The sequence below is a fragment of the Trinickia dinghuensis genome (genome assembly GCF_003367175.1).
In the GTDB taxonomy this organism is placed as follows: Bacteria; Pseudomonadota; Gammaproteobacteria; order Burkholderiales; family Burkholderiaceae; genus Trinickia; species Trinickia dinghuensis.
In genome coordinates, this window is the sequence record NZ_QRGA01000010.1 from 172,281 (window position 1) to 229,951 (window position 57,671).

General features: G+C 61.0%; 46 protein-coding genes and 1 tRNA gene (1 of these 47 only partly in view). 9 read left to right on the forward strand and 38 right to left on the reverse strand.

The window, feature by feature from the left end:
• The 8 genes from DWV00_RS18910 to DWV00_RS18945 all read right to left on the reverse strand — a co-directional run.
• Window positions 1–851 carry the 5' portion of a YncE family protein gene (locus DWV00_RS18910; RefSeq protein ID WP_245964938.1) on the reverse strand. Its footprint begins 226 nt before the window's first position, so only the first 851 of its 1,077 coding nucleotides appear in the window; it begins with the start codon at window positions 849–851; its stop codon lies off the left edge, out of view.
• 49 nt (window positions 852–900) lie between these two features.
• The gene (locus tag DWV00_RS18915; protein ID WP_115535122.1) at window positions 901–3,972 is read right to left on the reverse strand and encodes an efflux RND transporter permease subunit; all 3,072 of its coding nucleotides are present in this window, start codon (window positions 3,970–3,972) and stop codon (window positions 901–903) included.
• Window positions 3,969–5,027, reverse strand: coding sequence for an efflux RND transporter periplasmic adaptor subunit (locus DWV00_RS18920; RefSeq protein WP_115535123.1), 1,059 nt, complete (start codon window positions 5,025–5,027; stop codon window positions 3,969–3,971). Before DWV00_RS18920 ends, DWV00_RS18915 begins: the two co-directional genes overlap by 4 nt.
• Before the next feature lie 2 nt (window positions 5,028–5,029).
• On the reverse strand, window positions 5,030–6,397 hold the full coding sequence (locus DWV00_RS18925) for a TolC family protein (protein ID WP_115535124.1): 1,368 nt from the start codon (window positions 6,395–6,397) through the stop codon (window positions 5,030–5,032).
• Window positions 6,398–6,718: 321 nt separating this feature from the next.
• Window positions 6,719–8,041 carry an MFS transporter gene (locus DWV00_RS18930; protein WP_115535125.1) on the reverse strand — a complete coding sequence of 441 codons (1,323 nt, stop codon included), beginning with the start codon at window positions 8,039–8,041 and terminating at the stop codon, window positions 6,719–6,721.
• Between the two features lie 84 nt (window positions 8,042–8,125).
• Window positions 8,126–8,356: a DUF2783 domain-containing protein gene (locus DWV00_RS18935; RefSeq protein WP_115535284.1), complete on the reverse strand. Its 231-nt coding sequence runs from the start codon at window positions 8,354–8,356 to the stop codon at window positions 8,126–8,128.
• 87 nt (window positions 8,357–8,443) lie between these two features.
• A complete protein-coding gene (locus DWV00_RS18940) occupies window positions 8,444–10,177 on the reverse strand; it encodes an FAD-dependent oxidoreductase (protein ID WP_115535126.1) in 1,734 nt (577 codons plus the stop codon).
• A 22-nt stretch (window positions 10,178–10,199) separates the two neighbouring features.
• Window positions 10,200–11,159: an MBL fold metallo-hydrolase gene (locus DWV00_RS18945; RefSeq protein ID WP_115535127.1), complete on the reverse strand. Its 960-nt coding sequence runs from the start codon at window positions 11,157–11,159 to the stop codon at window positions 10,200–10,202.
• Between the two features lie 308 nt (window positions 11,160–11,467).
• Here DWV00_RS18945 and DWV00_RS18950 point away from each other — a divergent pair, with 308 nt between their 5' ends.
• The gene (locus tag DWV00_RS18950; RefSeq protein WP_115535128.1) at window positions 11,468–13,120 is read left to right on the forward strand and encodes an IclR family transcriptional regulator; all 1,653 of its coding nucleotides are present in this window, start codon (window positions 11,468–11,470) and stop codon (window positions 13,118–13,120) included.
• Between the two features lie 5 nt (window positions 13,121–13,125).
• Here DWV00_RS18950 and DWV00_RS18955 read toward each other — a convergent pair whose 3' ends face one another.
• The 8 genes from DWV00_RS18955 to DWV00_RS18985 form a co-directional block, all read right to left on the reverse strand.
• Window positions 13,126–14,445, reverse strand: coding sequence for a lipopolysaccharide biosynthesis protein (locus tag DWV00_RS18955; RefSeq protein WP_115535129.1), 1,320 nt, complete (start codon window positions 14,443–14,445; stop codon window positions 13,126–13,128).
• Window positions 14,446–14,537: 92 nt separating this feature from the next.
• Window positions 14,538–15,548, reverse strand: a complete 1,011-nt coding sequence (locus tag DWV00_RS18960) for a glycosyltransferase family 2 protein (RefSeq protein ID WP_115535130.1) — start codon at window positions 15,546–15,548, stop codon at window positions 14,538–14,540.
• 204 nt (window positions 15,549–15,752) lie between these two features.
• Complete coding sequence (locus DWV00_RS18965; protein WP_245964939.1) at window positions 15,753–16,775, reverse strand: ATP-grasp fold amidoligase family protein; 1,023 nt, start codon at window positions 16,773–16,775, stop codon at window positions 15,753–15,755.
• A 67-nt stretch (window positions 16,776–16,842) separates the two neighbouring features.
• Window positions 16,843–18,300 (reverse strand): hypothetical protein, encoded by a 1,458-nt coding sequence (locus DWV00_RS18970; RefSeq protein WP_115535132.1) that lies wholly within the window; start codon window positions 18,298–18,300, stop codon window positions 16,843–16,845.
• 31 nt (window positions 18,301–18,331) lie between these two features.
• Window positions 18,332–19,471: a glycosyltransferase family 4 protein gene (locus tag DWV00_RS18975; RefSeq protein ID WP_115535133.1), complete on the reverse strand. Its 1,140-nt coding sequence runs from the start codon at window positions 19,469–19,471 to the stop codon at window positions 18,332–18,334.
• A gap of 82 nt (window positions 19,472–19,553) precedes the next feature.
• Window positions 19,554–21,923 (reverse strand): polysaccharide biosynthesis tyrosine autokinase, encoded by a 2,370-nt coding sequence (locus DWV00_RS18980; RefSeq protein WP_181885514.1) that lies wholly within the window; start codon window positions 21,921–21,923, stop codon window positions 19,554–19,556.
• A 37-nt stretch (window positions 21,924–21,960) separates the two neighbouring features.
• Complete coding sequence (locus tag DWV00_RS34110; RefSeq protein WP_181885515.1) at window positions 21,961–22,137, reverse strand: hypothetical protein; 177 nt, start codon at window positions 22,135–22,137, stop codon at window positions 21,961–21,963.
• Window positions 22,138–22,242: 105 nt separating this feature from the next.
• Complete coding sequence (locus tag DWV00_RS18985; RefSeq protein ID WP_115535134.1) at window positions 22,243–23,778, reverse strand: mannose-1-phosphate guanylyltransferase/mannose-6-phosphate isomerase; 1,536 nt, start codon at window positions 23,776–23,778, stop codon at window positions 22,243–22,245.
• Between the two features lie 579 nt (window positions 23,779–24,357).
• On the opposite strand from DWV00_RS18985, the gene DWV00_RS18990 reads away from it, so the two are divergent.
• The 4 genes from DWV00_RS18990 (at window position 24,358) to DWV00_RS19005 (ending at window position 29,269) form a co-directional block, all read left to right on the forward strand.
• Window positions 24,358–25,275, forward strand: a complete 918-nt coding sequence (locus DWV00_RS18990; protein WP_181885516.1) for a helix-turn-helix domain-containing protein — start codon at window positions 24,358–24,360, stop codon at window positions 25,273–25,275.
• Window positions 25,276–25,361: 86 nt separating this feature from the next.
• Entirely contained in the window at window positions 25,362–26,738 is a 1,377-nt protein-coding gene (locus DWV00_RS18995; RefSeq protein WP_115535136.1) for an undecaprenyl-phosphate glucose phosphotransferase, read from the forward strand.
• Window positions 26,739–26,755: 17 nt separating this feature from the next.
• Window positions 26,756–27,931 (forward strand): polysaccharide biosynthesis/export family protein, encoded by a 1,176-nt coding sequence (locus DWV00_RS19000; protein ID WP_115535137.1) that lies wholly within the window; start codon window positions 26,756–26,758, stop codon window positions 27,929–27,931.
• 18 nt (window positions 27,932–27,949) lie between these two features.
• On the forward strand, window positions 27,950–29,269 hold the full coding sequence (locus tag DWV00_RS19005; RefSeq protein WP_115535138.1) for an O-antigen ligase family protein: 1,320 nt from the start codon (window positions 27,950–27,952) through the stop codon (window positions 29,267–29,269).
• Window positions 29,270–29,448: 179 nt separating this feature from the next.
• Here the strand turns inward: DWV00_RS19005 and DWV00_RS19010 are convergent, their stop codons facing one another.
• The 3 genes from DWV00_RS19010 to DWV00_RS19020 all read right to left on the reverse strand — a co-directional run bounded on the left by DWV00_RS19010 (window position 29,449) and on the right by DWV00_RS19020 (window position 33,127).
• Window positions 29,449–31,026 carry a hypothetical protein gene (locus DWV00_RS19010; protein ID WP_115535139.1) on the reverse strand — a complete coding sequence of 526 codons (1,578 nt, stop codon included), beginning with the start codon at window positions 31,024–31,026 and terminating at the stop codon, window positions 29,449–29,451.
• Between the two features lie 682 nt (window positions 31,027–31,708).
• Window positions 31,709–32,323 carry a LysE family translocator gene (locus tag DWV00_RS19015; protein WP_115535140.1) on the reverse strand — a complete coding sequence of 205 codons (615 nt, stop codon included), beginning with the start codon at window positions 32,321–32,323 and terminating at the stop codon, window positions 31,709–31,711.
• 81 nt (window positions 32,324–32,404) lie between these two features.
• On the reverse strand, window positions 32,405–33,127 hold the full coding sequence (locus DWV00_RS19020; RefSeq protein ID WP_115535141.1) for a type II toxin-antitoxin system Phd/YefM family antitoxin: 723 nt from the start codon (window positions 33,125–33,127) through the stop codon (window positions 32,405–32,407).
• A gap of 218 nt (window positions 33,128–33,345) precedes the next feature.
• On the opposite strand from DWV00_RS19020, the gene DWV00_RS34915 reads away from it, so the two are divergent.
• The 3 genes from DWV00_RS34915 (at window position 33,346) to DWV00_RS19035 (ending at window position 35,937) form a co-directional block, all read left to right on the forward strand.
• Entirely contained in the window at window positions 33,346–33,879 is a 534-nt protein-coding gene (locus DWV00_RS34915; protein WP_281272656.1) for an acyltransferase, read from the forward strand.
• Between the two features lie 86 nt (window positions 33,880–33,965).
• A complete protein-coding gene (locus tag DWV00_RS19030) occupies window positions 33,966–35,726 on the forward strand; it encodes a ShlB/FhaC/HecB family hemolysin secretion/activation protein (RefSeq protein ID WP_115535143.1) in 1,761 nt (586 codons plus the stop codon).
• Window positions 35,727–35,850: 124 nt separating this feature from the next.
• Window positions 35,851–35,937: transfer RNA gene (locus tag DWV00_RS19035), tRNA-Leu, on the forward strand.
• 424 nt (window positions 35,938–36,361) lie between these two features.
• Here DWV00_RS19035 and DWV00_RS19040 read toward each other — a convergent pair.
• The 18 genes from DWV00_RS19040 to DWV00_RS19125 all read right to left on the reverse strand — a co-directional run bounded on the left by DWV00_RS19040 (window position 36,362) and on the right by DWV00_RS19125 (window position 55,664).
• Entirely contained in the window at window positions 36,362–38,026 is a 1,665-nt protein-coding gene (locus DWV00_RS19040; RefSeq protein ID WP_115535144.1) for an autotransporter outer membrane beta-barrel domain-containing protein, read from the reverse strand.
• 212 nt (window positions 38,027–38,238) lie between these two features.
• Window positions 38,239–38,754, reverse strand: coding sequence for a GNAT family N-acetyltransferase (locus DWV00_RS19045; protein WP_181885517.1), 516 nt, complete (start codon window positions 38,752–38,754; stop codon window positions 38,239–38,241).
• Window positions 38,755–38,928: 174 nt separating this feature from the next.
• Window positions 38,929–41,052 carry an ATP-binding protein gene (locus DWV00_RS19050; protein WP_181885518.1) on the reverse strand — a complete coding sequence of 708 codons (2,124 nt, stop codon included), beginning with the start codon at window positions 41,050–41,052 and terminating at the stop codon, window positions 38,929–38,931.
• 52 nt (window positions 41,053–41,104) lie between these two features.
• Entirely contained in the window at window positions 41,105–41,812 is a 708-nt protein-coding gene (locus DWV00_RS19055) for a hypothetical protein (RefSeq protein ID WP_181885519.1), read from the reverse strand.
• Window positions 41,796–42,641: a phage tail protein gene (locus DWV00_RS19060; RefSeq protein ID WP_181885520.1), complete on the reverse strand. Its 846-nt coding sequence runs from the start codon at window positions 42,639–42,641 to the stop codon at window positions 41,796–41,798. The genes DWV00_RS19055 and DWV00_RS19060 overlap by 17 nt, the downstream gene beginning before the upstream one ends.
• A gap of 2 nt (window positions 42,642–42,643) precedes the next feature.
• Window positions 42,644–43,729 carry a hypothetical protein gene (locus DWV00_RS19065; protein ID WP_115535149.1) on the reverse strand — a complete coding sequence of 362 codons (1,086 nt, stop codon included), beginning with the start codon at window positions 43,727–43,729 and terminating at the stop codon, window positions 42,644–42,646.
• A gap of 2 nt (window positions 43,730–43,731) precedes the next feature.
• Window positions 43,732–46,860: a baseplate J/gp47 family protein gene (locus tag DWV00_RS19070; RefSeq protein ID WP_181885521.1), complete on the reverse strand. Its 3,129-nt coding sequence runs from the start codon at window positions 46,858–46,860 to the stop codon at window positions 43,732–43,734.
• A gap of 8 nt (window positions 46,861–46,868) precedes the next feature.
• Window positions 46,869–47,285, reverse strand: a complete 417-nt coding sequence (locus DWV00_RS19075; RefSeq protein ID WP_115535151.1) for a GPW/gp25 family protein — start codon at window positions 47,283–47,285, stop codon at window positions 46,869–46,871.
• A gap of 48 nt (window positions 47,286–47,333) precedes the next feature.
• Window positions 47,334–47,723, reverse strand: coding sequence for a DUF4280 domain-containing protein (locus DWV00_RS19080; RefSeq protein WP_115535152.1), 390 nt, complete (start codon window positions 47,721–47,723; stop codon window positions 47,334–47,336).
• Window positions 47,724–47,738: 15 nt separating this feature from the next.
• Complete coding sequence (locus tag DWV00_RS19085) at window positions 47,739–48,335, reverse strand: phage baseplate assembly protein V (protein ID WP_147297927.1); 597 nt, start codon at window positions 48,333–48,335, stop codon at window positions 47,739–47,741.
• A gap of 44 nt (window positions 48,336–48,379) precedes the next feature.
• Complete coding sequence (locus DWV00_RS19090; RefSeq protein WP_115535154.1) at window positions 48,380–49,435, reverse strand: phage late control D family protein; 1,056 nt, start codon at window positions 49,433–49,435, stop codon at window positions 48,380–48,382.
• A complete protein-coding gene (locus tag DWV00_RS19095) occupies window positions 49,428–50,057 on the reverse strand; it encodes a CIS tube protein (RefSeq protein WP_245964940.1) in 630 nt (209 codons plus the stop codon). Before DWV00_RS19095 ends, DWV00_RS19090 begins: the two co-directional genes overlap by 8 nt.
• Before the next feature lie 1,504 nt (window positions 50,058–51,561).
• Window positions 51,562–52,098: a phage tail protein gene (locus DWV00_RS19105; protein ID WP_115535156.1), complete on the reverse strand. Its 537-nt coding sequence runs from the start codon at window positions 52,096–52,098 to the stop codon at window positions 51,562–51,564.
• A gap of 85 nt (window positions 52,099–52,183) precedes the next feature.
• Window positions 52,184–52,444 carry a DUF6760 family protein gene (locus tag DWV00_RS34985; protein ID WP_342766997.1) on the reverse strand — a complete coding sequence of 87 codons (261 nt, stop codon included), beginning with the start codon at window positions 52,442–52,444 and terminating at the stop codon, window positions 52,184–52,186.
• Entirely contained in the window at window positions 52,354–52,743 is a 390-nt protein-coding gene (locus DWV00_RS19110; RefSeq protein WP_181885522.1) for a hypothetical protein, read from the reverse strand. Before DWV00_RS19110 ends, DWV00_RS34985 begins: the two co-directional genes overlap by 91 nt.
• 23 nt (window positions 52,744–52,766) lie before the next feature.
• The gene (locus DWV00_RS19115) at window positions 52,767–53,213 is read right to left on the reverse strand and encodes a phage tail protein (RefSeq protein WP_115535157.1); all 447 of its coding nucleotides are present in this window, start codon (window positions 53,211–53,213) and stop codon (window positions 52,767–52,769) included.
• A gap of 12 nt (window positions 53,214–53,225) precedes the next feature.
• On the reverse strand, window positions 53,226–55,013 hold the full coding sequence (locus DWV00_RS19120; RefSeq protein ID WP_115535158.1) for a phage tail sheath family protein: 1,788 nt from the start codon (window positions 55,011–55,013) through the stop codon (window positions 53,226–53,228).
• A gap of 24 nt (window positions 55,014–55,037) precedes the next feature.
• Window positions 55,038–55,664, reverse strand: coding sequence for a Pvc16 family protein (locus DWV00_RS19125; protein ID WP_181885523.1), 627 nt, complete (start codon window positions 55,662–55,664; stop codon window positions 55,038–55,040).
• A 320-nt stretch (window positions 55,665–55,984) separates the two neighbouring features.
• Here DWV00_RS19125 and DWV00_RS19130 point away from each other — a divergent pair, with 320 nt between their 5' ends.
• Complete coding sequence (locus DWV00_RS19130; RefSeq protein WP_115535160.1) at window positions 55,985–56,731, forward strand: LuxR family transcriptional regulator; 747 nt, start codon at window positions 55,985–55,987, stop codon at window positions 56,729–56,731.
• Window positions 56,732–56,790: 59 nt separating this feature from the next.
• Here the strand turns inward: DWV00_RS19130 and DWV00_RS33720 are convergent, their stop codons facing one another.
• On the reverse strand, window positions 56,791–57,624 hold the full coding sequence (locus DWV00_RS33720) for a hypothetical protein (protein ID WP_147297928.1): 834 nt from the start codon (window positions 57,622–57,624) through the stop codon (window positions 56,791–56,793).
• Between the last annotated feature and the right edge of the window lie 47 nt (window positions 57,625–57,671).

A 57,671-nucleotide genomic window follows, 5' to 3' on the forward strand; every position in this document is an offset into this window, starting at 1 on the left:
TCATCCGAGCCACCGACCCGATCGAACGCCTTGATCACCTTGCCGGTCCGGGCATCCAGCAGCAGCGAGCGCGCCGCGAAGCCGGCTTTCACCGCATCGTCGCTGCACCCGACGAGCATCTGCGGTGCCGGCCCCATCACCAGTCCCGCGGGCATGCACTCGGATACGGGATCCATCCCGATGAGTTTCCCTTGCTTCGGATCGATGATCCCGATGGCACCGTTTGCCGCTTTGCCGTCCAGCTCGGGAATCGCAACGAAGACGTTCCCGCTTTGCGGATCCCAAACCGACTGCTCGATCCCGCTCGTCGCGCGCTTGAATTCGATTTTCGATCGCACCGCATAGGGCGGATCCGAGGAAATCAACGTCACGAACGGCGGGTTATCCGCATTGTTGGCGGCCACGATCAGGTGGTCACGCGGGTCATAGGCCAACTCGTCCACCCGGTTCGTGCCGCCCGTCGATACCAACGCAACGACACGATGCGACTTGAGGTCGATGATTCGGACTTGGCTATTCCCGTCGCCGGCCCACACCTCGCGTTGATCGACGAGCACTACGCCGTTCGGTCCCGATTGGTCGCCGCGGGCTCCCGCGAATCCGCCCACGCGCGCTAAAAACCGGTGGTTGTGCGTATCGATCAAATCGACCGACGCATTCGATCGGTCGGACAACGCATAGACTCCGCCCTGCGCGAAACCGATGTCGAAACTCTTCAAGGGAGCGCCGGGCAAGGCGACGCGATCGACAAGGCGCGCGGGCTCGGCCGCGTGCGCATGAGCGAACAACGCAAGCGAAAGGGAAAAAGAAAGAGAAAGAGACAGCAGTGCACTTCTGGCGATGTTCGACATCGTTTCGTCCATTCCATTAGAGGTTAAGCGAAAACGCAGGATGCTGACGCTATGAGGACACAGGCTCGCCGCGGCGAACGGTCAATCCCATGATGACGGGCATCGCCAGCAAAACCAGCGGCAACTGCACGATCGCGCCCGCGATGATCGCAATGGCGAGCGGCTGCAGCATCTGATCGCCCGAGCCGCTGATCGCGGCCCCCAAAGGCACGAGCGCGAGAATCATGGCGAGCGTGCTCATCGTGATCGGACGCAGACGATTGAGCGCGGCTTCGCGCAGCGCTTGGTGCGCAGACATCGTCTCGCGCAGAAGCTGATACTCGGATACGAGGAAAATCGCCATTTCGGTCGCAATACCGATGATCATCACCATGCCCATCATGGCCGTGATGTTCAGTTCGACGCCGGTGGCCCAAAGCCCGATGAAAACCGCCCCCGTCGAAAAGAGCGATGTCCCGACGATGATCAGCGGCACGAGCACTTCGCGGTAGAGAAACAGCAGCAGGATGATTTCAGCCGTCACGGCCGCCGCGAACACTTTGATCATGCCTTTCACGGCCATCTGCTGTTGCTTGTAGGCGCCGCCGAACGTGTAGGTCACGCCGGCAGGGATCAAGCCCGGCTTGTCCAATGCCGTCCTCACCGCGGCGATCGTCGAGCCCAGATCGTGAGACCCGCTGATCTGCGCCGTGACCGCGACGATTTGCTGGAGGTTGTCGCGCGTCAACTGTGGCTGTCCGGAGACGAAGCTTGTCGTCGCCACCGTGCTCAACGGGAAGAGCTGGCCATTCGCGCCGCGGATAGGCAGCTCGCCGAGCGTGTCGCGATAGATCGACTTTTGCGGTGCACTGAGCCAGAGCCGCACGCCGACGTCCTGAACCTTTCCGAGGTAGCGCGTCGCCACCGAGCCGTTCAAATAGTGATAGACCTGTTCCTTGACGTCGGCCGGCGTCATCCCCTTGAGCGCCGCCGCGGCGGGATCGACGTGGATCTCGAGCGCGTCGCCGGCGGGCACCACACCGGGGTCGACCGAAGCGGGTTCGATGCCCGGCACCTTTTTGACCGCATCGGCGACCTTCGTCGCCACCGAACCTAGGACATCGGGATCTTTCGCGCTGAGCTGGACCACCACAGGTTGCCGACGGCCCACCATGTCCCCGATCATGTCGCTCATCAACTGGTGCGTATCGAAGTCGATGCCAGGAACCTGCTGCGTAACGCTGCTCGAAATGCCGTCCATCACCTTCCAAATGTTCGGCCGCTTTGACGGATCGACGAGGTGAACGAAGAAATCGCCCTGATAGGTTTCGGTCAAATCACCGCCGAGCCCCGCGCCGGTACGGCGCGAATAGGTATCGACGTAGGGATTGCCCTTGAGAATCGCCTCGACCTGCTGCAGTTCCCGATTCGTTTCGCCGAGCGACGTACCGGGCGCGGTCTGGTAGTCGAGCACGAAGCCGCCTTCATCCATGCGCGGCAAAAAGCCCGTGCCGACGTGGTGATACGCCAGGTAGCCGGCGCCGGCCAACACGACGAGACCCGGCACGATCAGCCACGGCGCTCGAAACAGGGCATCCAGCCAGCGCGCATGCGTACGCCGCATCCACGTTTCCTTGCCATGCCCCGGATCCGTCCACGATTTGAAGTCGATCAATGCTCGGGCCAGCAGCGGCGCGGTAAACGCGGTGAGAAGGAACGAAATGATCAGCGACGAGGCCATCGTCAGCGACAAGAACTTGAAGAACGCGCCGGTGATGCCGGACAAAAACGCCAGCGGGATGAAGATGATCGTGGTGGCGAGCGTCGAGCCGAACAAGGGCGAAAGGAATTCGCGGGCAGCATGCAACACGCCCACGTGCGCGTCCTCCTGATCGGGGTGACCCGCGCGGCGCGCGATGTGCTCGATCATGACGATCACGTCGTCGATCAGCAAACCGATCGCCGCTGCAATGCCGCCCAAGGTCATGATGTTCAACGTCATGCCGAGCAGCCACAAAATCAGCACGCTGCACAGCACCGACATCGGCACGACGATCATCGCCACCGCCGTCACGCGCCAATTGCGTAGGAACGCGAACAATACGCCGGCGGCAAACACGAGGCCGATCGCAATGGCCTCTTCGAGCGCGGCGATCGACGAGCGCACCAATTGCGTTTGGTCATACCACTTGTAAAGATGAATCGCGCTCGGCTGCGTCTTCATGAACGCATCGAGGCGCTGCGTCACGAGCTTGGCTAGGCTCAGCGAATCGGCGCGGTCTTGCTGGTAGACGTCGAACGTGACAGCCGAATGGCCGTTGTTGTCGACGAGCAGCCACTGCGGCGCCGAACCCATCTTGATCTTCGCGATCTGCGCCAACGGGACGACGCCGCCCTTTCCGGTATGCACGGTCGCCTGACGGACGGACTCGAGCGAGGTAAACGCGTTATTGTCGACCGCCAGATAAAGCAGGTCGTTGTCTTCGAGCCGCCCGACGGCCGCGACCGTGTTCGTTGCCGACAGCGCCTGGGCGACGTCGGACATCGTCAGGCCGTAGGCTTGAAGCGTCTGCGGCGCGATCGACACTTCGACTTCGGGCGTCGCGCCGCCGAGCACACCCACGCGCCGGATGCCCGAAATACCCGTCAGCATCGGCAAGATCTGATAGCGCGCGATCTGCCGCAAGTCGGAAAGCGATGTCTTGTCGGATTGCAACGCGTACGACACGAACGGCATGATGACGTTCGGGCTCATCTGAATCGCGCCGTAGGTGATCCCCTGCGGGAGATCGGCCATCTTCTGAGCGAACGCGGCATCAACGCTCAGCAGCGCCTGATTCATATCCGAGCCCCACGGAAAATCGACGAAGATTTCCGCCGAGCCGCGCGACGTCGTCGACGAGACGTCGACGGCGCCCGGCACCGCGCGCGCCGCCGCCTCCAGCGGTTCGGTCACGTCCACCAGCATTTGCTTGGCCGGCATGTCGCCCGCATCGGCTTCGATGCGGATGCGCGGAAAGCTCGTCAGCGGAAACAAGCCGACGGGCAAGCTGATCGCGGCGTAAATGCCGGCCAGCGTCAATACGAAAGCCACCGCCAAAACAGGGATGCGATGACGGTGCAGCCATCCGGCAAACGTCATTTCTCCCCCTTCCCGGACTGAGCGCCCTGCGCCGCAACGCGCATGAGCATCCCGTCGTCGAGTTGATAGTTGCCGGAGAGGACCAGGGGCTGCTTGGGATTCAACCCATCTCCGCGAATGACGTCCTCATCGGCATGCGAGCCGGCAACGCTCACCTCGACCTTGCGCGCTTTCAGGGCGTCGTCCTGCACGACGTACGTACCGCCGTGGTCGTTCACGAGGATCGCCGCATGAGGGACTACGTAGCCCTGCGTCTGCCCGACTGCGATCGTGGCATCGGCCGCTTCCCCCGGCATAAAGTGGCCGGGCGGCAACGCGATCTCGATCGGAACGAGGCCGGTCGACGGGTTGATCATCGATCCGCGCTGCACGACGGTACCCGGCCAGCGCTGGTCCTCGCCGACGGCGGCGACGCTGGCGGCATTGCCGCTGCCGACCAGCATCGCCTGGGCAGGCACGACGCCCACCTTGAGCACGGCCTTCTCCGGACTGGCGAGTTCCAGCAGCGACGTGCCGGCGGAAGCCAACGTCCCTTGCGTGGCGGATAGATGCAGCACGACCGCGCGGAAGGGCGCACGCAGCACCTGCGCACCCCCGGCACCTTGCGTCTTGAGTGCCGTCAAATTCGCCTGCGCGTCGGACTCGGCCTTTTGCGCATCGGCCAGCTGCTGCGCAGTGGACAGATGTTGGGCGAACATCGTCTGCGTCCGCGCGGCGAGTTGCTGGGCGACCGTGAACGCTGAGCGAGCCTGCGAATAAGCAGCCGCCGTTTCCGGGCTAGGCATCAATTGCAGCAGAGGCGCACCCGCCGCGACCTCCTCGCCCTCGCGCACATAGATGGCCTGTACCACCGACGACGTCGACGCAGCCACCGTTCGGCTCGCGCTGGCCGAAGCCTGAACGACGCCATATGCCTGGACGGTTTTCGGCAAGCTGCCTTGCCGTAAGGCAGTTTGAGTGACGAGAACGCTCGGTGCGCCGGCATCGGTCCCGGCGCAGGCGTAGCCCGACCAGGCGGCCAATACGGCCGCCGCAAGAATGAATCGATTCATCATTGTCACCTCTGGGGATCGAGCGGGGCGATGCGGGTTTGAGGCAGCCCCACACCGAGCTCCAATGCGAGTGCGATGCGTGCCTCGTCGAGTCCGCGCTCAAGATTGAATACTTCGAGACGTCGATCCGATGCGGTCGATTCGTAATCCACCAGCGTGCGCGCATCGAGATTGTTCTGCTCGTAGGCGCTTTTCGCGGCTTCAGCCTGCGACACGGCCGTCGCCGCTGCTTGTCGCGCCTGCGTCAAGTCCTCGGTCATGCCGCGGCTGCGTGCGGCTAAAGCGAGCGCATTGGAAACACTCTGGTCGAGCCTGCTCTGATATTGCTCGTGGAGCAGAAGCCGCGTTGCGCGCGTCTTGGCCACTTGGCCTTGGTTGCGATTAAATATCGGCAAATCGAACGTCGCGGTGGGGCCGGCAGACCTCACATCGGACGTGTCTGAACCATAGGTGCCGCCGAGGACGAATGCCGGGAATTGTCCGAGAATGGCGGCGCGAACGTCCTCGTCGGCGGAACGATAGCCGAGCTGAAGCGCCACCAGATCCGGGCGCCGGGCAGGAACGCTCGAGATCAGCCGGTCGAGATCGGCCGGGATTTCGCGCACCTGGGGCTTCGCAATGACGAATCTCACGTCGGGCTTCAGGCCGAGCAGCGCGTCGAGATCCTGCCAGTTCTTGAGCCGGTCGAGGCGCATCGACCCGAGCGCGTGTTCGGCCGATGCGGTCGACGTCAACAGCGGACCGGAGTCCGATAAGCTCATGCTGCCCGCGTTCACCGCGCTGCGAACCGCCGAAGCGGCGTGCTCCAGCGATTGAAGCTGCGTCTCGCTGCTCTCGATCGAGCGCTCGCCCCAATAGAGATCGACGGCCAGCAGACGCGCCTTTTGCGCGACTTGCCATTCATTCCAAAGCAGATTCGCATCGACCTCGGACACATGCGCCCGCGCCGCCGACACATGGCTCCGATAGGTCACGAGCGAAGCGACGTCTTGCGCCAACGATGCCGTGAACGCGCCCGTGGTACCGGGCCCGCCGAGCAATGCCGCATAGCCGAGGCTCACGGAAGGATTGGGCAGCGTCGCGCTTTGCGTGAGATCCGCCCGGGCGAGATCGGACTCGCCACGTTCGGTTCGCAGCTCGGGATCGTTGAGGATGGCGAGCAGCCCCACTTGATCGATGCTCAGAGGGTGATCGACGTCGATGACCACCGCGGCGGCGCCCGGTTCCGGCGCCGGCAGCGTGTGCGCGATCGCCCCGATGCGATCGGCCAATTGCGCATGTTCGGCGAGCGGCAACGGACGATAGGAGGCGCATCCGCCGATCGCGAGCGCGCCCGCCACCGCGCCAAGGAGGGTCAAAGATCTGCTTCTCATGTCATGCGGCCCCGACCATTCGAAAGTCTTACGCAAGGATGGCGAAGACGGATTGGCCGACAATACGTCCAAGCGTACCGTCCGGTCTTCTTCGGTGTTCGCGACAGGGCATGCGATACCCGTCGCGGAAAACCCAAGCAGTATGGACCGTGATCGCTTAAGGGACGCTTATGGCGCTACGGGGCCATGGCCGAAGAAGCCGATGTCCTGCGTTCGACTGTCGAAGCGTTCAAGCTCAAGGCGGCTTGACGGCGGGAAACGCCGCCTCGCGGCCGCGCAAGGCATCCGGATAGGGTTCGGCCATGCCCTGCGCGCACCGGATCAAGCGCGCTCTTTCATCGTCAGCAGTACCGCGCAACCGCTCGCGAGGAGCAAGCCCGTCAGCAGATAGAGCGCATCGTCCATGCTGCCCGTGTGAACCTTGATCTGACCGATCACCCACGGGCTGACGATGCCGCTCGTAATGCCGATGCTGCTGACGAGCGCGATCCCCGGAGCCGCGGCGGCTTTCGTCAGGCACCGCGACGGCATCGTCCAGAAGATCGGCAGCGCGGCGAAGATCAAGACGGTCGCGCACGACAGGATTGCGAGCATCGCGGCGAAGCTCGGCAAATGCAGCGTCAGCAAAACGAGCGCGACGCCGCCTGCAATCGTGCAAAACGCGAAATGCCGGCGACGCTCCCCTGTTCGATCCGAATGCCGTGCGATGGCGATGAGGCCGACGATACCCAAGGCATTCGGCACCGTCGTGTACAGGCTGATCGACAGGACGTCGGTGATGCCGAAATCGCGGATCATCAAGGGCATCCAAAAGTTCAGCGTCAGCGATGCGCACGTCAGCGAAAAGTAAATGAATGCGAGCAGGTACACCTGCGGCGTGCGAAGCGCTTGACGAAGCGCGCCTGCCGCATGCGGATGCCGGCCGGCGCCGCCCTCTTCTTCCGCCAGCACCTGCGCCACGCGCGCTTTTTCATGCGCGCTGAGCCACGAAGCCTGCGCGGGACCGTCGACGAGCCGCGTCAGCGCGAACACCCCCAGGACGAGCGCGGGCAGCCCTTCGATCGCGAACATCCACTGCCACCCGGCCAGCCCGAGCGTGCCCGCCATGTCGCGCATGAGCCAGCCCGAGAACAGGCCGCCCAGCACACCCGCCACGGCCACCCCGGCGAAGAAGACCGAGAGAATCGCCGCCCGGCGCGGCCCCGGGAACCAATAGGTCAGGTAAAGCACGATGCCTGGGAAGAAGCCCGCCTCGAACACGCCGAGCGCAAAACGCAGTAAATAAAAGTGAGCCGGCGTTCTCACGAACATCGTGCCGACCGAAGCGATCCCCCACAACAGCATGATCCGGGCGAACGTCCGTCTTGCCCCGAAGCGCGCGAGCAGCATGTTGCTCGGCACTTCGCAAAGGACATAGCCGACATAGAAAACGGCTGCACCGAGCCCGTACATTGCATCGTTGAAGCCAAGATCGTGCTTCATTTGCAGTTGCGCGAAGCCGATGTTGATGCGGTCAAGAAAAGAAACCACGTAGCAAAGAAATAAAAACGGCACGACGCGCAGAGAAATCTTGCGGTATAGCGCGTCGTCGGCCGGCAAAGCTCCGCCCGCCGGCTCGACGGCGGCGTCGATCGATTGAGTCATGTGTCTCGCTCCAGGAAGTGAGGAAATCGCCTCGGCGTCTGGCGCGCCGATGGGCGGAAACGACGAACGATGAGAGGGCCGGCCTCAAGCAGCCGCGGCCAACGCCTCTTTATCGGGTACGCCAAGCACGCCTTCGCGCACGATGCGCATCGCTTCGGCCAGCGTCGCTTGATCACCGACATGGTTAGCGAGCAGCAAGATGAGCTGCGCGTTCGCGCTTTGGCTTTGCGCATCGCTCATATCGCGATGCATGTCGATCAGCGCTTCATAGAAATCGTCCGGGCGCGTGAGATTGGACTGCAATTTGAGTAGCATGCTGATCTCGCATTCACACATAAATTAGGATTCCTAAATGAGTCGAACGAATCCGATCACTCGAATTACGTTCGCATCATCCTCGTTTTACACGGTCGCGTTCACACCCAATGCCCGCGCGAGCGCACTTTCCACATCTTCGGCTCGCACTTCCCGCCAACGCGCGCACACATGCTGGTCGGGGCGCATGAGGTACGTCGTGCCCGGCGTCGCATCGTAGCGTTCGGCCGCGCGGCGTTCGGTATCGCTCAATACCCGTGCGCCGATCGCCGATGCATCGTCAGCGAGCTTCGGGTGGCTCCGCAACGCTCCGTCGGGCGCCACCACGACTACGTCGATCGGCACGCCGATCGAACGCGCCCGATCGATCGCGGCGATCTCGTTCGCGCGGATTCCGTTCTCGGCCGCGAACAGCAGCACCGTGAATCGCCCGCGGATATGCGCGAGCAGCCAGTCCTGCGCACCGTCGGCCTGCACCGGCGCGTCGACACAAGCCGTGCCGGGTACAAGACCGCCGTCGAACCGATCCCGGTCCGGCGTGTTCAACGTCGACTCGCGCAGGACGGCCGGCACGGAAAGCCGCCCGCTGTTGACGAGCCGCCGCGCGAAATCGTGATGGCGCGCGAGGCTCAGCACGGCATCGCGGAACACATGGCTGACCGGGCTTTTCGGCGTGATGAAATCGGTCGAGCGCGTCGAATTGAGGATGTTCTCGTCGGCCGCGTATTCGCGTTCGCTCGCATAGCTATCGAGCAGGCCGTCGGGCGCGCGGCCGCCGAGCACCATCTCGAGCTTCCAGGCGAGGTTTTCCGCGTCCTGAAAGCCGCTGTTCGCGCCGCGCGCGCCGAACGGCGATACGCCATGCGCCGCATCGCCGGCGAACAGCACGTTGCCGTGGCGGAAGCTGTCCATGCGAAGACACGAGAACGTATAGACGCTGACCCACTCGATCTCGAACTTCACGTCGGGGCCCAGCAGCGCACGCACGCGCGGGATGACGCGCTCGGGCGCTTTCTCGAGCACGGGATCGGCATCCCAGCCCAGTTGAAAATCGATGCGCCAGACGTTGTCGGGTTGCCGGTGCAGCAGCACCGACTGATTCGGATGGAACGGCGGATCGAACCAGAACCAGCGCTCGGTCGGGAAATCGGCTTCCATCTTGATGTCCGCGATCAGGAAGCGATCCTTGAACGTGCGGCCGTGGCTTTCGAGCCCGAGCAGATGGCGCATCGGGCTGCGCGAGCCGTCAGCCGCCACCACGTAACGCGCATGTAGCGCATATTCACCGTCGGGCGTATCGATCGTCAGCGTAACGGGCGCTTCGCCTTCGCCCGCATCGTCGCGCCGTTCGATCCCGACCACCTTGTTTTTCCAGCGAATCGTCAAATTCGGCAGTTGCTTCGCGCGCTCGATCAAGAAGCCTTCGACGTAGTACTGCTGAAGATTGATGAACGCGGGCCGCCGGTGGCCGCTTTCGGGCAGCAAGTCGAACGAATAAACGAGTTCGTCCTTCAGAAACACCTTGCCGACATTCCATCGCACGCCCTTCTCGACCATCGCATCGCCGCATCCGAGCCGATCGAAGATGTCGAGCGAGCGCTTCGAAAAGCAGATCGCACGCGAGCCGGTCGAGAGGCTGTCGTCGTCGTCGACGAGCACGACGTCGATCGCGCGCTGCGCCAAATCGATCGCCGTCGCCAGCCCGACGGGGCCGGCACCGACGACGACTACCGGATGGATCCGCCTGGCCGCGCCCGCGCCGCTCGCCTGCTCCGCGGCCGCGCAATAGTCGAATCGCAAAGTCTGGTAATCGGTTGTCATTCCCTGTCTCCCCTCGCCCCGCTCAGTTCTGCAACGCGGCCCACATCTCGCGGTCGCGCTCGGCCGTCCAAATGCGCGGATGCACGATGCCGCTCGCTTCGTCGTAGGCCCGCGTCACGTCGAACGGCAGGCAGTGCTCGTAGATGAAGACTTGGCCGAACTTGGGATCCATCGCCTCGCGCGTCAACGCCATCGCGCCCTTCAGATCGAGCTTCTGCTTGACCGCTTCGCGGCCCCGGTCGAGCAGCGTCGTGACGAAATCGCGCGTATAGCCGATCCCCGCTTTCACCTGCGCCGCGCCGACGAGCGCGGGACCGCGTCCGGGCACGAGCTTGTCGGCCCCCAATGCCTCGAGCGCGTCGAGCGTCGACGGCCAGGCCTCGAGCTGCGCGTCGCCGCAATAGCAAGCGGCGTCGTACTCCACGAGGTCGCCCGAGAACAGCACCTTCTGCGACGGCAGCCAGACGATCGTGTCGCCTTTCGTATGTCCCGCGCCGAGATGCATGATCTTGACCTCGAGCTTGCCGAGATGCAGCGTGATCTCGCGCTCGAACACGAGCGTGGGCCAGGTCAGCCCCGGCACCGTCTCCACGCCCGCGAACAGGCGCGGGAAACGCTCGATCTCCGACTTCATGTCGGCTTCGCCGCGCTCGACGATCATCTCGTACGTGCCCCGGCTCGCAATGACGTTTTGGGCGCCTTCGGCCGCGTAAGCCGAAGCGCCGAGCACGCGGACCGCATGGTAGTGCGACAGGACGACGTGCTTGATCGGCTTGTCCGTGACCGTGCGGATCTTGGCGATCAAATCCTGCGCCATCGCCGGCGTAGCGGTCGTATCGACGATCAGCACGCTGTCGTCGCCGACGATGACGCCCGAATTCGGATCGCCTTCGGCCGTGTACGCGTAGGCGTTCTCCGAAAGCTGCGTGAAGGTGACCTTCTTTTGCTCGAGATCGGCCTGCGATGCGAATGCTTTTGCCATGGTTGTCTCGCTGATGGGGGGCGCCTAAGACGCCATACGTGAATACGCGAGAGCGGCACGATGCGCACGGTGGATACGCCGTGCTGCCGGGACTGCGTCTCGCTCCAAAGTTTTATCAACGCCGCGCACGGAGTACTGAATGCTCAGTACTGATCCGGCCGGCCTCGGTCATGTACCGAGTCGAGACCATAGTAGGCTTCGTCCAATCACTTTGTCAACAGCAAATACATTTGCTATAACCAAATAACATTTCACCGACGGCCCGTTTCGTCGGATAAGATCACCGCTTTGGATTTCTAGAGGCCCGCTTGCCCACGCGTCCCCATCCCCCCGCCGAAAGCCGAGCATCGCGCGGCGTGCAGAGCGTCGAAGTCACCGGCAAGCTGCTCGATGTCCTGGCACAGCGCGGCAGCGTCAGCCTGGCGGCGCTGGCGGCGGCCGCCGGCATCGCGCCGGCGCAAGTGCATACCTACCTCGTCAGCCTGGCGCGGCTGGGACTCGTCAAGCGCGACGCCGCGTTAGGCGATTACGAGCCCGGGCCGTTGTCGCTGCGTCTTGCGCTGCGCTCTCTCGAGCATCAACCGGCGTATCGCGCCGCAGTGGCCGAGGTCGCGTCGCTCGCCGAGCGTTCGGGGTGCTGCATCGCGATCTGCACGGCGGGCCCGCACGGCCCGGCGATCGTTCATTACGAGAACGCCGGCACGCCGCTGCACGTCAATCTGCATGTGGGATCGGTGATGTCGCTGACTGCCACGTCGACGGGACGCGTCTTCTCCGCGTTCTTGGGGAAGGAAGCACGGCGCGCGATGCAGCCTGGAAAGGAAGGGAAGCAAGAAGACGGCGAGACGTTCGAGCGCGGACTCGAACGCATCCGTTCGCGGGGTATCGAGCGCGGCATCGACGCGCCCACCCCGTCGATCAGCAGCATGAGCGTGCCGATCTTCGATACAGCCGGCGCATTGCAATTGACGCTGACGGCCATCGGCCCGTCGAGCACGATCGATGTCGAATGGAATGGACAGGTGGCCGAGGCCCTGCGCGCTTCGGCGCGCCGGATCGAAGATGCCCTGCGCAACCCGCCGCCGGACGAGCGGATCGATCGCACTGGGGTGTGGAATATCGAACCCGGTTCGGAAGACACCGGGCAGCGCGGCATTCGCACGCTCGACACCACGGGCGAACTGCTCGCCGCACTCGTACGCGCATCTCACCCGTTGATCTTACGCGACCTCGCAGCGGCTGCCGCCATGCCGGCGGCCAAGGCGTTTCCGCATTTGGTGAGTCTGCTCGGCATCGGGCTGCTCGCGCGCGACGAAGCCGGCGCGTTCAATACAGGCCCGCTCGGCTTGCAACTCGGATTGACGGCGCTGCAACGGCAAGCGCCCGAACGCGATGCCGAGCACGAGATCGCCCGTCTTGCCTCGGAGACGGGGCTCACGGTCGCCGCCGCCGTACTCGGCCCGCTCGGGCCCACTGTCATTCGGCTGGAGGAATCGGCGCAACCCGTTCACATCAGTTTGCGCGCCGGTACCGTCGTCTCTCTGCTCAATACCGCGATAGGACGCGTGTTCGCCGCCTATCTCGGCGACGAGCCGCTCGCGGACATGCTTGCCCTCGAACCGCTGCGTCTCGCGGGCTCGTCGACGAACGAAATCGGGATCGCCACGGGTAAAGGCAACGACGGCAAAGAAAAGAAACCGGAGAAATCGATCGGCAATCCTAACGAATCGATGTTCGCACGGATTCGCCGAGAGGGAATCGACCGCGCGCTAGGCGCGCCGATTCCGGGCATCGATGCGCTCGCGGCGCCCGTATTCGACCATACGAACACGGTGCGCCTCGTGCTCGCGCTGATCGGAACGACCGGCACCTTGGACAGCGCCGACACGGCCTTGCCGGCCGCGCAAGCGCTGCTGCGAGCGACACGTCAATTGTCGTGGCGGTTGGGGTGGGCGCCGTAGCGATGTCAAGCCGCGGCTCGATCCTCTCGCGCCGAGCCCGGCACCGGCTTGTGCTTCGGCTGTTCCTCTCCCGGCACGGGGCGTCCGAAAATCGCGCCGAACAAGCCCGTGCGCCACGCGAACAGTAGCAGCATCGTCGACAGCGTCCCCTCGCCGATGACACGCGCCGCCGCCATCCCGATCGCGCCGAAGTGCGGCGCGAGCAACAAGGCCGACGTCAGATTGGCCGCCGCCGACATCAACCCCGCGATCGCCATGAGGCGGTCCTTCTTGCGCGGCAGCAGGACGTAGAACCCGACGAACTGGTTGAACGCCGAGAACGGGAACATCCAAGCGAAAGTCTGCATGACGTGCGCGCTGGGCTTGAATGCGTGGCCCAAGATCAGCGGCAGGACATACGGCGAGAGCACGAGCGCACCGCCCAGCGCGAGAAAGCCGTAACCCATCAGCAACGTCGCACCACGCCGGGTGGTCACGCGCGCGCCGTGAAGATCGTTGTTCGCGATCTGCCTCGAGATGGTTGGAATGAACACCTGCGAAGCCGGCCCCATCAGACTCAGGCCAATCGAAGCGAAGCGCTCCGCCGCGCCGTAATAGCCGACTTGCGTCGGCGTCGACAGCAGGGTCAGCAGATACGTCGACGCCGACGTGAGCACGACCGACCCCGTCGAGTACAGAAACAGCATCGTCGAATCGCGCATGAGGCCCGGGATGCCGCGAAACCGCAGTCGCGGCCATCCGAGGTCCTTCACCGTCATCTGGTACGCGATCGCCGTCTGCACGACCCCCGCCACGAGCAGGCTCACGAGCACCAGCGTCGAATCCGACGGTGCATGCACGAGCGCGAGCACGAGCACGAGGCTGATCAGGAAGCCGATCACCTCGATAATGATCGGCGTGCGAAAGTGCTGCCGTCCTTGAAAGAGCCAGCTGACGTTGCATCCGTTGAGCACCCCGAGCAGCGTGGCGCAAATGCCGATCAGCGGCCGCTGCGACAGTACGGGCGAGCAAAACGTTGCGACCAAGCCGACGGCGGTGAACAACACCCCCATCGACATGCGCGCACTGACATGCAGCGAGAAGATCGCGTTGTGTTCGTGCTTCTCATGCACTCTCGATGCGTCGCGCATCCCGACGAACGTGAAGCCGAAGCTTACGAGCATCCAGATGACGTTCATCAACGACATGGCCGCGAGCACGCGGCCGTACTCGGTCACGCCGAGCACACGCCCATAGAACGGGATGACCACCAGGAGGTACAAGTACCTCATGATGTAGCCGACGTACACGAAAACGAGTACGCGGGTGTTCTCTTTCTTGTCCATAGCAATATTTCATAGGCCGCCGCCCTTCAAGCGACGAGTACGCCAGGCTTGCCTGCTCACCGCATGGGGCCCAGGCCGGGCACCACGCGAATTCAGTGCGCAGCGCTGCTTCGGCGTGCTAGCGGATTGGAAATGAAGCGCACCACGTAGTTGGAAAGCGGTGCGTACGGAACGAGGCACAGGCACGACAAGCCGATCGTGCCGACTTTTTTCGCCACACCCCAGAAGGGGTTCGCCACGATCGAGTGCAGGTAGTTGCGCGAGTCGAACGCGAACCAGCGCCAGCGATCGATCAGCGGGGCGCCATAAACCTCGCTGCAGAAAATGGCCTTCTCGTGCGAGAAGTCGTGGAACGACTGTGGCAAGTCGATATTGAGCCGATTGCGTGCCACGTAGCGCAGTGCGCCCCAACGCGCCGCGTAAGCTTTGGGCGCCTTGTTGTTCTTCTCCGAATTGGCGAACGAAACATCCGTCGGCGCGGATTTATGGACTCGATAGGCGCCTAACGACAGCGCAATCGAGGCAACTTGACCGACGAGCGCAACGCCGTAGATCGTAAAGAAGTCGGCACCGTAGCGGCCTTCCGTGGTTTCGGGGATCGGGAAGAACCGGCGCAGCGCGCTCGATTTGTAAGCATTACCCGACGCCGGCGGCGACGGATAGAGCCAGCCTCGGCGCAGCAGCGTGCCGCAATCGCTCGGCGCATCCGAATGGGGCACCGTCACGCCGGTACCGGTACCGTCTTGGGAAATGACATCGAGCCGAAACTGCACCTTGGCATAATCGCCGGAATTGAAGCGCTGCATGACTTCGGTCACGGCGTTCGGATACAGCAAATCGTCGGCGTCGAGCAGGATCACGTACTCGGTATCGATCTCGTCCAGCGCGCGGTTGTACGCCGAGACTTGCCCGCCGTTCGCTTTCATCACGGAGCGCACGCGCGTGCCGTAGCTCATGATGATTTCACGCGACTTGTCGGTCGAGCCATCGTCGACGACGAGAACTTGCGTATCGGGATAGTCCTGCGCCAGCGCGGAATCGATGGCGTCGGCAAGAAACCGCTCGTAGTTATAGTTGCAGATCGCGATCGTGACGGACTTCATCGGCACGCTACTCCTCTTGGCAATCAATTCACTGATGGATTCATTCGTCGGCAGTCTCCGCGTCGCCATGCGCCCTATCCTCGCCAATGGAATAGCTCGCCAGCCTTTTGTGTTGCATCGCAGAATAGTCAACAAAAAATAGTGCCAGTGGAACCGGGCTGAAAACCCCGATGTCTTGACCGATTAGGTCGGCGGGGCCTCCGCTTACGAAACGCCTGCGCGCCGCATGCGCTCGAAGCCTTCGCTCGATTCCTTCAGCATCTTTCCCCAGCGGTAGTCGTGGCTATCGGGCGTGAAGCGCAACAGTCCCGCGCCGGGCGTAAAGGTCAGCTCGCCGAAATACACCTCGCGGCCCGTCGAATAAAGATCGACGCGCACGTAATCGAAGTCCTCGGCGAGACGCAGTGCAATGCGTTCTATCTCTTTCCAATTCTCGGGACGCACCACGGGCGCATCGCTCGGCCGATATTCGCCGAACGAGACGTCCAGCCGATGCCAGTGCTCGTCGTACAGATCGCCGCGCACATCGCCGAAGCGGTCCGCGACCACCATCGTGTGGATGCACGACCCTTCCGGGCGGCCGCCGAAGATGTGCAGCTTCAGATCGGACGGGATCTTGCCCGAGCCGTCCGTCAGCAGATGCTCGAAGTAAAGCTTCGGTTCGATGAAGGTGTAATGCCGCTCGCGCGACAAGCGGTAGAAATTGATGGCCAGCCAGCGGTTTGCCAGCGCGCTCAACGCCTCGAACGACGTCGCCGATTTGTCGCGCACGATTTTGACGAACGCACATCCGTGATTCGCCTTCATGACGAACGACGCCGGCAGCGCATCGAACACGTCACGCGTGAACGCATCGGGCACGGCGACGAGCGGAATCAAATGCTCATCGCCGATTTTTTCGCGCACATATGCGCGCACGGCGAGCTTGTCGGTCAGCTGCACCCAGCGCATGTCCGGGTGCAAGCACCGCCGCAAGATCGATTCGTTGAACGCCGCCGGCTCGCGCATGTTCGGCCATCGCCCGATCAGCCGGCGATGCTGAAGCTTCATGAACGCGGAATCGGGCAAAAGCCGCTTGGCGCCGTGCCAAGCCGCCTTCACCGCACCGTGCAGCCCCATGGAGTCGGACCTCGACGATGCGCCGTGTGCAGCAACCGACGCTCCTTCCGCGCTGGCCCCATGGCCGGCCGCGGCTTGCGGATGCTGTCGTGTTTCGACCTCGTTCACCTCGATCCTCCTTGATGGTTCCTGAGCCGCCTGTGTCCCTTTCCCTATACGCTACGCTTGCCCGTCGTCACGCCCGCGGCGATACCACGAGATAGGCGAGATGCATGGGCGCCGCCCCCCCGCCTCCATTCACTGCGTCGGGCACGCGAAAGTCGATCGACAAGCCGCCGCCGCTCGCGCGCGCCGACACGGCGCTCGCATCCGCGGCCTCGCCCGACAATGCATCGACCATGACGACGCCCAGGTTGCTCGGCGCGCCCGACCACCCGCTCAAGGTCAGCGTTTTCGGGCCGGGGCTGGCCCGCACCTGAACGACGAGATCGGGCCCGGAACGCAACGCAAGGCCTGACGCGTTCGCGTGCTGCCCGAACGCGAGGCGGCCGTCGAAGCGAGCGAGAGCGCCGCCCACCGTCTTGTTGAGGACGACGAGCGACTTGCCCGACACGTTGTACGTGCGCGGATTGCCGCGATGCGTGAGGCGGTACGACTCGAACCCGTCCCAGTGGTAGACCATCGACACGTACTTGTTCGGGTCGTCCCAGTTGTGGTCGAGCGCCCAATCCGCGAACTTGAAGAAATACATCGGCAAGTAATGCGGATCCATCATGTAGCGGTCGCCGATCTCCGTCTGCCAGACACCGCGCGCCGGGCCGTTCGCGACGTACCGTTCGTACAGCGGCGTCAACGCGTCGACACCGAGGTAATGCGTGTCGAGATAGTCGACCCAGTCGATCATGCGGGCGTTCACCGCGGGGCTCCGGTACTCGAGCCACTTCATGTAGGTTTCGAGTCCGCCCTGATCGGGCCAGCCGCCGTAGACGACATAGCCGCCGTACTTGCGCACGATGCGCGCGGCCGGCACGTGCACGAGCTCGACGTAGTCCTGCATCGCCCGGTCGTAAGGACTGATCGGTGCGTGCTGGGCGCGCTGCGCGGCGAAGTTCTTGCCGCCGTGCCAGAACGTCGCTTGCGTGGCGCCGCCCGACAACCGCCCCGCCGCCTCGTTCCAGATCTGAAAATAACGGACGTTGTAGGGCGGCGCGACATAGGTCCGAACGACCGTCTCGACATAACGGGTCCATACGCTGTCGTCTTTCGGCGCCGAGCGGCTGTCCCCATCCACGGTCGCGTTCCACCTCGGCGTATAGCCGAGTAGCAGCAGCGAATGGATGCCGTTGCGGTTGTTCAGCAGAATCGCCGGCGGCAGATCATGATCGAACGCAGCCCCGGTCTTGTCGACTTCGACCGGATCGTCGGGCGAATGCCGCTGCCCGGGCCCGACCGAATCGCGGCCCCAGGTGAGGCCCATCGCCTTCCACATGGCGACGTTCTCCGGCGTCATGGGCCAGCCGTTGGCGCCGATCAGCTGATTGATGCGGCGCTCGCCGCCGCCCGGCGCGCTTGCCTTACGCAAGGCGTTCGCCGCAGATGCGGCCGACGCGCTGACGCTCGACGCCGCGCCGGCGGCAGCCATCGCCGCCAACAGCGCGCGGCGGCGCTGCGAGAATTCGAACTGATCCGTCATGCGGGGGTCCTTTCCTTTTCTTGCTTACGCGCTATGCGGCCGACTGCACGGCGATCGCGGGTTCGACTTCATAGGTCTCGCCTCTCAAGATCTTCATCAACTCGCTCGCCGCCCGATCCCAACCGTGCGCATGCGCATGCCGCAAGCCCATTTCCCTGTAGCTCGCACGCAGCGTATCGTCGGTCAGCATCGTCTCGATCTTGCGCGCGATGTCCTCGACCGAATCGGCGTCGCAGTACATGGCCGCGTCGCCGCAGGCTTCCGCCAACGCCGCATGCCTCGACACGATCGCGGGGCATCCGCAATACATCGCTTCGAGCGGCGGCAGTCCGAACCCCTCGTACAGCGAAGGAAACGCAAGGCAAGCGGCATGTTCGTAAAGCGCCTTCAGTTCGCCGTCCGACACGTAGCCGGCACGCACGAGCTGCACGTTCGGGCGCTGCGTTCCCGAGGCGCCTTCCCCTTCCGTGTCCGCCCCACCCGACTGCGCGAACACGCGGGAGTTGGCGCCGCCCACAACGACGAATTTCACGTCGCGCAGATGACCGAGACGCTCCACGGCGGCCAGCACGCGCGCGAGATTCTTGCGCGGATCCAGACTGCCGACGATCACGCAATACTTGACGCCGGCCAGCCCCAACCGCTCGACGATCGCCGGCTCCGACACGATCCGGCCGAAGTGATCGGCCCCCGGACGCACGACGCGCACGCGCGATTCGTCGACGCCGAGCAGCACGCAAATGCGCGCTTTCGAAAACGCGGACACCGTCAGCAAGATCGGCGCGTTGCGCATCAGCATCGCGAACTTGACCCGGTACCAGGTGCGAAACGTCCAAGAAAACGTATGAGGCGTGTCGTAGACCGCCATGTCGTGAACCATGACGACATGGCGCCGCTTGAAGACGGGACCACTATTGCACAGGCTGAGCAACAGCTCGCCGCGCGTGGCGAGCGGCAATGCAATCTGTTCCCACAGGTCACCCTTGAGCCAGGGCACCTGCCGCAGGCGATCAATCGGCGAGGCCGACGCGACCCCGTTCTTGGGTACGGCGACTTCGATCTCGTCCACCGCTCGCTGGGTGGACCGGACGGCACGCATCAGTTCGTAAGCCACCCGCTGCACGCCCGTGAGGCGCTGGGCGGTGAACTTTCCGTTGACCACGAGATGCATAGTTCTCCTAACTAGATGATCCGGTGCGGCCGCGCGAAAAGTGCTCATGCGCGGCCGCAACCGTCATACGGTCATACCGTCGTCAGGCCGTAGCGTCGAAAACCGGCTCCGTGTCGTCGCCCGACCCGTAGTAGCCGTAATAGCGGTGGCTGCGGCTGGGCGGAATGGCATTGAACACCGCGCCCGCGACGCGCGCTTCCGAGCGCTCGAGCTTTCTGACCGTCTCGGCGATTTCCTCCTCGCTTTGCATGCCCGAACGCAGCACGAGCACCGTGGCGCCGGCATCGCCCGCGATGATCGCGGCGTCCGTCACCACGAGGAATGGCGGTGTATCGACGATGACGAGATCGTATTCGTGCGAGAACTGCTGCAGGATGTCGCGGAAGCCTTGGCGCATCAGCAGCGCGGCCGGGTTCGTGATCCGGCTGCCGCAGGACATCAGCGTCAGGCCTTCCACGCTCGTGCGGCGCAACGCCTCGTGCGGCCGCATCGCGCCCTTGAGCACTTCCGAGAGGCCGCCGCGGTTAGGCTGGCCGAAGAAGTACGCAAGATGGCCGTTGCGCATATCGGCATCGATCAGCAACACACGCGCTCCGACCTCGGCGTGCAGCACGGCCATGTTCGCCGCGACGAAGCTCTTGCCGGCCGAGGGCGTCGGCCCCGCCATCATGACGATGTTGTTCGGCGCATGGGCCAAGTCGAGCGACAGTGCCGTACGAACGCTGCGCATCGCTTCGATCGTCGGATCGTCGGGGTAGCGGTCGGCCAGCACCTTCGACACACCCGCGCCGGTAGCCGCGACACGGCCGTCCGTCGGCTCCTGGCGTTGTGCGAGGCGAGCCGGCGTATTCGACGCCGAACCCTGCCCCTGAGACTTGCCGGGCGCGCTGCGCGATGCCAGCGAACGCCGTTGCAGCGCGCCGATTTCGTGGTCCAAGCGCACTTGCTGCTGGCTGTAGAACACCTCGCCCATCAACGGCACGCCGAGGCGCGTTTCGACGAACAGCGGATCGGTCACGCCCGTCATCACGTGACGGCGCACGAACACCGACGTCATGCCGAGCAGCAGACCGAGCACCACGCCGCCCGGCAGAATGATCAGCGGCTCGGGCTTGACCGGCCTGAACGGCACTTCGGCTTCGTCGACGATGTGGGCGCCGCCCGTCGTGCTCGCACGGCGCACGGACAACTCTTCCGCCTTTTGCGTCATGCCGAGGTAGACCTGCTCGGCCACCTTCGCGTTGCGCGCCAGATCGGCGTTCTTGCGCTCGGACGCCGGCATGGCGTTGAAGCGCGAATTGAACTGATTCTTCTGCGCTTGCAGCTGGCTCAGCTGTTCGTCGATGTTGCGCACCCAGCGGCTGTCGGGCGTGTACTTGTCGAGCAACTGCGTACGCTGGATCTGCAGATCGGCGATGCGGCGGTCGAAGTCGATGCCGCCTTGCAAGTAGGCCTGCGCTTCGGTCGTCGGCTGCATCGATTGCGCCGACGTCTGATAGCTCGACTGGGCGCGCTCGGCCTCTTCCAACGTGGCATGCAGACGCGGCAGCTCCTTGTTGATGAACGCGAGCGTCGCCGTATCGTTGCGCTGCTTCGCCGCCACGGCCGTGGCCATGTACTGCGCCGAAATCGCGTTCGCCACTTCGGCCGCCATGCCCGGATGCGAATCCGTATAGGCGATCTGCACGAGGCCCGTGTCCTTGACCTTGTCGGTAACCTTCAGGTCGTTGCTGAAGCGCTTGATCGCGTCGAGCATCGCCCAGTGCTTCACGCCGAATTGCGTGCCGGGCCGCGCCACCAGTTGAGAGACGAGGATCGAGACGCCGTTGGTCGACTGCTCGAGCTGGCCCACCTTGCCGGTCAGAATCGTGCCGCTCGGGCCGCGCAGCTCGTAGGTTCCGCCGTCCTTCGCGATCAGCGTCAGATCGCGCTCCTCGAGCGAATGCGGCACGCTCATCTGGCTGATGTGGGCTTGCTCGCCGCCCCATGCGTAGGAGCCCATACCGAACCACGCGCGCGAGGGCTGCCCCGGCGTGGCCAGCTTGTTGGCGATGTAGCCGAGCACCGGCATCGTCTTCGGCGTGATCGTCACGTCGAACCGGTACTTGTCGATGATCGGCTCGAGCACGGACCGGCTTTGCATGACGGCCATCTCGGCCGCGGGCGACGGAGCAGGCGGCGCATATTGCTGCCCCTGCTGCCCATTGAGCGAGGACAGGCCGAGCGCATTCGGTTCGGTCTGATCCACACGCACGAGCACATCGGCTTCGTACACGGGCGTGGCGATGAATACGTAGGCGAGCGCCAGCGCGGTCACCGCCAAGGTGATGCCGAACACCTCGAAGAGGTGGTCGCGCAGCAGCCTCGTCACGTCGCGTGCCGACATTTGGCTGCGTTCGCCGCTTGTCTGCACGTAAAGGGAGTTGAGAGCCAAATCATTCACTGGCGTCATCCTCGAAAATGTAGCGTTGTTTGGAGCGCGTCCGTCTCTATTGCGCCTTTTGTTGCGTGCCGCCTTGCTGGTTCGGGTTTCTCACCGAATCCTCCAGCAATTCGAGCAGGAGCTTCAGATCGGTCACGAGGACGGCGCAGGACTTCAACCCCAACACCTCCGCCGTACCAACCGAATTTCGGACATGCTCCAACGCAGCGTCGTAAACGTTCATGGATCGAGTTCAAAAACGGTTGCCACGTATGTTCCGCCGGCAAACGCGCCGCGGCCGCTCGCATGACTCGCATGAAACCTGTAAAACCGCGAGCGGCCGCGCATGTCAATTCGCGCGTCCGTACACATCCTCGAACCGGACGATGTCGTCCTCGCCCAGGTAGGCGCCCGATTGAACCTCGATCAGTTCGAGGGGCATCTTCCCAGGGTTCTCGAGCCGGTGTTTCACACCGAGCGGAATGTACGTCGATTGATTTTCTCCGAGCAGGAACTGCTCTTCGCCGCGGGTGACGAGGGCCGTACCGCGAACGACGATCCAATGCTCGGCGCGATGGTGGTGCATCTGCAGCGAAAGCTGCGCACCGGCTTCGACGATGATGTGCTTGACCTGGAAGCGATCGCCCTTGTCGATCGAGTCGTAGCATCCCCAAGGACGCTGCACTTTCCGGTGGGTGTCGACTTCCGGTCCTTCCTGATCCGCGATGCGTCCGACGATGCGCTTGACGTCCTGCACGCGCGAACGCTCGACGACGAGCACGGCATCCGCCGTTTCGACGACGACGAGATCGGACACCCCCACACACGTCACGAGCCGGCTTTCGGCGCGCACGTAGCTGGAATTGGAGTCTTCCATCAACACGCGGCCCGATGCGACGTTGCCGCTCGCATCCTTCTCGAGCGCGTCCCACACGGAATCCCAAGAGCCCAGATCGGACCACTCCGCATCGAGCGGCACGACGACGCCTTCGACGTCGCCGCCGCGTGCGAGATTCTCCATCACGGCGTAGTCGATCGAATCCGACGGGACGTCCGCGAACAATTGCTCGTGCGGCTTGTAGCCCGTTGCGCTATCCTGTCCGGCTTCGTAGGCAGCCGAGCAAGCCGAGTAGGTCTCGGGTTGCATCTTCTGCAAGGTCTCGAGCCAGACGCTTGCGCGCAGCACGAAAATCCCGCTGTTCCAGAAGTACTTGCCCGAAGCCAGGTAAGAACGTGCCGCTTCGATCGGAGGTTTCTCCACGAAGCGCGCAATCTTGCGTGCCGAACCGTCGATGTCGTCGCCGGGCTCGATATAGCCGTAGCCTGTTTCGGCGCGCGTCGGGCGAATCCCGAGTGTAACGATCGCACCGCGCTCGGCATGGCGCGTGGCCGCGGCCACGGCGCGCTGGAACGCCGCCACGTCGCCGATCATGTGATCGGCCGGCATCACGACGAGCACGGCGTCGCCGCCGTCCTCGAGCGCGTGCAGCGCGGCGAGCGAAAGCGCGGGCGCCGTATTGCGTCCGCTCGGCTCGATGATGAAGTTGCCGTCGATGCCGAGCTGCTCCAGCTGCTGAGCGCTAATGGCGCGGTGTTCGGCGCCGCATACGATGATCGGCGAGCTATCGATCGACAACTCGACGTCCGCAAGTTTCTGCAGCCGCCGAACCGTCATCTGCAGCAGCGATCCCGCCCCGAGGACGTCGACCAATTGTTTGGGGAAATGCTTGCGCGAGAGCGGCCATAGCCGCGTCCCCGAGCCGCCTGCCAGCACGACTGCCCGCGTGCGTAGTGCCGATTGCGCGGCCACCGTGTGCGGTGCGCGCAATTGTGTCGCGGCACCGTTCGCGCGCGGTCTCTCCCTTGTTTGAACAGGAGTACTCATCTGCTTGTTCTCCTAGTGGGTCCGAATGCATGAACACTTCGGCATATGGCGCATAAACGATGCCCCTACCGACCGCTTCGGTTCATGTTGCTGTGAAGCATAGCGAGACATCCGGAGGCCAAATCCCGAAGGTCGCAAAAGGCCGAACTGTTGGCCGAATTAGTTGAAGCACGAAGAACATTACAAATGCCTCAGCGCTTAACATCGGTAAATGGCAGATCGGTGCAATTACGCGGGCCGCCAATCTTTCCGATTAATAGCCGATAGTTCTTACCGAATACGGCTCCACAAGGCCTTCAGACCTGTCCCCAGCGGTATCAAGGGGGCGCACGAAAAAAATCTGAGGTTGTAAAAATTTATAACAAAAATTTAAAAAATACTTCAGCGAATAACTTTCGAGCACACGATCTCTCGCGCCAAATACACGTTCATTTCGGCCAGCTTTTTCTACAAAAATCTGCATGGCATCATGATGATTACGATGATGCACCGCAACACCTTATGTGTGCTCACCATGCGGAGGAAAGATTCGTGGATCACGCCACTCTACTTACTTCACCGCACGTCATGAGGCGAGAAATGACGTCCCTCGCCGACGCGCGCCATATCGGGATCCTCATTTTCGACGGTCACTGCCTGTTCACCACGGGCGTGATCAGCGAGGTCTTCCAGCTGGCCAACGGATTGATGCGCTTCTCGAGCGGTCAGCCCCCGTATCGGGTATCGCTGCTGTCCAAACTCGGGGGGCCTGTCACCAGTTCCTCGTCCATCGCCGTGATGACGCAGCGGCTCGACGCCTATTCGGTCAGCGATTTCCACGCGTTATACGTCGCCAGCAACGACGTACGTGTGACATCGGGATTCGATGTGCAGCTCGCGCGCTGGCTCTCCGGGGCCAATGCGCCCTCGCACGCCAGCGCTTCGCGTCCCGCGTCGGCTTCCGCATTCGAAGTGGAGATCGGCGCGCACGCGCGCCCCAGCGTGCCCGTCTTCTGGATCGGTTCCGGCTCGATGCCCGCGTGGGCCCTCAATCAGAAGGCCGCGCAAATGGCGCTGACGCAAATTGCGTCCGATCACGGCGAGGATATGTCGCTTCGGATCGCAAGCAGCTTGCCGCCGTCGGTGGGCGAAGTCGTCAAATCGCGCAGCGAGACGCCGAGCCTGAACACCACGGTCGACAAGATTCACGAATCCACGCGTTGGATGCGCGAGAACTTCGGCGGCGACATTTCCGTGTCGGATGCGGCGGCCGTCGCCGCAATGAGCGTGCGTAACTATTTGCGCCGGTTCAAGAGCGAATTCAGCGTCACGCCGCTGGAATACCTGATGCAGCTCAGATTCGAAGCGATCTGCGCGATGCTCGTGGGCACCAAACTGCCCGTCGACAAGATCGCGCGACGCTGCGGGATGGGCAACGGCGACCGCCTCGGGCGGCTGTTCCGCAAACGGTACGGCGTGTCGCCCACCGTCTATCGCAAACATGCGCTGAGCCAATAGCCGGCCCCCTTCGCGGGCCTCCGCCGATCGCCTGCCCTGCAGACCGGGCGAGTGGCCGACGATCAACGGTGTTTGGGAGTAAAGAAATGCGAGGACTACAAGACCTTTGGGCGCGCGTATTCGACGTCGGCATGATCGTGCTGGGCGCCCTGATCGCATCGCAATTGCGATTCGAAGACGTGGGCCGTTTGTACTGGGCATTCGTCGCCTTCTCCGCGGCTTTGGCGCTGCTCGTGTTCCCGATCTTCGGCGTTTACGAATCGTGGCGCGGGCGCTCGAAACGCTCGCTGATCCGGCAGGTGGCCTGCGCCTGGGCGCTCGTGCAGATCGGCGCGATGGCGCTGATGTTCTCCTTGCACATGGTCAATCTCGTGTCGCGCCTGTGGTTCGGCTACTGGACCATCTTGTCGGGCATCGTCATGATCGGCGGCCGCCTCTGGATGCACGCGGTGCTCGCGCGCATGCGCACGGCCGGCATGAACCTGCACCAAGTCGCCATTGCCGGCTGCGGCAGCCATTGCGACGACATCATCCGCAAGATCGAAACGGCGCCGACGACGGGCTTCCGCGCCACGGCGATCTACAACATCAAGCCCGGCGCCGCGCCGCTCGCGCACCCGGAAATTCCCGTATTCGAAGCGCACGACGCGTTCGCCTCCTTCGTGCGCGAACAAGATCTGGACGAGGTTTGGCTCGCACTGCCGCTGACGGAAGAAGCCGCGATTCTCAAACTCGTCAACGAATTCCGCAACGACCTCGTCAACGTCCGATTCATGCCCGACGTCCGCACGCTTTCGTTGTTCGAGGGAAGCGTCACGAATTTGCTGGGACTGCCGACGATCAATCTGCTGGCCTCGCCGGTGCCTCCGAGCGCCCTGATCAAGAAAGATCTGTTCGACCGCTTGTTCGCGGCCGCCGCGCTGTTCGCGCTGGCGCCCGTCATGATCGCGATCGCGGTTGCCGTCAAGATCAGTTCCAGCGGCCCCGTCTTCTTCAAGCAGCGCCGCAAGGGCGTGGACGGCCGCGTGTTCACGATCTACAAGTTCCGTTCGATGCGCGTGCACCAGCAGAAGGCCGGCGTGGTCGAACAAGCCAAGCGAGGCGACCCGCGAGTAACTCGCGTGGGTGCCTTTCTTCGCCGCACCAGCCTAGATGAACTTCCGCAGTTCATCAACGTGCTGCGCGGCGAGATGTCGGTCGTCGGGCCCCGTCCGCATGCAATCGAGCACGACAACCTCTATCAGCCGATCGTTCAGGGCTACATCCATCGCTACCGCATCAAACCGGGCATCACGGGCTGGGCGCAAGTCAACGGCTTTCGCGGTGAAACGGAGCGGGTAGAAAAGATGGAGCAGCGTGTCGCCCACGATCTCTATTACCTGCGCAACTGGTCGTTCCGGCTCGACATGCGGATCATCCTCGCGACGATCTTCAAGGGCCTGCGCCACACGAACGCTTATTGACGTATGGAGTGCCAACAATGAAAACGACATTACAACAGCTTGCCCAGACTCAGGGTTCGACGCGCGCGAGCGCTGCCAAGGCCTGCAAGACGGCACTTGCCGTCCTGCCGATGCTGCTGGGCGCATGCTCGGTCGTTCCGGGCCAGCATATGGAGACACCACCGTCGATCCCCGTTTCGTCGGCGCCCGACGGTACCGTGCAACAAGCCGAACAGATTCCGATCCAGGCGATCGATCTGAACCTGATCCGGCAGCTGAACGCCGGCGCCGATCAGATGCAGATGGCCGACCAGCTCAACCTGTTCGCCAAGCCGACGCCTTATAAGCTCGGCCCGGGAGATGTCCTGCAGATCACCGTCTGGGACCATCCCGAACTCGCGGCCGCGCTCGGCCAGCAAACTCAAGATTCGAAGCCGGCGGACCCGACCCAAGGCTTCGTGATCGACGGCAGCGGCAACCTCAGTTTCCCCTACCTGTCGCATCCGATCCACGCCGCCGGGCAAACGATCGAACAGGTTCAGCGTGAAGTGCATGCCGATCTGAGCAAGGAATTCCGTCAGCCGCAAGTGACGGTGCGCATCGCGTCGTACCGCTCCGCGCAGGTCTATGTCGACGGTGAAGTACGCGCGCCCGGCGGGGAGGCGATCAACGACATTCCGATGACCTTGACCGAAGCGATCAATCGCGCCGGCGGGTTCACCGCGAATGCCGACCGCTCGCATCTGACGCTCACGCGCGAGGGCAAGTCGTACCCGATCGATCTCACGCTGTTGACCAAGAACGGCAAGAACCCGCAAGACATCATGCTCAAGCCGGGCGACATGCTGCGCGTGACGGGCCGCGACGAAAACACGGCCTACGTCATGGGCGAAGTGAACAAGCCGATCGCCGCGACCCCGACCACCGACGGCACGCTCACGCTCAGCGATGCGCTGAGCCAGGCGGGCTTCATCAACCAGGGCACGGCGAACGCGCGGCAGCTCTATGTGATCCGCGAACAAGGCGGCAAGCCGGAGGTGTATCACCTCGATTCGGCCTCGCCCGTCTCGATGCTGCTCGCGAATCAGTTCGATCTGCATCCGAAGGACGTCGTCTATGTCGACAACGGCCCGCTCGTCCGCTTCAACCGCGTGCTGAGCTTGCTGTTGCCTGCGATCAATGCCGGCTTGACCGCGGCGATCGTGACCAAGTAAGCCGGAGGGCGAGCGAACGTGGCCTACGTCTCCCTGATCGCGCTGTTCTTCAGCGTCACGAACTTCGTTCCCGTCAGCGCGATCGGCTTCGTGCCGATCGCGCTGTGCGGGTGGCGGTTCTTCGGACGCCGCTATCCCGCGTTCATGACGCCGCTGGTGATGTTCACCGCGTTCGCCATCCTTTCGACGCTTTATTACAATCCCGAATCGTTCCTGGAATTCGATTTTTATCGTCACGACGGGAATTTTTTCGTCTCGTACCTACCGATCCTTGCGGGCTGCGTCTATATGCATCGCTGGGATCTGAACAAGATCCTGCGGCGCTTTTACTACTTCGCCGTGCTCATCAACGTGCCGTTCTATCTGTGGTACGTCGCGCAGAACGGCGTGCTGACGATCTTCCGTCATCCGGCGGATACGTTCGGCAGCTACTTCATCGCGCGTAACGCGGCGGGCGGGTTCTTGGCGATTTTGCTGTGCCTCGGCATCTCCTGCTTTTCGATGAAGCGCAGCCGCACGCTGCTCGCGCTGATGGCCGCCAATGCCATGATGCTGTTCTCGACGTACAGCCGCGGGTCCATGTTCGGCATTCTCGTGCTGCTGCCGTATGTCGTGTTCGGACGCAAGCGCTGGATGCTCGCCACGATGGTGGCCGGGCTGATCGCGGCGTCGCTTGCGATCGCGTGGTATCACACGCATAGCGGCACCGATTACATGGGCTATCAGTTCAGCATCTCGAACTCCGACGAAAAGGTGGCCAACCTCGACATCCGGTACGAGTGGCTATGGCCGCGCGCCCTCGCCTACTTCCGCCAAAGCCCGATCATCGGCATGGGCTTCGGATCGTTCGACGATCAGATCGCGCTCGTCGTCCATTATTTCGGGCTGTTCGGACGCGCCATCGGCGTCACCGCGGAGCACTCCGATTCGCATGCCCACAACTCGTATCTGAACATCCTCGCCGAACTCGGCGTCGTAGGCTTGACAATGATGCTGGCGTTCTATTGGCGCCTCGTCGGGTGGTGCCAGCAGGGCACCCGCGCCGCGATGCGCGAGCAGGGCCGCAACTTCGTCGCGTTCCGCTTCGTCGAACTCGGGTCCGTCTGCCTGCTGGCAATGTCGGCCACCGAGCACCGCTTGACGACGCCGTCCAATATGCTGCCGATCGCGCTCGTCCTTTCGCTGCTGCTCGCGTCGCGCGCACGCGCCACGTTCCCGGCCTTCATGCAGCGGCCCAAGCCGGTGGGACCGCCGAGCGTGGCGACCCGTCTGCGCCGCGGCCCGCGCGTCGCTGCGGGGCCGGGTGCCGCGCCGGCGGCGCCCAGTACCGGACGCTGAGCCTAAGCCGCGCCCGAAACGCCTTTCCTCTCTTGCAGCCTCGTAGTCCTCGGCCCTCCAACGGAAAAAGCCCGAAGCATCAAGCGCGCTGCGCCTGAGCTTCGGGCTTTTGTCTTATCGTGACTGGACGTCTAGGGAGTCGATCCGCAGGTCCGCCTACCCTTCGATCAATTTTCCGATCAGTTGTCCGGGTTGGCCTGCACGAACGATTGGAACGCACCGTACGTCGGCTGAATCGGCGTGAGGTTATCGAGCACGATGCCGTAGGTGTCGTCGCCGCTCGTCAGTTCGTAGTACATCACAGACTGAATGCCCTGCGTCTTGCGTGCCGCGTAGAACTCGCCCAGCTGCTGCGTCACGTAGGCGCCACGGGCCGTTTCGCTCTGCTCGGGGGCCAGATTCCATTCGGTGATCATGAACGGAACGCCGTAGCGCGCCTTGCAGTACGACGGGAGGTTGAATCCGGGGCCCGCGCCGTCCGTACCGAGGTTGAAGACGTCGCCGTACGGCGAGTAGTTGTGCCACGTCGTGATGTCCCAGTGCACGGTCGGATGGCCGCCCGAACCGTCCGGCTGGAAGCCGTCCCAGAGCATGTCCGACGCGGCGATGTCGGCCACGCAGAAGTTCACGCCACACTTGGCGTTCGGCTGCACCGACTTGATGCCGGCGATCATGCCGCGGATCGCGCCGCGCATGATCGGCCAGTTCGCGTTGTTGAAGTCGGCGTTGTTCGTGCCGGCCGTGGCCGAATTCAGAATGATGGCCGGATCGCGCGAGAGCTCGTTGCCGCACTCGTACATCGTGACGCCGTACGGTGCCAGCGCCGTGGCGATCGCCGCGGCGCCCGAATAGGCTGCGCTGTAAGCCGCCGATTCGCTCGTGTACAGCGTGCCGGTGGAATCGCGCAGGCCGTAATCCACGAGCGTGAACAGCGTCATGTTTGCCGCTTGGAACGCCTTGGCCAATCCAACCAGCGAATTCACCTGCGTCGACGAGTTCACGCAGCCCACGCGATACGTCGTGCAGCCGAGCGCGTGCAGCGCGGCCACGACTTGCGTCGGGGTGAACGGGTAGTCGTAGTGGCCGTTGATGCCGTAGAACGAGCCGGCCGTCGCGGCCATATTGACGCGCGGGTCATTGCACGGCTTCCACGTGGCCATCCACGTCAGCACGTAGAACTGTCCGCCGGTACCTTGCTGATAGATCATGCCGCCGTACCAGAGCAGCATGGAAACGTTGTACGAGTACGGGTCTTTCACGCCGTTCTTGTAGATGTAGCCGTTAGACAGCGTCCACTGGTTGTTCGCCTTGTCGATGATGTACGACGCGGGGGGAATCGCCGTGCCGTCCGCCGACGTGCCGCCGAGGCGCGGATCCAGACTGGCGACCCACGTCGTACCGGTGTACTTGTAGAACGCCTTGCTCGTGTTTTCCTGGTAGACCGAACCGCCGACCCACAACAGCATGACGACGTTGTACGAGTTCGGATCTTTCACGCCGTTCTTGTAAATGAGGCCGTTCGAGAGTGTCCAAACGTTTGCGCCGTTGTCCACGATAGAGGTCGCGGAGGGCACGGTCGTGCCATCCGGCGAAGCCGTTGCACCCGTAGCCGCGCTGGCGTTCGCAATCGCGTTCGTCCCGGTGGCCGCATTCGAGGCACTGCCCGCACCCGATGCGCCACCGCCGCCGCCGCAGGCGACCAGAACGTAGCTGCTTGCCGCCGCCGTCAGGCAGCCGAGGAATTGACGTCGTTTCATGTTACGGGTCTCTTTACGGTCGAGATCGACTCGAGCCATGCGTGTGGTGTACGGGGCAGCGGCTGAGCGAAGCAAAACCAGGCTTTCCCTACGAATGCAAAACAATCAAAAACAAAAACCGAGAAATCCAAACCATCCAAACCATCCAAACCATTCAGAATAGTTAGGATTCCTAACTATTCTCACAACCTTCGAACCGCAGCCTGGTGCATCGCTTTCGGGAAGACCTGCTGCGCCTCGCCCCTTCCTCAACACATCGCCGTGTCTGGAGGGATCAGGGCTGTGATTTGTTGATGCGAAGTATGGGCGAACGCACAGACTGGCGAAATCAGCGTAGGAGGAACATCACGTAGGTCATCTGCAAAATGTGTAGGAGTCATCCGACAAGAGGGCCGTAAAAAGCGCCGAACGGTCAATCTTGCCGAAGTGTGTATTTTCGTATCAATTTGTTACTTCTTGACGACGCCTTATTACCGATACCACATAGGGGAATGCCCTAGTTTTCGAAGATTGTTTGTAGGAATTTCGGAAAATCTTTCGTCTCTTAGGCGATTTGATATTCGGCGTTATTAAAAAGACATTGACCCTATATGTGTCAGATATCGCCTGACGAATGACGATTTCGGTCGCTTTTACGGAAACGGAGTGGTTTGGCGGGGATTGGGGTGGGAATTGGGCCGTGTCAGTCGGACAGGATCGCAACGAGGCCGAGCACGATGAACAGTGCCCCGGCCAGCAGTTGACCGATACGCAGCACCTGCCCGCCGGGCCTGAGGCGGGTACGCAGTGGGTGGGCGAGCGCAATGCAGAATACGTCGGCCGCGGAAAATAGCAGGTTCGCGCCGGCACCGAGCAGGAAAAGCTGCCAACCGAGTCCGATCGACGAGTTCGGGTCGGTGAACTGCAGCAGAAACGAAAAATAGAACAGCGCGGATTTCGGGTTGGACGCTTCGATGAGAGCGCTTGATATCAGGACATTGTTCGGCACCTCGGCTAGTGCGTCCTGAGCGGTGTACCGCTCATAGATTCGCTGGACGCCGAGCCAGATCAGGTACGCGCCGCCGATCACCTTGAGGATGGAATAAAGCACAGGCGAAGTCTTCAGGATTGTCACCGCCCCTACGGCAACGATACAGATCTGGACGAATGCGCCGGCGTGGATACCAAGGGCAGACAAGAAACCGGCTCGCCGGCCGTGCTGAAGGGTCAACGATACGGTTTGCAGCAGCGCTGGTCCCGGGATGAAGCCAAAGCCGAGACAAGTCAACATGAACAGCGTGATTTGCTCGGGTGACATCAAAGGTCATCTCCGATCACGATGCCCAATTGACCGCATGCACTGCGCACGTGGTCGCGCGCGGCGACGTTCGAGCCAGGCTCAGGCGACAGCAATTCGATGTCGGCGCTGATGATTACATCGCGCCCCGCCGTTAAAAAGTCGATGTAGGTCTCGACGTTTTCCTTGAGCAAGGTATGCCTGCCGAATCGCCTCCCAGGCCTCGTCCGCAGGCAACTCGTTCTTCCACAGACTACCGTACCGGATCGAGCAGAACGAACAGGCATCGTCGCCGCTGAACTTGATGCAGCCGCGCCCGATCTCTACCGGTACTCCCTTGCGCACGCGGCGCCCCGTCAACTCGAGAATCCGGTGGCCCAGGCGCTTCGTGAAGTTCTCGGTGTAAATGGAAGTATGTGGCAAGGTTCTGTCGATCAATCCGACACGATGCTCCAGAATTTCGCGGCTCAACGCAGAGAAGCGATCGTTTCGGATCACGATCGAAATCTGAGCGTCGATAGATTTGATCGCCTTTGCTATACGGATTGCAGCTTCGTAATTTGCCGTGATTGCGCTGAGACAAACCGTGAGCGTTCGGGGAGCATGCTCGCGAATGGCAGCAAGAATCCGATCGAACGGGTGCACGACTCCGTCGATGTAGCGTCCCTCTAAGCCGGCCCGTGAGTCGATGTAAGACGCGAGCGACAGGATGACGGCGTTCGGCGCGTCTCGGCGAGTGATGAGGATTGCGTCGGCATGAGCGACTACTTCGTCTATCACCGCCTTCAGATCCGCGCAAGCGGCTGAAAAGCAAATGGTACGCATCGGATGGTCCCTCGACGTTCGTTCGGAGCTACTAATACAAGTAGCCGCCCCCTTTTGTACGGTGTCATCACAAATTCAGACCGATTCACCCCAACCCCCTTTCCAACGCCCGGATTTACGACAAAATTCCCGCTCATTGCGCCACTTTAGGGACCGAACGCCACTTCGACGGTACCCTTGCCTCTCATGGCGCGATGCGCCGGCACTCAGGCAGGACGATGAAGCTATTGACGGCATTCAAACGACACTTGTTCATGAGCCTCGGCAACGCGATGCCGACCTACGGCCCCTTCAATCGCATGCGGCCGACCCTGTACCGCAGGGCCGGCATGGTCATTGGTAAAGACGTGACGATCATCGGGCCGTTGAGCGTCGAGTTGAGCTTGAACGAAGAGACGATTCGCGGTATTTCGATCGGCGATCGCGCGTACCTGAACGCCGATACGCGGCTCGCTTGCCGCAACAGCAGGATCTCGATCGGCGCGGACGTTCAGATCGGCCCGCGCGTGTCGTTCGAGACGGCGACGCACGGCGTCGTATTCGCCCCGAACGTCGGCCGCGGGCTCGACCATCATGAAATTTGCGTGGAAGACAAGGTTTGGATCGGCGCGGGCGCCACGATCTTGCCTGGCGTGACGATTCACGAAGCCGCCGTCGTGGCGGCAGGGGCCGTCGTCACGAAGAACGTGCCCGCCTATACGCTCGTGGGCGGTGTGCCCGCGCGCAAGATCAAAGACATCGAACGAACGTAGTCATTCAGTCACGCGGCCGCTGGGCCACCTGGCCATTCGCTGGCGAAATACGGGGACAACAAAAAAATGAAGCAGCAACCGAGGGCATGAAGCGCACTTTGCGCGGCAAATTGAAGTGGACCGGCGCAGCATTGGCCGTGATCAGCGCCACCGCCGCGGCGCAGTCGTATCGGGACGTGGCCCCTACCCCACCGCCGGCGCCGAGCCGGCCGACCTCCCCGCCCCCGCCACCCGAACCGTCGAGCGGCTCGCAGCAAGTTGCCGTGGCGGATTTGCGCGGGATCGTCTTCGTGAAGGACGATGGGAAAGTGGTCGTGCGTTCGCAGGGCTTGCCGAAGGGGAAGCAAGTTGCAGCCGTCAATCTACCGCCGCTCGACGACGCGTTTCTCGCCGGCTTCGATAAAGACATCGGCCATCGTTTGACGTTCGCCCGGCTAGCTGAAATACGCCGCTCCGTGATCGAGCGATTTCGTACCGAGGGCGAACCGCTCGTCGATGTCTACGTGCCGGAGCAGGACGTGAGCGACGGCGTCGTTCACATCGCCGTCACCGAGTTTCATTTGGGCAAGGTGACCGCGCGCGGCAACCGCTACTTCTCCGAGGCGCAGCTCGTGCGCGAGATGCCACTGAAGAGCGGCGGCGCGATTAGAGAATCGGACGTGTCGACAGGACTCGCGTTGCTGAACGCGAATCCGTATCGGAGCGTCGATGTCGTGTATTCGCCTGGGCAGAGCACGAACTCGACGGATGTGGTCCTGCAGACGCAGGATCGGCTGCCGCTCCGTGTCAACGCCGGGTATGACAACGCCGGCGTGCAATCGTTGGGACGGGATCGCTTTTTCGCGGGCATCGACTACGGCAATCTGTTCGGCCTCGATCAAGAGATCTCCTATCAGTACACGGCCAGCAACGATCTGTTCAGCGGCAACCCGCCGAACGAGGGGCGCCCGGATCGGCCGCGGTTTCAGGCGCATTCGTTCAGCTATTCGGCGCCGCTGCCGTGGTTCGATCGTGTCGAGTTCTTTGGTCTCTACGCGCAGAGCACGCCGCGGACGGGGGACAGCATCTTTAATCAAACCGGGATTTCTTCGCAGTTCAGCTTCCGCTATGACCGGCATCTTCCGTTCGTCGACGGCTGGAAACAGCAGGTGCAGTTCGGCTATGACTTCAAGCGATCGAACAACGACTTGGAGTTCGGCGGCGAGCAGGTCTTCACCGCGAATACGCACGTGCATCAGTTTCTCGTGACTTACGACGCGAGCAAGAGCGACGCACTCGGGCAAACGCATGCGAACGTCGCGCTTTTCGGAAGCCCGGGGCATTTCGACGGCGATAACACCGACAGTGAGTTTCAACTGACTCGCAGTGGTGCTACGGCGCGCTATACGTATTTGCAGTTGCTTGCGGAACGCAGTTTGACGATCGGCGCCGGATTCATGCTGTCGACGCGCGGGCAATTCCAATGGACGCCCAATACGTTGCTGCCGAGCGAGGAAATGGGGCTGGGCGGAGACGATACATTGCGTGGGTATGAGCCGTACAGCGTGCAAGGCGACCGTGGCTGGAACCTGCAGACGGAAGTGCGCACGCCCGCGTTCGCGTTCTTCGGCGATAACGGGCCCGCGTTTCAGCCGTTTGCGTTCGTCGATGCGGGGCACGTTTGGAACAAGATCGATCAGCCCGCCGAGGTGCAGGCTGGGATGCTGTCGAGTGTCGGTGTGGGGGTGAGGTTTCAGTGGTCGCGGTTCGTCAATGCGCGATTGACTTATGGGCAACCGCTAAGAGCCGTGGTGCCGGGTGGGTCGAAGGCGCCCATGGCGCAGGTGCTCGTGGTGATCGGGAGTTGATGGGTTTCCAACGCGCGATTTCGCCCGGGTTTCGCTCTAGCTGCTCGCCTCCGCGAAATTTATGTCGACAGCCGTTGACAGCCGCGCCGGACTGGCTACAATAGCGCCTTCGCTTCAGAAGCGAGCCCAGGTGGCGGAATTGGTAGACGCACTAGGTTCAGGTCCTAGCGGTGGCAACATCGTGGAGGTTCGAGTCCTCTCCTGGGCACCAAATTGAAAAGCCAGCGAATTCGTTCGCTGGCTTTTTTCATTTTTCCGCTCAGGAAATGCCCCCTTTAATGCTCGCCAACTATACGAACGTCATCGTCGCGGCCTATCCGCAGCCGAGCCACCACGATCAAGCGAGTAATTATTTACGATTGCCGACAATCATACGAGCCACTCCTGGGGCCACGATATCCCGCATGATTTCCGAATCGCGATTCATTTCCAGACGTCATTCGAAAACGACGAGCGGACGCTCGCCGCATTTGTCGATCACACAAGACGAATGAGTGATAAATCTTCAACGGTAGCATCGGGCATTAAAATTTACATATTATCGAATAAATTAACACCATCACTCGATATCGCTCACCGCTACCGATCATGCCAACAAAATTCGACGGCACCAGAATTTAATCTCACGATAAAGCTCATTCAAAATCAACGCAATATACATATATAAAAAATGCTCCATCAACGTTAGCCCCAACATGATGGCTAGCGATATGTACATAATTCCCTTTTGCCACAGGAACCGAAAGCATCGCAACACTCGGCGCCCCGCTAGCTGGACTATATGATGCTTGCGAGGCAGATGCATTTAAATCCGCCAATATAGCCTCAACAGCGTTCTTTATCTTAACATTAATGAAAACCACAAACCATTGATTCGCACCAACATCTATAGAATGAAGATTATCGGTAGTAATCATCAAAACACAATTATTCTTAGCACAATACGGGTCCGAATCAATATATGCTCCTTTACTCCCAATTGCAGCTTTGTCGATTTGGCTGCAATTCCAGGATCCGCCCGAGGAAATCGTCCCGCCGATCACCTTCAAATCACCGTATACCGTGGCGATTGCCGGCGTCGTGCCGGTACCAACGGTGAGGTCCGAGATCACCGCTGTGGCACCGTTAACCGTCAGTGCAGTGCTCGACACTAGAGTGCCGCCACCTACAACAAGTGTGTCCGAGGTGGCGCCACTGGTAATACTCGCCCCTGCACTGGCCGCTAGGGCTCCGGTAATAGTTGTACTGCCATTTAGCGAACTAAAGCCATTGATCGTCAACACAGTTCCCGACGTTAAAGCCCCATCTCCGACGACAAGAGTGTCCGTCGTGCCTCCACTGGTGACGTTCAGTCCTCCATCGGCGAACAGCAATCCATCGATTGTGGCCTGCTTGGTAACCGTTAGCGCATCATTTATCGTGACTAGACCATCGAGCGCACTGTCGCCATGGACCGTCAATGCAGATCCCGACGTTAAAGCCCCGCCCCCCACGACGAGGGTGTTCGTCGTGGCCCCGTCGGTCACGTTCAGTCCCCCGCTGGCGTACAGCAATCCATCGACCGTAGCTTTCTCTGCAACGGTAAGATCTTTCACCGCCAATTGATCGACGTTCATGGAGCCGTCGGCCAACACATCGCCTTCAAGGGAGATATAAGGTGCGGTAATCTCGAGCACCGGAGAATTACCGACCGAATACCCGCGCGCCGCGATCGAGATCAACGTCGGGTCCGACGGGGATAATAACGGCAGAACGGCGGGGATCTCCAGTGGAAATTCTATCGAACCAAGAATTGCCCCCGCATGCTGACGCATTCCTTGACGGCCCCACCCACGGTCGATGGTGATTTTTCCATTTCTAACAGACATCGATGCTAATAAAACCTCCCCCTCCATGAGCGGCAGAGCAGTCCACTCCACAATCGGCCGTTCAACGACTCGCTTCGAGATCTCTCCGATTGAATTATGCAATTCATTTGAGTCATTATATTTTATTATGATTGCGTATTTCTTCTCACTCTCGATATCCGAGATACCGACTGACGCTCCTTCCGCGAGCACTATCAGTTGCCCATCGCTATCGATCGCCCGCCCCGGAGAGACAAATGCCTTAGCCTGAGGCAGCAAAACATCAGAATCAACCGTAACGGTCAGCCCTTCAACGATCCCAGGCGCAAATACGCCGCTATTCAACAGTTCCCGCGCACGTCTATGGTAGTTTTGCTCGGCTTGAAAATCGTCCGTGCACAAGTACTCGCCGCCAAAATACCGGACTCTCGTAGGGGTATATCCGCTTTCCATTCTTGTCTCCGAGGTCGTCGATCCGTTTATCTCGTAGCCGTTAGCGTATCTCGGTGCTAGCTGCGTGTGCTCGCTAATTCATCGCTCCCCGCGATATCGGCTGGGTCGCAACTGTCTTCCCCCTAGTTTTTGGGAAATACGAGGCCTTTTGAACAAGTTTGATTGGGGCGATACCCCGTGTATGGATCGTCTACGGTCTCACGACCACGGGATCAAAGATCGTCACGCACGAGGCGATATCGCTCGTATCGAACACCATCGCTCTCGTCATACCCGATCCATCGCATTCCGAGCTTTTGCGCCACCCGCAGCGAAGCGTGGTTTTCCGAAGCAATATCGGCGATGACACGGGGCAGTCGCACTGTATCGAAAGCGTGGGCCATCAGAGCGCGCGCTGCTTCGCTCGCTATGCCCTTCCCCCAAGCCGATCGAACGAGCCGCCACCCGATTTCGACGTCCGGCCCGACGCCGTGATCGGGTATCAACAGCACCCAGCCGATGAAATGCTCGGGCGCGCTGCGCTCGCGTATCGTCCAGTAGCCCAAGCCCGCGGGATATGGCCGCGTAATGCGGTGCTCGACGAATTGCCGATGAGCAATCGGGTCGCGCCAAGGTCCGGCAACATAGCGGGTGACCTCGGGATCACGGTCCATTTCCAAGCACGGCTCGAGATCGTCGAGCGTGCGCTCACGGATCAGCAAACGGGGGGTGTCCAACGGAGGGAGCATGAGTGGCGCTGCCGCAATAGCTCTTGACCTGCCCATTATGCCCCGGCGGCAGCCGAAATCCGGCCCACGCGGGCTGAGCCATCGAGGCAATGGAATCCGCCCGCTTTAGGCTCGCCGGCCGCGACTGCCACGTTGCCGATTGGGTTTCAAGCGACGACACGGCGCTTAGGGCGATCACCCGAATTCACCTTCGGTAACGAGCTTGCCGAGCTTTCCATACTCGAGCTCGATCGAACGCGCGATGTGATGCATCGATACCGCCCCGCCCTCGGCGGCCGCCCGAAATGCCGCACTCAATGCAACGGTCTGAATACTGCCCCCCGCCAACACCGCCTTTTCCGCAAGCCGGTCGAAGTCGATATCGTTCGCAAGCGGCGTCGGCGGCGGGAAGGCGTTGAGCCACAGCGCTTTGCGCTCGGCCGGCGCGGGAAACGGAAACTCAACGAAGAACCGAGTCCGCCGGTACATCGCCAAGTCGATATTGCCGCGCAGGTTCGTGGCCAGAATGACGGGGCCGGGATAGGTCTCCAGCCTTTGCAGCATGTAACCGACTTGCACGTTGAGAAAGCGATCGGCTGTGTCGCCACCCCCACCTCCTCCGCCGTTTCGCTTCTGAAAAAGACTCTCCGCTTCGTCAAAGAACAGGATGTAGCCCGCATCGTTGGCCCTGTCGAACAATCGCGCCAGCTGCTTTTCGGTCTCGCCGATATATTTGTTGAACAGCTTGGCGAGGTCTACCCGATAAAGGCTACGGCGGGCCCCGTTTGCGACCGCCATCGCCGCCATCGTCTTGCCCGTTCCCGGTGGGCCGTAAAAGAGCGCGGAGAGGTTGCGAGTGCCTGCATATTTGTCGCCGAATCCCCACTCCTCAACAACTCGATGGCGGTACTTGATATGGTTCATCAACTCGTCGAGTACTTCACGCGTCCGGCTGGGCACGACGAGATCGTCCATCCGATATGACCACCGAAGAACCGTCGCCACGCCCGGCTGCTCGGCCTCGGCCTCCTCGCGGCATGCCTCGATTATGATGTCCGTTGTCGCGCCCGGCGTTTCGCTCAGCATCCGTGCCGACGATGCATCCCTTACGACATTCGCGATTTGCCCTTCCGAAAAACTAAAGTCATTCGCCAGTTGATTCAGCACCTCCTCGCCGAGTTGCAGCTCAAAGCGAGCGGCATGTTTCAGCCACGCTTGCCGACGCAAGTCCGCGCCGGGCGCCTCGATGCGTATCCGAAACGACATCACATCGGGAAGATCGAGGCGTAGAGGTGCCGTACCTGGATGGCCCGGAGCAGCATTCACGACAAGCAGGTACCGATGCGCCTCCAAGATCGTATGCAGTACCGTTTCAACGATGTCGTCGCGCACGTCGCCTTCGAACTTCTCCCCTCTCAACACGTCGATGTTCGCCAATGCAAGCACTTGATTGCATAGCAGCGCGTCGCGGCAAAGCAGGCGCAGGCTGGCGACAAGTGTCGAGCGCCGTGCATCCGCTCTTTCATAAGTGCGCCGAAGCAGCCTTGCGTCGAGCTTCGCAACCGTGTAGCCGAGTTGACCGAATGTCGCGGCGCCCAGACTGTCGAGCAGCACCGCATCGCTGCCTTGCAAGTACAGCACGACTCTCGCGGGCGAGGTCTGAATCGCGCCGCATACGTCGATGAAACGCATCAACTGGCGCTTGGTGCGCTCATCGATCAGGTGGTCGCGTAGGTCGCAATCCTCGACGATGTCCGGCAGCGTCACGTCGTCCATCGTCGCCTGGGGTGCGGCGATCGCCATGAGGTAGGGAACTAGCGGCGGGCTCAGACGGTAGCTGCCCGCCATCGCCGCAAGATTGAGCTGCGACGTGTCGATAAGGAAGTTGCTCAGCAACGGAGCGTCGGGCAGGAACCGGGATTGAATGTCGCCTAGAAGCGAACGCGCGGCTCTCAGCGAGACGCGCGGTTGCGCTTGCTCCGCCGAAGCAGTTCGCGTTGGCTCGGGCGAGTTTTCGTCGTCTCCCGCAAACAGAGACTCTACCCGCTGGCGATAGACGTCGTCGGACTCAACGATCAGAGCCAGCCACAGCAATTGTTGATCAAGCGCCGACAAGCGGAAGACCACCGCGACATGGATCCACGATAGAAAAATCCCGGCCTGAAGCGTCTCGGTCATTCGAGCGACGATCTGCCGCCACGCTCGGGATGCGCGCTCGTCGTGCACGCTCCCGCATTCGAGCACGAGGTCGATGAAGTCCCGGCCCTCCTCGAGCAGGGCTGCGTTGTCGGGGTAGGGTCTTGCGGCTGTGTCGGTCATTGATAGCCCATAGCTGTCAGTGCAGCTCTCGCAATCGCAACCCAATCGACAGCTATTTGGTAGAGAACAAGCGGCTCGCCGCATAGCATCGGGAACTCGAATCCGTTTTCACTTCCGCAACCTTATCCTCCTCGAACAGCAGCTTCGCAAGCAGCACCCCTTGCGTCTGAGGCGATCGGGAAAAAATGACTTGCACGCCGTCGGCAATGCGGGACTCACCGGTCTCCCGCGCACGGTAGAGGGCATACACATAGCAACTGTCCTCGGCGGCTCCCTCCGGCAACGGCCCGAGCTCGCTCCTCGCCGGCAACGGCGCGTGAGTTCCGCCGAACTCCAGCAAGATGCCGTCGGGATCGATCGCGTTGCCGGCGCTGATCTCTATCGACACGGTGTCGTGCTCGCATACCGTTACGGCAAAGCTATCCGGTCCGCCTACGATCCCCGGCTCGAACAATGCCTTATTGATCGATGCGAGCTTATGAAGCAAATAGTTTTGCTCCATCGCCATGTCATCGGCAGTCAGGTACATGCCGGGGCGATAGCGCACGCGCGCGAACTCATCGTGCGGTTGACATTCGTCATCACTCATATGCACTCCCGGCGGATATTTCGGTGGTGGCGGTGGCCCATTACTTAATGAAACCCTTTCGGCCACAATGCGGTAATCGGTCAATGCCGGTTTGAATTCGTCCACGACGGAGCGCACTTCCCGTTCGAGCTGGGTCAACGTAGCTTGATCACCATCACCGAGCAGCCGCATCAGAAATTCGTCCGGCGTCACCTCTGTCGTGGGAAGCACGGGTGAGCAACGACACGACAAAATGCCAAGCCCGATAGCCCGTCGCCTCGTTTTCGCCGTTGTCCACGTCTTGGCAAACGATGTCCGCCAACCTAGCCCCTCCCCCCCCTGGCGGCGGCTCGTTCTCCAGCCGGAACGTACCCGTCTCCGAGTCTTCGATTCGTATCGGCAAAAAACCTTCGTTGTAGACGCGAAACCCCACTAGCCCAAGCCCGCCGTCCGGCGCTAAACCCGGCGGCGCATCCGGATCCACCCCAAACCAAGCGTTGAGCAGCCACTCCATGCCTTGCGCGGTGCCGCGCGCGCGAAACAGCGGAAGTGCCTGCGCAATCAGGAATCGCTTGCTGTCTATGGACCAGTTGTGGTCGACATTCAATGCGATCGTGCCGGAAAACCAATTGAGAAACCCGTGCAGCCAAACTTTGATCGGTTGATCATCAACGGTGGTGATGTAGGACTTGAGCAGCGCCAACTTGGCTTCGTTATCCGTCCCCGGCTGCGCCTCGTCGCCGGTGGAAAGAAACGGGATGAAGGTCTGAGCGACGGAGGGATCGCCATCGAACAGGAAATCGAGGCGCGGATGGAACAACGTACCGAATACGTGAGAGTCCAATAGCTCGCGGATACCCTTGCGCTCCAGCGAGTGCGCCGGCTCCGGGATACCCGAAATAATCTTCTCGAATACATTCAGATAAGAGCCGACGAATGGCGGCTCGCCATCCTGCGATAACCCATAGATTGCAGGAAGATATTTCAGGTAGCTCGACAGCCGGTTGGGAGCACCACTCACGCTCATCCCTCCATTTCGTTCGCGGTGACCTGCACTCTTACGACCGCGGGCTTGCCGCCGGGGCTGAACGGATGGCCATTGATTCCCGTCGGGATAACGAGCCCCGGCCCGCGGCCCGGGCCCCGTTCACCGGTAACCGAGCTAGCATCGATGCGCACGTCCTCCACCGAATGAATTCCCTCGATTCCCGCAATCACCGACTGAATCAACTCTCTCGTCAGCGCACCCCTGTTCCTGGTTGCCTGCCGCGGAGGCGGCGCATAGGGCTGCACCCGGTCGACGATCGCACTGGCGACTTTGTCCGCCACGACGTCCCGCCGTTGACGCGGCAGGCAACGCACCGTGCACTCCACTTGCAACTTGCAAAGGCTAGCGGCGCGGATCGATATTGGATTGCCGAGCATTTGGCGCGACCTGATGTATCGCGCGACCAATTCCACTACGCCGCTGGTTTCGCCTTTATCGGTCGCGACCTCGACGTCGAGCGCGTAGCTCACCGTGCTGGGATCCGCACCGGCCTCTCGCACGTAACGAAGAAAAGACGTTGCCGGATCCCCTACAACCAAGCTCAGCTCGACGCCGACATCGTTGTGCGCAACATTCGCTTCCAGCACCACCGGCGAGCCGGGCATGGCGTCCCGCACGTACTGGTTAGCCTCGATTGCCAGCTGTTCAATATCGGATTGGGTTAGCGCAAGGTAGGGGGCGGAACGAAACGCGTACACCGCTTGAGACAACGCTTCGACATTGAGCGACTGCCCTCGCTCCGCTTGTTGCAGAGTCTGTTGCAGGCCGGCATAGAGCGGATCGAGTCCTTTTGCCGCCAGCTCCGCGTAGGGACGTGCCTCGGTTCCATAGGCTAGCCCTAAAACGAGCCGCAACATGCTGCGATAAGCCTCGGCCGGAATGATGTTTGCCTGGTACGTCGTCGCCTCGCCGATCCACGCGAGCATCTCCAGCAGCGTGATACCGGGGTCTGAGGGGTTTTGCTCGGTCCATTGAGGCGCGGTGCGGGGAATCCGCCGCACGAGATCGTCGAGCAATTGCTTCGCGGAAAGCGCGTTAATATCGGGCAGTTCGAACGACATGGTCAGTATGCCTCCACCGCGATCTGGATCGCGCCCGCGCAAGGCACTTCGCACCGGCGAAGGATGACATCGTAGTCGCCCCCGCATAAAGCCAGCCTATCCACTGCGTTCACACCAGGTGTGCCGAGCAAGCACGCGAAGACATCGGCGCGCAGTACGGGTTTCCCGAAGATCCAGTGAGAACCGCCGGGAGGCCCTCCGTTGACGGGATGCAGAAAGGCGGTCAGTGTCCCGTCGATCGTTTGCCTTAGTGCCGGCCAACTGTCTCGCGGCTCGGCGGTCTTGAGGACCGCCGCCACGTCGATGGTTTTGAAGCGAGCCGAACTGACGGTGATCCGCGATTGAAGCGGTATCGGGCTACGCTGTTGGACGTACGCCAACACCTCGTCGAGCACCGCCGGAGCCGTCAATGCCCGAGCTTCATCCGACTGCGCCAAGACAAACAACGCCACATGGCGCCAAGGTGCCGCCTTGTCGGTTTCCAGATGCTCGATCGCAACGGCCTGGGCCACCCGGGAACTCGCTTGCTCGGCAAGCGCCTTCACATCTTCGAGCGTGACCACGCGGTCGTTTGCCCTCACGCGCTCCGGCGCATCTTGGACCAAATCGGAAAGGCTCTCTCCATCCACGCCGCCGCGTGCCGCAACCGGATTGCTGACTTTCGCGATGCCCGGAATGCCCGCGCCGAATATGCCCAGCGCGTTCGCCGCGACGTTACCCGACTTGCCTGCGGTCGTGCAGTAGCTCTCGACAATGATATTGTGCGTGCCCAGCGGAGGAATCCTGCCACGCACGCCGTCGCCGAACACCACCGTTCCGCTTCTAGGCTCGATGGCATAGACGCGCGCACTAGCATCTTGATCGACGAAGCTGTCGACCAACGTCCATGCGAACTTCTCGGTCTCCGGCTGAGTGGCGAGTTCGGGGCTGAGCGTGCCGTCGAGCGCTACCGGCTCCTCAACGACGAGTTCGATATCCGGCTGCGCCCCGACGTTGCGCGCTGATAGCGCCTCTCCTTGCTGGACCTCATGGACGCCTGCGAACGGCAACGAAAACGTCTGATTAGGCAGTCCGTTGCTCGAACCGATGATCACCTCGGTGTACGTCGTCACGTTCTTCGCGCCCGTCGTATTGAGGTAAATACCCTTCATAAGCACCGGCGGGGCAACGGCGCCCGCGACTCGCAACCAACAAGCACGCTGCGAGAAGCAAATCGCTTCCTGCATGGTATCCGGCACGATAAATCGCACGGTTGCGCTGCGGCCCAGCCCTGCGCTCCGATCCATCACGTCAAGCGGGCGCCACTGCTTGGTCTCCGAATCGAGCCACTCCCATGAAAGCGCAGGTCCACTCTCCGCGGCCTCGTTGTGGATATGAAAGTAGAGCGTGATCTCCTCACCGGCCCACCGAAGCGTGGCGTCGTTGCGCCGCAACCCCAAATAAAGGAGATTCGGCGTATTCGGCAACGGCAGGTACGGGTACGGTCTGTCCTTCAAGGACGACATGTTCTCGAGCTGGAAGGCGTTGTGCCGCCATAACCACTTAGGCCGGGCAGTCACGGTATAGTCGATTTTGAGCGACTCGACGAACGGCCCTTTTCTCGCCGTGTTGCTCTGATACCGCGATAGAAAAGTCGCTTTCGTGCTTTTGACGATGTAGGCGACCACGGGCGATTTATAGCTGTCTGGCAAGATTTCGCTAGGAATCTCATCGATGGCAGGAGCCAACGGCTGGAAATCGAACCCGTTGGCCCCATCGAACGCTTTCAATACGGCACGGATCCAATACCCGGAAGTTCCCGCAATCGTCTGACGGCCCATCGTGGGGCAAGTGAAGCTAACTTCTCCCGACTTCGTCAAATTCTCCGTGCCGTCCTTCAAGCGGTAAGGGCCGCTCCCGTTGGCTTCGCCCATCGAAACCCACGCGCGGTCGGCGTCGTTCCAGAACTGCCAGTCGACTCGCGCATCTGCATCGTTTGCGAGGCCGCTGAAAACAAAGCGGAGATGAATCTCCCCGCCCCCATAAGCAAAGGCCTTATCGCTGCGCACATAGAATGCGTCTTCGACGGCCGGGTTCTTGCCGAAGGGGTACGCTCCCTTCGTGAGATCAAGCAGCGAGTTGTTCGCCGCGGCCTGCTGGGGCAATGCGCCAGCGGCCGAGACCGTGCAAAGGATCTCTCGTAACTTCGGCAGCACGTCCGCATCGGACGGAAAACGGACGTGGGCAGCGGGTCGGACGACCCGCCAGTAGCTAGGCTCGAGTGCGCCGGCATCGGACTCGATTTCCAAGTCCGCGGCACCGTAACCCGCTTTCGCGACCAGTTCCGCATTCAACTGCGCGACCGACACTGCCTTTTCCGCTTGCGAGAAGGGCTTCTCAAATATGACGGAGAAGCTGCGGCCGTCGTCGCTCGCCTTAGGATGATGATGGTGTACTTCGGTCAGCGTGCCATCGCACCACTGCTCAAAGTAACAGGGAAAGAGGTGCGAACCCGTCAGCGTCAATTCGACCTTCGTCACGGCGGGATCGTACGCGATCAGCACCGAGTCTCCGATCAGCAACCAGTGCCCCAAAGGATGTCGATTGCGCGGGCGGTGATCGTCCGAAGCGCCGAAAAAGGCAGACACATAATCGCCGCGTTGCCACGCCGCGACACCGTCGGCATAAAGATCCAGCGCGGGCGACACGCAAAGCGCCGCGGATAGGCTCGCGGGAACGACATTCAAATCATCGTATGTCGCGAATCGAACCGATTGCGTGGCGACATCGAGAACCGCTGTCCCGGCAGGCACCATGACCGGCGGCTGCCCCGCCGACAACGAAAATTGAAGCGGGGCGAAGGCGGGCAACGCCGTGCGTATGTTCGCGTTGAGAAAGCGATAAAACGCCAATTGCCAATGCACGGGCAACGCGTTCTCGATGTCGGCGAGGTAGCCGGCCAGGCAAGAGAAGATCCTGAACAACGCGAGTCCTGGGTCCGCGGCGATGGCATCCGCGGACGGCTGCGGCGAGACGCCCCCGGACGGCCACTCATCTGGCAGATTCCACTGAGGGCAATAGATTTTGGCGAGCCTGATCGTCTCGTCGAAAAACTCTGGCCTAGTGCGCGAGTCCAGCTGGACCGAGTTCATCGGCATCCTCACCTGGAGGTGAAAGGCGTGAACGGAAACACGATGTTGTCCGGCCGATTGGTCGATGTCACCGTATAGTCGATCGACACCTGCATTCCGCCTCCGTTCGCCCCGTCATACGTCACCGCCACCTGATCGATATCGATGCGCGGCTCCAGTTCTGCCAGCGACTGCCGTACATAGCGCTCGGCCAGCGCCCGCGTTGCCGCGTTCCTTTCGGCAAACACCAGCTCTTGCAGGCGGCAGCCGAAGGTGGGATTCATCACGCGCTCGCCAGGAGCGGTGGCGAGTATGATCCAGACCGCCTGGCGGATATCCTCCTGCTCGTTGGCCCACTCCAGCGTCGAACGGCTACGCTGATAGTCCTTCACAACCTTGAGCGGAAATGAAAATCCGCGCCCGAGAAAGTCGTTGTTGATCAGCATCGTTCCTCTCCCGACAAGGGGCTTTCGATTCGCGCGCCGGCGCGCGCCTCACTTAACTTCGGTGTGCGAAGTACCGGGCATGTCGATCGAAACGACGCCCAGCCACGCGCACCGGCACACGCTGCCTTCAATCAGCGCCGGCTGACCGTTGATGCGCACGCGCGGCTCGCCGGGCTCCCATGGGCCGATCACCGCGGGCACGCACGGCTGCGGGGTCAGCGCGCCGTCCGCCGCAGCCGTGGCGGACGCGACCTCGGGGTTCGCCAGTGACGAGCACTCGCCGAAGGGCAGAATGTTTTCGAGCGGAACGCAATCCATGACGGTGGCCGTCAATCGGCCCTCGGCCGCCAATCTGACTTGCGGCACCACCGTCAACTCCGATGGTTCCGAACCGAACGAGCAAACGATGCTCGCCTCGGTGGTCACTTGCAGAGGCATCTCACGCTCCCGAGGTCAAACTGATTCATATGACAGCTCCGGTGCGCTCAGCGTGATGCGGGTGTCCGCCTTGAGAGAGATGTTGGCGCCGGTAAACTTCAGCCCGCCGGGTGCGTCGATGGATAAGCTTCCTTCGCGAGTGACGGCGACGCTCGCCTTACCGTCCTTGACGTTGATCGAAACGCCTCCACTGCACGCTATTTCGACCGTGCCGTCGGAGGTGTTGATCCTGAATAGATTGTCCTTGTCATCGCGTATCTCGATCTTCCCATTTTCCGAATCGTCGATCTCGATCTGCTTTCCTTGCTTGGTCCTGATTACGCGCACATTCGCGCGGCTTTCCCTCTCGACGGGCGGCGTCTTCTCACCGTCCCACAAAAAGCCGACGACGTACGCGCGCGCCGGATTGCTGCCGGAATAGGCGACTAACGCACGCGCGCCCCTCTCCGGCAGAAAGAACATGCCGTACCCTTCCCCTGCGAACGGACTCACGAATTGAAGCCAATCGGACTGTATGCGTTTTCCCTCTCCGTCCAGCTTGAGCAGATATTCGACTTTGATGCGGCCCAAGCCATCCTGGTCGTCCGTATCGATCACAGTCGCGAGCGCCATGCCGTATTCGTCGCCGCTCGGTTTCCAGATCTGATGAAGTTGTTTCATATGCCGTTTCTCCGTACTTCCAATTCGGTTTGGTAAGCCCCCTGCTCATAGAGGTGCGTGCTCTTGGAAATGTAGTAGAGACCATCGAAATCGCCCCCCAGCCCGAGCAGTTCGACGTTGGTGCCGGCAGTCAACGTCTCGTCTCCCCGGAAAAGGCCGACCGTTCCAGTGATGAACGCACTGGTGCCGCGTGCATATTGCGCCTCGGCGTAGTCTTGGGCGGCATCCCGATCCGTGATGTCCGGCCGGGAAAACCCGATTGGCGATTGAGGCAGCACACTCCCGGCAGCGGCGTAGCCTGTTGTGCTCCCGGCGATCCTTTGCTGCCCCGCCGAGCCATTCGCGCGGCCCTCGAATTTCTCTCCCGAGCGCAGGTCGTAACCGGTTACGGTGACGCTCGAACCGCGTCTCGGCACGGACAGCTTGAGACTGACCCGATCGAAGTCCTTGTAGTATTGAAGCGCCTTGATCTCGCCCAACCCCTGGGCCGATGGGCGAAAGACCAGTGTCGTGTCCTGCATCAGCATTTCGTAGTCGCACTCGGCACAGCGCCGGATGAGAAAGTCGTAATCGGACTCGTCGTTCTGCAACACGTAGGGAAGTGGCTTGCCGGGGCGGCCTTGCATACGCACGTTCGACAGGCCCGCGGTGCGTGCGACCTCCCTCATGATGCTCAAGTCCGAGTATTCGACGAAGGTTCGCGTATGCGCGCCGAACCGCAGCCTTTCCATACGATCGAAACCCGCTACGGTAATTTTCGATCTCTGGCCGGGATCGGCATTGACTTGCGGCCAAAGCAGGGTGACGTCTCCTGTCACCATCGGTTTCACTGAGCCGCGGCCAAGTGCAATGCTGATCTCATCGCCGGGCCTCATGTTCTCGAGTTGCATGGCGGACCACGGATTGCGAATCGACTGCACAGGCACGACGAATTCGAACATGGTCGGCGTCGACACTTCGTGCGTGACACGGATGGACTCGACGTCCAAGCCGATGGCCTTATGATTGCGGACCAAGCTGTACGCAGCGCCTTTCAACGACGGCTCACTCATAGGTCTCCCCGGGTTTGGGCTCGAACGTTTCGTTGTGAATGTCCGGAATAGCGAGCACCTGGCCGATGAGTGCCGGCGCGGGAAACGCGAGAACGTCGCGGATGTTGTTTGCTTGGGCGATCATTGGCCAGAGCGTGCTGTCGCCGTAGGCTTGCTGAGCGATCAAATAGAGTCTGTCGCCTTCCGCCACGGTCCAAAGTTGCCGACAGTTCGGAAGGCCCTGGTTCCTGTCCCGCTCGAGTTCCGTCGGCTCCGCCTTGAAGATCACTTCGACGGTGGCCCGCACGGGGCGGCCGTCTGGGAGGAACATCGTGTAGGTCACATCGACCTTGGTGACAATGCCCGTGAAGAGCGGGGAGCCCCACACTAAGTGAACCAGCGGCGGCATCTTTCTGTGCCCTGGACCCTCCGTGAATTTCGTTAGTTTGACGATCCGGTCGGTCTTGTTACGAACGTCCGTTTGAGCTTCGAACGTGTCGAAAAACAACTGCACGACAACATCCTCGAAGTCGACCCGGTCGGCTTGGGTCGTTTGTCCACATTCTTTCAACGACACCGCATGCGCGAACTTCAGCGTCGTCGGGTTGTACATCACTTCGATTCGTTCTTGCGTCTCGTCCACGACGATGCACGCCTTCTGGACAGGTCCCGGCTGATTTGGCAGGAGCCAATCTTTCGTCTGGGAGTAGTGATTCCTTGCGGCATCTTTCAACGAATCCCACATTAGTCATCACCTCCGGCGCGATAGCGCTCGAGCGCGCGGCGACGTTCGTATGCGCGGTGGAGCCTTCCTTCGATTGCGGATATCGCTTGCTCCGAGGCGAGGGAGGCTAGAACGAGCGGTTGGACCGCTTGTTCCAGTCGATTGTCGCTTTCGTGCGCCGGCGCAACGCTTGCGGTGGGTCGAGCATCGGGGTAGCGCAAGCTGCTGGGTATGGGTTGGTGCGTGTGGCTAATCGTCTCGCGTCTTGCGTCGCCTCGATCAGGCGGCGACGGAATGCGGTACTGCAGCCGCAGATCGCCTGTGCGATACCGCACCGGTTGAGTCCAGGCGGTAGCATCTCGCGCCCTCGCGACTGGAATCAGATCCGCCGACACCATGTCTTGCTTTGACGTGCGGATTGAAGATCGTGTCTGCATTGAAAAAGCCCGCCGGAACGGCTTGACGTTCGCTTGGCCACGTTGAGATCCACGCAGCAGCGGCAACTTCGCGGGTGATATTGCATACGTGGTGCGGTTTCCAACGCTTGCCGCTTTCCCTGGCTCGGGGTGGCGCGCAGCACGCATCGAGGGTGCGCGCTCATTGGAGCCGGCGACGACGCTCGGCAAAGCTGAGCGAACACGCAGCATCGTCTTAGGCATCGGCACGATCATCTTCGTGGAGTCCACAAATCCGAGTCCATCGTGATGGGCGACTGACTTGCGCGTAAACCTTGGGTTCCAGAGCGCATGCCGGACGCGAGAAGCCTCCGCACTAAACGATTGCGCGGGCATCGGCGGCCTCGGAGCGTTGTCGTACCAACGACGGGAGATTCGCGCGGCTCCATCGGCTTTTCGAGGTTGTGCACTTAAGATCGCCATATCGGAGAACGAACGCGTCAATGGGCGCGTCGAACGCACGAGGCGGTCGGCCAGCACCAATACCGCGATTGACTTGTTGCTTCGATGTTGCGACCTCGAGCTTGCCGTAGCGATCGACGATCGCAACCGTGGGTGCCCCGAGCGCTCGCGGTAGTGCTCCCGCGCCCGCGCCGCAATTGACGCTACGCTTCGACGTTGCATGCTTATCGATGTCGAAGCCGTTGATGTGAGCCGATGAAACAGTCCATCCGAACCGCGACGCACGTCGCGCGCTACCGGCCTCCAAGAGGGATCGAGGTACGGATTGATGCGTTGGTCAGAAGCAGGAGCCCGAGACCCAATCCGATTCGTCCCGAGCCGCTGCGCGTCCTTCTTCGCATCCATCGAGAGATACCGAAGAAACACGAAACGCAGACCCTGCCAGCACGGCCGCCACAGATAGGACGTCAATCTACGTTCGAGCACACTGCGCCGGCTGAGCCGAACTTGAAGGCGCCGCTTCTCATGCGCCCACCGCAACAGGGATGCTAGGCGCCATCCTCTCATCACAGCATCCCCTCGATCACCGACGCGCCACCGCCGACCACACTACTCGCCAAGCCTTTCGCGATCCGTTCGTATGCGAGAGTGAAACGCTGAACGGCGACGAGTGTCTGCGACGCGTCGAAGCTCGGCCCTTCCCACTCCGTCGGCCAGGCGTTGAACAGATGCCACCATGCGACCGGCACCCCGAGATCGTCCATCAAATAGACCGTGCCGTTCTTCCGCAGCGGCTTGCCGTACATCGTGGAGCGGTACCACAGCCACATCGGGTCCGTGTACGTTAAACCGGAGGTCATCTCGAGGTCAGGGAACGTGACCTGTCCGGGCAGCTTATATTCGACGCCATTGGCCCCGCCTTCGCGGATTGTTTCGACCGCCGTCTTCGAGCCGATGCCTTTGATCATCATAAAGCCGCCGACGAATATGCCCTGAACGTCAAGCACGAACCGGTGCGTCTTGAACGGATCGATGCTCAAGCCGGTGAAGCGCTTTACGCCATATGTGGCGAGATCGCCGCCGATAGGCGGGAGATTACTCATCGCTCGCTCCCTCGTACGTGAAACAGATCGTCTCGTAGCTACCCTATTGGCCTGCTCGTCGCCGACCGCGCAGAATCCATCCCGATTAGACCAATTGCCTCAAGTCGATCGGTGCTCCCACGTTTGCCGCCCTGCCCGTGTCGCCATTCATCTTTTCGTTGATCGCGCTTATCTCGTTACACCAGCGCCGCCGCTCCACGTGTTCCATTTCGACGATGTCTGCGTACGACCAGTGGAAATGGTAGGCAATGAACGCTATCTCTTGATAGAGCTCACGCGGGACGGCGACGCTTCGATGTTTCCCGGGACGCTCTCCGTTTCGCCGATGGCTGAACCGGCCACGGATTCATCCGCGATCTGGTTGATCTCGTCGTGGAGTCGGACTAGATAGTCGATATCAGCGGAGTACATCCGCTCTACATCGAAAGGCGAAATGCCATCGAGATGACCGAGGCGGGTGATGACGCGCGAGAGTTTGACGACCACCCAGTAGGCAGAATTGGTTTTCACCCTAAGATCGCCAAGCGTTGCGATTTCATCGGCTGCCGTCGATAGGCGCATCACGCCCTCACGAAGCAATGTGCCGTCGTCGTGCACCAGACCAATCGGCAGTTTGAAGGGGAATTCCGTACGAATGGGGTTCATGTCTTTCTCCGACGTATGAGGCGTCAAACGGTACGCTCCATCCTGCCGATGCTGAGCACTAGCGTTTCGATCACGACTTCCGTGTTTGCCGCGTTCATCGCGCTGGTCTGGTATCCGACGGGCATGGCATCGATCAAATTCCAGTTGGCGAGCGTCTTCTTCCCGTCAGTCAGTGCAATCGAGATGTTTCGGCGCACGTTCGCTCCGCCTCTATCGCCAACTGAGTTAACCCACTGGTACAACTCGAGTGAACTCGTCAAACCCTTGCTGAGCGTTACATTTCCGTAGGACACGAGACCGGAAAGTGTTCGAACTCCCAGGTCGTCAGTTCCCTCTCGGTAGTTGGTCGTGCTAACGGAGATATCGGATAAGGCTGCTTCCGCGAACGCGAGCGTCGTGACATTGGGAATCGTTACGGAGAACCAGAAGCCAAGGAAGGGGTTGGAGCTACTCGGTAGTCCGATGGGCATGGCGTTTCTCCGTTAGGCACCAACGTTTGCGTTCGCCATTTTTTGCGAGATCTCGATGATGACGAACTCAGCGGGCCGCACCGGCGCGATCTCTACCCGCACGTAAAGGTAGCCCTCGGCAATCGTTTCGGGCGTGTTGTTGGTTTCATCGCACGTCACTCGAAAAGCGTCGTTTTGTGTGTTTCCGAACAAGGCACCGGCTTTCCAATACTCGTAAAGGAATGCAGTGACGTCACGCGTGACTGCGTGCCAGAGCGTTTCGTTGTTAGGCAGGAACGGCACCCATTGGAGGCCGTTGACGAGGCTCACCTCGATCTGATTGAAAAGAAGCCGGACGGGCACGTACGTCCATGACGGATCGAGCGACAGTGTCCGTGCACCCCAGATCGTCATGCCGTAGTTCACACGGTTGCGGATTACGTTGATGCCGGAGGGGTAAATGACGTCCTGGTCGGAATCAACGATCGGCCTCTCCACATCCAACGACGCTATCGTTGAAAGGCCTCCGTAGCGCACTCCAGCTGCGGCTTGATGGACGCCCACGTTGAGAGCGGTCGTTACATATCGGGCAAGGACCGCTCCGGAGGGTGGTATAGAAAACACTTTGCCTCCGCCGGACGGACTCGCGACGCGCAGGTTCGGCCAGTAAATTGCACCGAAATCCGAGGTCAAGGGATTACCGCCGTTAGCGGGGGCGCCGCCATTCTTAAAACTTAAAGCATTGGCGGAGGCCGCTATCGTGCCGGCGCTTTCGGTTGCCGGCGGATCGACAACGCAGAACCATTTGCTCGTCGCGCATTGTGCAAGAACGGCATTGATGGTCGTCAACTCTGACGTTTCTTGCTTTGCCTCATTGCCCGAATCACTAAATTTTCCGCTAGAGTGATCGTTCGCCATCATTATCGAAGCATCTGGAATAGAGATTAAACTTATTCCTTGAATTTTCGCCAATGCCGCCAACGCGTCGTCGTAGGCCAGCTTTGGATCAGATCCTTGCGTAGCCCCACCATTCCCCCCCGCCGTGACGAGCCCCCCTCCCAAAGCGAAGCATTGTTCATCAAGCGTCAAGGATGAGACAGGGTTTTTAGGATCAACAGAAGAAACGGCAACACGAATAAATGAGGACGAGAGATTTATTCTCCGGGTAAATTCCGAAACAGATGACGACAAGCCAGAAAAAAATTCCAATACATATAGCTTATCCGTTCCTGTGTATTTATTTGGCGGCTTTTCCTCCGCACCTATCGAATTGTAATTTATAAAATTTTTAATTATCTTTTTGTCTATCTTACTTACAGTATACGCACTACCACCTCCATCTCCCTTGGTGGTGTCCACATCCCCGCCCTGAATCAATACTTTTATACTAATTGTCGAATCATTCAACTCGACGGAGATCCATAATAGATTACCCCATCGCCCTGGAGAAGCAGCCTTGAAGGTGATGGTCCCGACTGGAGTGCCTGTAGGCGGAATGCTGAACGGATTTGAGGCAGCTGCCGGGGACGCACCTCCGTCGTTTGGAAGATTAACCACATAGCATGGGCCACCTCCCTCCTTAAAATACGTCGAGACCACCCATGGCAAGAAGCTGCGCCATACCGGAAGGCCGAATTTCGCTTGGAAATCGTTCCAGCTCGTCACTAACGTGGGAACCCCCACTGGGCTCTCCACCGAGCCACCCGCGACGCTGGCTTCAGTCTGCCCGAGAAATGCGGGGGTCCACGCCGGCGCGCTGGTTATCGCGGCCGGGGTGGGTTGTTCAACGACGTAAACCCCAGGCGTTGTCTTTGTAACCACGTCTTTCTCCTGGTTGAAATCTCGCTATAGGCGATCAGAGTCCAAGGGCGAATTGATTCTTACCTCCCGCACGAGCGTGGTATCGGCCGGCACGCCTGCGGGAACTCGAACTGGGCAAACCGAATACAGCCTTGTCAACCGAAACATTTTTTGAGGAAAGCAGGACCACAGATCGCGCAATGTATGAATCGTCGCGGATTCGGGCGCTATCCGCATATCGGTATTTCCTGCCTTCTTCAACCCGTCGTCGAGATACTTTTCAGGAATCACTCCACATCGATCGAGTGCACGAATCAAGCAATCCGAGATTTCTAGTTCCAGTTCAGCGGAATGGGAGTACGGCACGATCATGTAATGGAGATCGACAACGCTTGGCGGCGGCACTATCTGCGCTTGGATTCCGCCCCCTCCTGAACTCCGATCCGACTGTTCAACGACGCCTGCCAAATTTCGCATCGCCGCATTGGGCTTGATGAGATAGAGATACAAAGACAACCTCGGGCCGCCACTTCCATCAAGCTCTGCCGGTGATTCAAATGTAATCGACCAATCCGAGAATTGACCCATCCCGATTTCCGCGGCGATGAGCGCACTCAGCGCCTTGCTCACGCGCGGGATGACGCCGGGGGGCTCAACAATGAGTGTACCCATATCAATCTCAATTATTGGTAATCGCTTACGTGACACATCGCCACGATTTTTCTCATCGCATCTTCGATTTCTCATCGTCGTCTGTCGGTTAATTATGAGTTGCATCGTTGCCGATTGCGCAGTACAAATGCTTGTACTTGAACGCGCCGCACGCACGGCGTCCCTTACCCCGACATAACGATCGAATTATCAATATTTGATCAACCGAATCGTAACCACATTCGCAATGCGATGCACACCCCGAAACATCGCGTACGATGCGCTTGTCATCGCCCACCTGAGGCTTCGGCGAATGTGCTTTACACAAGGAGGAATTCACCATGAGTGATTCGTTACCGTCCGCGCTCGCCCTGTGCCAGTCAACGACCCGACAAGTAATACTCGGGCTAATCAACCATGATACCGAAGCGCGCCTAGTCGACGAACTCGAACATATAACAAAGCTAATGCGATTCGATTTCTATCACTATGTCGGCACTTTCTCTGTCGACGACAATTCATGTGTTCGGCGAACACTATCCAATCTCCCCACTGCCTGGCGTGAAAAATACGCAGATTTCGACGGCTCTAACCCCGATCCCATCGCACAGGCGGCGCACTTCCGTGTGATACCGATTCTGTGGAATGAATCACAGTTCGGCGCATCGGATCACGACAATTTTTATAAGACTGCGTGTGAGCACGGAGTCGGTAAGGGAATCATCCTTCCAGTTCACTCGAGAAATGGGGACGCTGCGGCACTCGGCTTGTTTATGCGAACCGAACGCGATGATGAAGATACGATCGCCGCAGCGCTCGGCGATGCCGGCTTGACCGCCATGTATCTCCATGATGCGATGAGCAGGATGGTCTCGAAGACCCCTCACTCACCCAAGGCGCCGTTGACACACCGGGAGATCGAATGCCTGCACTGGATCGCCCATCACAAGTCGAATTGGGCAATCGCCAAGATACTAGGCATATCGGAGCATGGCGTCGTCTACTACGTGCGCAGGATCATGTGGAAGCTTGACGCGCACAACCGCTATCAGGCGGTCGCACGGGCGACGGCTTATGGGTTGATTTGACATGATGGAACGGGCCTAGACGCGACGAAGCGTTACCGGACTGGCAGAGCTAACTTGCATTAAAAGTCGAAGCAACTGTAGGAAGCCGCAAGGTACTGCGGCGGCTGAACGCCGACTTGCGCCACGACGACGGTGCTCGGATCGCACGTGGCTCGCAGATAAAAGCGCGTCAGCTTTTTCGAAGGAGGATCCGCGGTCGACCTTGCTTGCGAAGACGCGATCGTCCTCCGCAAGTAGGCCTCTATGAACATATCGCTCGCTATCTTTTGGTTCCCGCCGGGGATCACGACGATCTGACGGTCGGTAATCGAGCATGTTTTCAATGGCAAGGGTAGTCCTTTTGCGGCTCGCAAGATCAGTCCCGAGGCATCGGCGGCGCCGACGTCGAAGCACCAATACGCATCGCCTTGGGATGGATCCGCCATCAAGTGGATCGTTATCGCTACGCCAACAGGTGCGCGCTGAATATTGAATCGGACGCGTCTCGCATCGTTCGGTAGGGGCCGGACGATAGAACTGAATCGGCCGCTACCCCATTCGGCCTCGACACCGTATCCCAAGCTGCAAGTTACGTTAGCTCCAGCGTTGAGCGTGCAATACCCCTGCACTGATTCGACTTCCTGCTGCACGTCCATGAAAAGCGTCAGTGTGAAAGAGGTAGCGCTTGCACTGAGGCTCGTGCGTATTCCGATAACGGAATCAGTGAGTTCAATGCTCGCAAGGCAAGACGGCCGGGTTTCACCTAGCAAAAAGCCGTTGTACGAGAAACCCTCGCTTTTACACGCTTCCGCGTTGCCGATAGACCACTTCGCACCCTCCGTCGCCAGCGTGAGGCTTAGGCTGGAATCCTTAGCGACTCCAGAGAATTCAAGAACTACGGGAATCAGCGCCATTAGGCCACCCTAGAGTAGTCACCTGAGCTTCAGTGTGTAGGAACTGA

Excerpts from the sequence above, each read along its gene's own strand:
- DWV00_RS34110 (WP_181885515.1), bottom strand. The coding sequence starts at position 22,137 with ATGAACGTTTACGACGCTGCGTTGGAGCATGTCCGAAATTCGGTTGGT.
- DWV00_RS19110 (WP_181885522.1), bottom strand. The coding sequence starts at position 52,743 with ATGAACCCCATTCGTACGGAATTCCCCTTCAAACTGCCGATTGGTCTG.
- DWV00_RS18995 (WP_115535136.1), top strand. The coding sequence starts at position 25,362 with ATGCGAGGACTACAAGACCTTTGGGCGCGCGTATTCGACGTCGGCATG.
- DWV00_RS19020 (WP_115535141.1), bottom strand. The coding sequence starts at position 33,127 with ATGCGTACCATTTGCTTTTCAGCCGCTTGCGCGGATCTGAAGGCGGTG.
- DWV00_RS19125 (WP_181885523.1), bottom strand. The coding sequence starts at position 55,664 with ATGGGTACACTCATTGTTGAGCCCCCCGGCGTCATCCCGCGCGTGAGC.
- DWV00_RS19010 (WP_115535139.1), bottom strand. The coding sequence starts at position 31,026 with ATGAAACGACGTCAATTCCTCGGCTGCCTGACGGCGGCGGCAAGCAGC.
- DWV00_RS18955 (WP_115535129.1), bottom strand. The coding sequence starts at position 14,445 with ATGGACAAGAAAGAGAACACCCGCGTACTCGTTTTCGTGTACGTCGGC.
- DWV00_RS19040 (WP_115535144.1), bottom strand. The coding sequence starts at position 38,026 with ATGGAAAGCGGATATACCCCTACGAGAGTCCGGTATTTTGGCGGCGAG.
- DWV00_RS18990 (WP_181885516.1), top strand. The coding sequence starts at position 24,358 with ATGACGTCCCTCGCCGACGCGCGCCATATCGGGATCCTCATTTTCGAC.
- DWV00_RS19070 (WP_181885521.1), bottom strand. The coding sequence starts at position 46,860 with ATGAACTCGGTCCAGCTGGACTCGCGCACTAGGCCAGAGTTTTTCGAC.
- DWV00_RS18915 (WP_115535122.1), bottom strand. The coding sequence starts at position 3,972 with ATGACGTTTGCCGGATGGCTGCACCGTCATCGCATCCCTGTTTTGGCG.
- DWV00_RS19050 (WP_181885518.1), bottom strand. The coding sequence starts at position 41,052 with ATGACCGACACAGCCGCAAGACCCTACCCCGACAACGCAGCCCTGCTC.
- DWV00_RS18925 (WP_115535124.1), bottom strand. The coding sequence starts at position 6,397 with ATGAGAAGCAGATCTTTGACCCTCCTTGGCGCGGTGGCGGGCGCGCTC.
- DWV00_RS18980 (WP_181885514.1), bottom strand. The coding sequence starts at position 21,923 with ATGACGCCAGTGAATGATTTGGCTCTCAACTCCCTTTACGTGCAGACA.
- DWV00_RS18985 (WP_115535134.1), bottom strand. The coding sequence starts at position 23,778 with ATGAGTACTCCTGTTCAAACAAGGGAGAGACCGCGCGCGAACGGTGCC.
- DWV00_RS18935 (WP_115535284.1), bottom strand. The coding sequence starts at position 8,356 with ATGCTACTCAAATTGCAGTCCAATCTCACGCGCCCGGACGATTTCTAT.
- DWV00_RS18940 (WP_115535126.1), bottom strand. The coding sequence starts at position 10,177 with ATGACAACCGATTACCAGACTTTGCGATTCGACTATTGCGCGGCCGCG.
- DWV00_RS19045 (WP_181885517.1), bottom strand. The coding sequence starts at position 38,754 with ATGCTCCCTCCGTTGGACACCCCCCGTTTGCTGATCCGTGAGCGCACG.
- DWV00_RS19065 (WP_115535149.1), bottom strand. The coding sequence starts at position 43,729 with ATGTCGTTCGAACTGCCCGATATTAACGCGCTTTCCGCGAAGCAATTG.
- DWV00_RS18975 (WP_115535133.1), bottom strand. The coding sequence starts at position 19,471 with ATGCATCTCGTGGTCAACGGAAAGTTCACCGCCCAGCGCCTCACGGGC.
- DWV00_RS18920 (WP_115535123.1), bottom strand. The coding sequence starts at position 5,027 with ATGATGAATCGATTCATTCTTGCGGCGGCCGTATTGGCCGCCTGGTCG.
- DWV00_RS19105 (WP_115535156.1), bottom strand. The coding sequence starts at position 52,098 with ATGAGTAATCTCCCGCCTATCGGCGGCGATCTCGCCACATATGGCGTA.
- DWV00_RS19055 (WP_181885519.1), bottom strand. The coding sequence starts at position 41,812 with ATGCGGCTGCTCGGTGATGGTGATCAAGCTACGTTGACCCAGCTCGAA.
- DWV00_RS18960 (WP_115535130.1), bottom strand. The coding sequence starts at position 15,548 with ATGAAGTCCGTCACGATCGCGATCTGCAACTATAACTACGAGCGGTTT.
- DWV00_RS19075 (WP_115535151.1), bottom strand. The coding sequence starts at position 47,285 with ATGCTGATCAACAACGACTTTCTCGGGCGCGGATTTTCATTTCCGCTC.
- DWV00_RS18945 (WP_115535127.1), bottom strand. The coding sequence starts at position 11,159 with ATGGCAAAAGCATTCGCATCGCAGGCCGATCTCGAGCAAAAGAAGGTC.
- DWV00_RS18970 (WP_115535132.1), bottom strand. The coding sequence starts at position 18,300 with ATGACGGATCAGTTCGAATTCTCGCAGCGCCGCCGCGCGCTGTTGGCG.
- DWV00_RS19090 (WP_115535154.1), bottom strand. The coding sequence starts at position 49,435 with ATGAGTGAGCCGTCGTTGAAAGGCGCTGCGTACAGCTTGGTCCGCAAT.
- DWV00_RS19015 (WP_115535140.1), bottom strand. The coding sequence starts at position 32,323 with ATGTCACCCGAGCAAATCACGCTGTTCATGTTGACTTGTCTCGGCTTT.
- DWV00_RS19115 (WP_115535157.1), bottom strand. The coding sequence starts at position 53,213 with ATGCCCATCGGACTACCGAGTAGCTCCAACCCCTTCCTTGGCTTCTGG.
- DWV00_RS33720 (WP_147297928.1), bottom strand. The coding sequence starts at position 57,624 with ATGGCGCTGATTCCCGTAGTTCTTGAATTCTCTGGAGTCGCTAAGGAT.
- DWV00_RS19030 (WP_115535143.1), top strand. The coding sequence starts at position 33,966 with ATGAAGCGCACTTTGCGCGGCAAATTGAAGTGGACCGGCGCAGCATTG.
- DWV00_RS19000 (WP_115535137.1), top strand. The coding sequence starts at position 26,756 with ATGAAAACGACATTACAACAGCTTGCCCAGACTCAGGGTTCGACGCGC.
- DWV00_RS34915 (WP_281272656.1), top strand. The coding sequence starts at position 33,346 with ATGAAGCTATTGACGGCATTCAAACGACACTTGTTCATGAGCCTCGGC.
- DWV00_RS19130 (WP_115535160.1), top strand. The coding sequence starts at position 55,985 with ATGAGTGATTCGTTACCGTCCGCGCTCGCCCTGTGCCAGTCAACGACC.
- DWV00_RS18930 (WP_115535125.1), bottom strand. The coding sequence starts at position 8,041 with ATGACTCAATCGATCGACGCCGCCGTCGAGCCGGCGGGCGGAGCTTTG.
- DWV00_RS19085 (WP_147297927.1), bottom strand. The coding sequence starts at position 48,335 with ATGGCGCTCGCGACTGTGATCGATACGGACGACCAGGATGGCTTGGGC.
- DWV00_RS19080 (WP_115535152.1), bottom strand. The coding sequence starts at position 47,723 with ATGCCTCTGCAAGTGACCACCGAGGCGAGCATCGTTTGCTCGTTCGGT.